Annotated in this window: 52 protein-coding genes, 1 rRNA gene and 1 riboswitch (1 of these 54 running past the window's edge); of the genes, 25 read left to right on the top strand and 28 right to left on the bottom strand. The window is 62.7% G+C overall.

What is annotated here, in order from left to right; all coding sequences use genetic code 11:
• The 13 genes from ACQ4WL_RS16630 to ACQ4WL_RS16570 form a co-directional block, all read left to right on the top strand.
• On the top strand, positions 1-1,176 hold the 3' portion of the coding sequence (locus ACQ4WL_RS16630) for a peptidoglycan D,D-transpeptidase FtsI family protein (protein WP_436506255.1). It extends 603 nt beyond the left edge of the window; only the last 1,176 of its 1,779 coding nucleotides appear in the window; its start codon lies off the left edge, out of view; its stop codon occupies positions 1,174-1,176.
• A gap of 8 nt (positions 1,177-1,184) precedes the next feature.
• The gene (locus ACQ4WL_RS16625) at positions 1,185-2,693 is read left to right on the top strand and encodes a UDP-N-acetylmuramoyl-L-alanyl-D-glutamate--2,6-diaminopimelate ligase (protein WP_436510739.1); all 1,509 of its coding nucleotides are present in this window, start codon (positions 1,185-1,187) and stop codon (positions 2,691-2,693) included.
• Positions 2,693-4,135, top strand: coding sequence for a UDP-N-acetylmuramoyl-tripeptide--D-alanyl-D-alanine ligase (locus ACQ4WL_RS16620; RefSeq protein ID WP_436510738.1), 1,443 nt, complete (start codon positions 2,693-2,695; stop codon positions 4,133-4,135). Before ACQ4WL_RS16625 ends, ACQ4WL_RS16620 begins: the two co-directional genes overlap by 1 nt.
• A 2-nt stretch (positions 4,136-4,137) precedes the next feature.
• On the top strand, positions 4,138-5,313 hold the full coding sequence (gene mraY / locus ACQ4WL_RS16615; RefSeq protein ID WP_426074534.1) for a phospho-N-acetylmuramoyl-pentapeptide-transferase: 1,176 nt from the start codon (positions 4,138-4,140) through the stop codon (positions 5,311-5,313).
• Positions 5,313-6,869 (top strand): UDP-N-acetylmuramoyl-L-alanine--D-glutamate ligase, encoded by a 1,557-nt coding sequence (gene murD, locus ACQ4WL_RS16610; protein WP_436510737.1) that lies wholly within the window; start codon positions 5,313-5,315, stop codon positions 6,867-6,869. Before mraY ends, murD begins: the two co-directional genes overlap by 1 nt.
• Entirely contained in the window at positions 6,869-8,080 is a 1,212-nt protein-coding gene (gene ftsW / locus ACQ4WL_RS16605; RefSeq protein WP_436510736.1) for a putative lipid II flippase FtsW, read from the top strand. The genes murD and ftsW overlap by 1 nt, the downstream gene beginning before the upstream one ends.
• On the top strand, positions 8,077-9,171 hold the full coding sequence (murG, locus tag ACQ4WL_RS16600; RefSeq protein WP_436510735.1) for an undecaprenyldiphospho-muramoylpentapeptide beta-N-acetylglucosaminyltransferase: 1,095 nt from the start codon (positions 8,077-8,079) through the stop codon (positions 9,169-9,171). The genes ftsW and murG overlap by 4 nt, the downstream gene beginning before the upstream one ends.
• Positions 9,172-9,181: 10 nt before the next feature.
• Complete coding sequence (gene murC, locus ACQ4WL_RS16595; protein ID WP_436510734.1) at positions 9,182-10,585, top strand: UDP-N-acetylmuramate--L-alanine ligase; 1,404 nt, start codon at positions 9,182-9,184, stop codon at positions 10,583-10,585.
• Position 10,586: 1 nt separating this feature from the next.
• Positions 10,587-11,555, top strand: a complete 969-nt coding sequence (locus ACQ4WL_RS16590; protein ID WP_436510733.1) for a D-alanine--D-alanine ligase — start codon at positions 10,587-10,589, stop codon at positions 11,553-11,555.
• A 1-nt stretch (position 11,556) separates the two neighbouring features.
• Complete coding sequence (locus tag ACQ4WL_RS16585; RefSeq protein ID WP_436510732.1) at positions 11,557-12,375, top strand: cell division protein FtsQ/DivIB; 819 nt, start codon at positions 11,557-11,559, stop codon at positions 12,373-12,375.
• Between the two features lie 45 nt (positions 12,376-12,420).
• Positions 12,421-13,653 (top strand): cell division protein FtsA, encoded by a 1,233-nt coding sequence (gene ftsA / locus ACQ4WL_RS16580; protein ID WP_010394955.1) that lies wholly within the window; start codon positions 12,421-12,423, stop codon positions 13,651-13,653.
• 154 nt (positions 13,654-13,807) lie between these two features.
• On the top strand, positions 13,808-15,016 hold the full coding sequence (gene ftsZ / locus ACQ4WL_RS16575) for a cell division protein FtsZ (RefSeq protein ID WP_436510731.1): 1,209 nt from the start codon (positions 13,808-13,810) through the stop codon (positions 15,014-15,016).
• 184 nt (positions 15,017-15,200) lie between these two features.
• Positions 15,201-15,707, top strand: a complete 507-nt coding sequence (locus tag ACQ4WL_RS16570) for a peroxiredoxin (RefSeq protein ID WP_436510730.1) — start codon at positions 15,201-15,203, stop codon at positions 15,705-15,707.
• 66 nt (positions 15,708-15,773) lie between these two features.
• On the opposite strand, the gene ACQ4WL_RS16565 is transcribed toward ACQ4WL_RS16570, so the two are convergent.
• Positions 15,774-16,541, bottom strand: coding sequence for a class I SAM-dependent methyltransferase (locus ACQ4WL_RS16565; protein WP_436510729.1), 768 nt, complete (start codon positions 16,539-16,541; stop codon positions 15,774-15,776).
• Between the two features lie 104 nt (positions 16,542-16,645).
• Here ACQ4WL_RS16565 and ACQ4WL_RS16560 point away from each other — a divergent pair, with 104 nt between their 5' ends.
• Entirely contained in the window at positions 16,646-17,419 is a 774-nt protein-coding gene (locus ACQ4WL_RS16560; protein ID WP_436510728.1) for a helix-turn-helix transcriptional regulator, read from the top strand.
• Positions 17,420-17,422: 3 nt separating this feature from the next.
• Here ACQ4WL_RS16560 and ACQ4WL_RS16555 read toward each other — a convergent pair whose 3' ends face one another.
• From ACQ4WL_RS16555 to nosZ, 8 genes are all read right to left on the bottom strand, one after another.
• Entirely contained in the window at positions 17,423-18,463 is a 1,041-nt protein-coding gene (locus tag ACQ4WL_RS16555; protein WP_436510727.1) for an FAD:protein FMN transferase, read from the bottom strand.
• A 48-nt stretch (positions 18,464-18,511) separates the two neighbouring features.
• Positions 18,512-18,829, bottom strand: coding sequence for a c-type cytochrome (locus ACQ4WL_RS16550; RefSeq protein WP_034748852.1), 318 nt, complete (start codon positions 18,827-18,829; stop codon positions 18,512-18,514).
• A 96-nt stretch (positions 18,830-18,925) separates the two neighbouring features.
• The gene (locus ACQ4WL_RS16545; RefSeq protein ID WP_099760590.1) at positions 18,926-19,447 is read right to left on the bottom strand and encodes a nitrous oxide reductase accessory protein NosL; all 522 of its coding nucleotides are present in this window, start codon (positions 19,445-19,447) and stop codon (positions 18,926-18,928) included.
• Positions 19,444-20,268: an ABC transporter permease gene (locus ACQ4WL_RS16540; RefSeq protein WP_207780972.1), complete on the bottom strand. Its 825-nt coding sequence runs from the start codon at positions 20,266-20,268 to the stop codon at positions 19,444-19,446. The genes ACQ4WL_RS16545 and ACQ4WL_RS16540 overlap by 4 nt, the downstream gene beginning before the upstream one ends.
• On the bottom strand, positions 20,252-21,211 hold the full coding sequence (locus ACQ4WL_RS16535) for an ABC transporter ATP-binding protein (RefSeq protein WP_436510726.1): 960 nt from the start codon (positions 21,209-21,211) through the stop codon (positions 20,252-20,254). Before ACQ4WL_RS16535 ends, ACQ4WL_RS16540 begins: the two co-directional genes overlap by 17 nt.
• Positions 21,180-22,478 (bottom strand): nitrous oxide reductase family maturation protein NosD, encoded by a 1,299-nt coding sequence (locus ACQ4WL_RS16530; protein WP_436510910.1) that lies wholly within the window; start codon positions 22,476-22,478, stop codon positions 21,180-21,182. The genes ACQ4WL_RS16535 and ACQ4WL_RS16530 overlap by 32 nt, the downstream gene beginning before the upstream one ends.
• Complete coding sequence (locus ACQ4WL_RS16525) at positions 22,478-24,607, bottom strand: 4Fe-4S binding protein (RefSeq protein WP_436510909.1); 2,130 nt, start codon at positions 24,605-24,607, stop codon at positions 22,478-22,480. Before ACQ4WL_RS16525 ends, ACQ4WL_RS16530 begins: the two co-directional genes overlap by 1 nt.
• Before the next feature lie 101 nt (positions 24,608-24,708).
• Positions 24,709-26,622, bottom strand: coding sequence for a TAT-dependent nitrous-oxide reductase (gene nosZ, locus ACQ4WL_RS16520; protein ID WP_436510725.1), 1,914 nt, complete (start codon positions 26,620-26,622; stop codon positions 24,709-24,711).
• 303 nt (positions 26,623-26,925) lie between these two features.
• Here nosZ and ACQ4WL_RS16515 point away from each other — a divergent pair, with 303 nt between their 5' ends.
• On the top strand, positions 26,926-27,768 hold the full coding sequence (locus ACQ4WL_RS16515; RefSeq protein WP_436510724.1) for a DMT family transporter: 843 nt from the start codon (positions 26,926-26,928) through the stop codon (positions 27,766-27,768).
• A 50-nt stretch (positions 27,769-27,818) separates the two neighbouring features.
• Entirely contained in the window at positions 27,819-28,754 is a 936-nt protein-coding gene (lpxC, locus tag ACQ4WL_RS16510) for a UDP-3-O-acyl-N-acetylglucosamine deacetylase (protein WP_436510723.1), read from the top strand.
• Position 28,755: 1 nt separating this feature from the next.
• Here the strand turns inward: lpxC and ACQ4WL_RS16505 are convergent, their stop codons facing one another.
• Complete coding sequence (locus ACQ4WL_RS16505; RefSeq protein WP_436510722.1) at positions 28,756-29,265, bottom strand: DciA family protein; 510 nt, start codon at positions 29,263-29,265, stop codon at positions 28,756-28,758.
• A gap of 279 nt (positions 29,266-29,544) precedes the next feature.
• On the opposite strand from ACQ4WL_RS16505, the gene secA reads away from it, so the two are divergent.
• From secA to ACQ4WL_RS16475, 6 genes are all read left to right on the top strand, one after another.
• Positions 29,545-32,313 carry a preprotein translocase subunit SecA gene (secA, locus tag ACQ4WL_RS16500; protein WP_436510721.1) on the top strand — a complete coding sequence of 923 codons (2,769 nt, stop codon included), beginning with the start codon at positions 29,545-29,547 and terminating at the stop codon, positions 32,311-32,313.
• 153 nt (positions 32,314-32,466) lie between these two features.
• Positions 32,467-33,705: a bifunctional glutamate N-acetyltransferase/amino-acid acetyltransferase ArgJ gene (gene argJ, locus ACQ4WL_RS16495; RefSeq protein ID WP_436510720.1), complete on the top strand. Its 1,239-nt coding sequence runs from the start codon at positions 32,467-32,469 to the stop codon at positions 33,703-33,705.
• On the top strand, positions 33,702-34,583 hold the full coding sequence (locus ACQ4WL_RS16490; protein WP_436510719.1) for an ATP-binding protein: 882 nt from the start codon (positions 33,702-33,704) through the stop codon (positions 34,581-34,583). Before argJ ends, ACQ4WL_RS16490 begins: the two co-directional genes overlap by 4 nt.
• Positions 34,580-35,002, top strand: coding sequence for an NUDIX domain-containing protein (locus ACQ4WL_RS16485; protein ID WP_436510718.1), 423 nt, complete (start codon positions 34,580-34,582; stop codon positions 35,000-35,002). The genes ACQ4WL_RS16490 and ACQ4WL_RS16485 overlap by 4 nt, the downstream gene beginning before the upstream one ends.
• 119 nt (positions 35,003-35,121) lie before the next feature.
• Entirely contained in the window at positions 35,122-35,331 is a 210-nt protein-coding gene (locus tag ACQ4WL_RS16480) for a FitA-like ribbon-helix-helix domain-containing protein (protein ID WP_436510717.1), read from the top strand.
• Positions 35,332-35,337: 6 nt separating this feature from the next.
• Complete coding sequence (locus ACQ4WL_RS16475; protein ID WP_436510716.1) at positions 35,338-35,754, top strand: PIN domain-containing protein; 417 nt, start codon at positions 35,338-35,340, stop codon at positions 35,752-35,754.
• Between the two features lie 3 nt (positions 35,755-35,757).
• Here the strand turns inward: ACQ4WL_RS16475 and yacG are convergent, their stop codons facing one another.
• From yacG to ACQ4WL_RS16445, 6 genes are all read right to left on the bottom strand, one after another.
• Positions 35,758-35,949: a DNA gyrase inhibitor YacG gene (gene yacG, locus ACQ4WL_RS16470; RefSeq protein WP_034748814.1), complete on the bottom strand. Its 192-nt coding sequence runs from the start codon at positions 35,947-35,949 to the stop codon at positions 35,758-35,760.
• Positions 35,950-35,967: 18 nt separating this feature from the next.
• The gene (gene zapD, locus ACQ4WL_RS16465) at positions 35,968-36,723 is read right to left on the bottom strand and encodes a cell division protein ZapD (protein WP_034748811.1); all 756 of its coding nucleotides are present in this window, start codon (positions 36,721-36,723) and stop codon (positions 35,968-35,970) included.
• 62 nt (positions 36,724-36,785) lie between these two features.
• On the bottom strand, positions 36,786-37,433 hold the full coding sequence (coaE, locus tag ACQ4WL_RS16460) for a dephospho-CoA kinase (protein ID WP_436510715.1): 648 nt from the start codon (positions 37,431-37,433) through the stop codon (positions 36,786-36,788).
• 34 nt (positions 37,434-37,467) lie between these two features.
• The gene (locus ACQ4WL_RS16455; protein ID WP_436510714.1) at positions 37,468-38,337 is read right to left on the bottom strand and encodes a prepilin peptidase; all 870 of its coding nucleotides are present in this window, start codon (positions 38,335-38,337) and stop codon (positions 37,468-37,470) included.
• Positions 38,338-38,444: 107 nt separating this feature from the next.
• Positions 38,445-39,641: a type II secretion system F family protein gene (locus tag ACQ4WL_RS16450; RefSeq protein WP_436510908.1), complete on the bottom strand. Its 1,197-nt coding sequence runs from the start codon at positions 39,639-39,641 to the stop codon at positions 38,445-38,447.
• A 73-nt stretch (positions 39,642-39,714) separates the two neighbouring features.
• Positions 39,715-41,187 carry a DHA2 family efflux MFS transporter permease subunit gene (locus ACQ4WL_RS16445; protein WP_436510713.1) on the bottom strand — a complete coding sequence of 491 codons (1,473 nt, stop codon included), beginning with the start codon at positions 41,185-41,187 and terminating at the stop codon, positions 39,715-39,717.
• A gap of 170 nt (positions 41,188-41,357) precedes the next feature.
• Between ACQ4WL_RS16445 and ACQ4WL_RS16440 the strand changes: the two genes are divergently transcribed.
• Both ACQ4WL_RS16440 and ACQ4WL_RS16435 read left to right on the top strand, forming a co-directional pair.
• Complete coding sequence (locus tag ACQ4WL_RS16440; protein WP_436510712.1) at positions 41,358-42,329, top strand: helix-turn-helix domain-containing protein; 972 nt, start codon at positions 41,358-41,360, stop codon at positions 42,327-42,329.
• Between the two features lie 114 nt (positions 42,330-42,443).
• On the top strand, positions 42,444-43,598 hold the full coding sequence (locus tag ACQ4WL_RS16435; RefSeq protein WP_436510711.1) for a hypothetical protein: 1,155 nt from the start codon (positions 42,444-42,446) through the stop codon (positions 43,596-43,598).
• A 68-nt stretch (positions 43,599-43,666) separates the two neighbouring features.
• Here the strand turns inward: ACQ4WL_RS16435 and ACQ4WL_RS16430 are convergent, their stop codons facing one another.
• The 12 genes from ACQ4WL_RS16430 to cobT all read right to left on the bottom strand — a co-directional run bounded on the left by ACQ4WL_RS16430 (position 43,667) and on the right by cobT (position 55,835).
• A complete protein-coding gene (locus ACQ4WL_RS16430) occupies positions 43,667-45,127 on the bottom strand; it encodes a cobyric acid synthase (protein ID WP_436510710.1) in 1,461 nt (486 codons plus the stop codon).
• A complete protein-coding gene (locus ACQ4WL_RS16425; RefSeq protein ID WP_436510709.1) occupies positions 45,124-46,023 on the bottom strand; it encodes a cobalamin-binding protein in 900 nt (299 codons plus the stop codon). The genes ACQ4WL_RS16430 and ACQ4WL_RS16425 overlap by 4 nt, the downstream gene beginning before the upstream one ends.
• Entirely contained in the window at positions 46,020-47,006 is a 987-nt protein-coding gene (gene cobD, locus ACQ4WL_RS16420) for a threonine-phosphate decarboxylase CobD (RefSeq protein ID WP_436510708.1), read from the bottom strand. The genes ACQ4WL_RS16425 and cobD overlap by 4 nt, the downstream gene beginning before the upstream one ends.
• Positions 46,999-47,952, bottom strand: a complete 954-nt coding sequence (gene cbiB, locus ACQ4WL_RS16415; protein ID WP_436510707.1) for an adenosylcobinamide-phosphate synthase CbiB — start codon at positions 47,950-47,952, stop codon at positions 46,999-47,001. The genes cobD and cbiB overlap by 8 nt, the downstream gene beginning before the upstream one ends.
• Entirely contained in the window at positions 47,946-48,512 is a 567-nt protein-coding gene (gene cobU, locus ACQ4WL_RS16410) for a bifunctional adenosylcobinamide kinase/adenosylcobinamide-phosphate guanylyltransferase (RefSeq protein WP_436510706.1), read from the bottom strand. The genes cbiB and cobU overlap by 7 nt, the downstream gene beginning before the upstream one ends.
• A gap of 7 nt (positions 48,513-48,519) precedes the next feature.
• A complete protein-coding gene (gene cobO, locus ACQ4WL_RS16405; RefSeq protein WP_436510705.1) occupies positions 48,520-49,152 on the bottom strand; it encodes a cob(I)yrinic acid a,c-diamide adenosyltransferase in 633 nt (210 codons plus the stop codon).
• Positions 49,149-49,922, bottom strand: coding sequence for an ABC transporter ATP-binding protein (locus ACQ4WL_RS16400; protein WP_436510704.1), 774 nt, complete (start codon positions 49,920-49,922; stop codon positions 49,149-49,151). Before ACQ4WL_RS16400 ends, cobO begins: the two co-directional genes overlap by 4 nt.
• Positions 49,919-50,944 (bottom strand): FecCD family ABC transporter permease, encoded by a 1,026-nt coding sequence (locus ACQ4WL_RS16395; RefSeq protein ID WP_436510703.1) that lies wholly within the window; start codon positions 50,942-50,944, stop codon positions 49,919-49,921. The genes ACQ4WL_RS16400 and ACQ4WL_RS16395 overlap by 4 nt, the downstream gene beginning before the upstream one ends.
• Before the next feature lie 131 nt (positions 50,945-51,075).
• Positions 51,076-53,058, bottom strand: a complete 1,983-nt coding sequence (locus tag ACQ4WL_RS16390) for a TonB-dependent receptor family protein (RefSeq protein WP_436510702.1) — start codon at positions 53,056-53,058, stop codon at positions 51,076-51,078.
• Positions 53,059-53,141: 83 nt separating this feature from the next.
• A riboswitch (cobalamin riboswitch) is annotated at positions 53,142-53,383 on the bottom strand.
• A gap of 44 nt (positions 53,384-53,427) precedes the next feature.
• On the bottom strand, positions 53,428-53,982 hold the full coding sequence (locus ACQ4WL_RS16385; protein ID WP_436510701.1) for a histidine phosphatase family protein: 555 nt from the start codon (positions 53,980-53,982) through the stop codon (positions 53,428-53,430).
• Between the two features lies 1 nt (position 53,983).
• The gene (locus ACQ4WL_RS16380) at positions 53,984-54,790 is read right to left on the bottom strand and encodes an adenosylcobinamide-GDP ribazoletransferase (RefSeq protein WP_436510700.1); all 807 of its coding nucleotides are present in this window, start codon (positions 54,788-54,790) and stop codon (positions 53,984-53,986) included.
• Positions 54,791-54,794: 4 nt separating this feature from the next.
• The gene (gene cobT / locus ACQ4WL_RS16375) at positions 54,795-55,835 is read right to left on the bottom strand and encodes a nicotinate-nucleotide--dimethylbenzimidazole phosphoribosyltransferase (RefSeq protein ID WP_436510699.1); all 1,041 of its coding nucleotides are present in this window, start codon (positions 55,833-55,835) and stop codon (positions 54,795-54,797) included.
• 463 nt (positions 55,836-56,298) lie between these two features.
• Here cobT and ACQ4WL_RS16370 point away from each other — a divergent pair.
• A 16S ribosomal RNA gene (locus tag ACQ4WL_RS16370) occupies positions 56,299-56,405 on the top strand; the annotation flags it as partial.

Raw genomic sequence — 56,405 nt, 5'->3', positions numbered from 1 at the left:
AAGACCCTCGTCGGCACCACCGGCAGCCGCCGCGTGATCAAGGACCGCCTGGGCCACATCGTCGAAGACATCGGCTTCATCCACGAACCGCATGATGGCAAGGACCTGACCCTGTCCGTCGACAGCAAGATCCAGTACATCGCCTTCACGCAATTGAAGGAGGCGGTGGAAAAATTCAACGCCAAGGCCGGCGGCGCCGTCGTGCTTGACGTGCACACGGGTGAAGTGCTGGCCCTGGCCAATTACCCCAGCTACGACCCGAACGACCGCCGCAAGCTCACGGGCCAGCAGCTGCGTAACCGCGTCATGACCGATACGTTTGAACCCGGTTCGACCCTGAAGCCAATCACGGTATCGCTGGCGCTCGACACGGGCCGCGTCAAGCCGACCACCCTGATCGACACGGGGCCAGGCCGCTACACCATCGCCGACCGCACGATTACCGATACCAAGCCGCACGGCGTGATCAATGTCTCCGAAATCATCGAGATGTCGTCGAACATCGGCACCTCGAAAATTGCACTGGGCATGCCGTCGCAGGAAATGTGGGAAATGTTTACCAAGGTGGGCTTCGGCCAGCAGCCGAAATGGGGCTTCCCCGGTGCCGTGGCTGGCCGCGTGCGGCCGTATAAATCGTGGCGCCCGGTGGAACAGGCCACCATGAGCTACGGTAACGGCATTTCCGTCTCGCTGATCCAGCTGGCGCGTTCTTACATGATGTTCGCGCGCGACGGCGACACGATTCCCCTGTCGTTCCAGAAGGTCAATGAACTGCCCGTGGGCCAGCAAGTGATCAAGCCGAAGACGGCCGCCGAAATGCGCGCCATGCTGGAACTGGTGGTCTCCGGCGCGCACGGCTCGGCCAAGCGCGCCCAAGTCGCCGGCTACCGAGTCGGTGGCAAGACGGGTACCGCCTACAAGGTGGAAAACGGCCGTTACGCGATGCCGCGCAAATACATCGGCTCTTTCGTGGGCATGGTGCCGATGTCGGCGCCGCGTTTCATTATCGCCGTGATGATCGATGAACCAACCGGTGCTGCCCACTATGGCGGTCAGGTTGCCGCTCCCGCCTTCGCGGCGATTGCGACCAACGCGCTGCGCGCGATGAACGTACCGCCCGATTCCTCCGTTACCGAAATCGTGGTCCCGGCCAATGCCGGCCCGGAGGCCATGTGAAGTCACTCATGACCATACAAGATATCAGTTTGTGGATCAAAGCGGCTGCCCCGTCCGGGCAGCTGACGTCCGATTCGCGCCGCGTGCAGCGCGGCGACGTGTTTTTTTCCTACGCGGGCGCCACCCAATTCATCGCCACCGCCATTGCGCAGGGCGCCGCCGCCATCGTGCATGACGCCGTTGAATGGGACGCCGCATGGAATGTGCCGCATCTGCTGGTCAGCGACCTGAAACGCCTGGCCGGCCCCGCGGCACATGCTGTTTACGACATGCCCGACAGCGCCATGTTCAGCGCCGGTGTGACGGGCACGAATGGCAAGACCTCGTGCGCGCTATGGCTGGCGCAGGCCCTGGCGCGCCTGGGCGAAACCTCGTCCGTCATCGGTACCTTGGGCGTGGGTCTGTGCAAGCCGCGCGGCGCCATCGAATTCGACGTGACCGGCTACACCACGCCCGACGCGGTGCTGCTGGCGCGTAAACTCGCCGCCATGCGCGACGCCGGCGCCAAGGCCGTTGCCATCGAAGTGTCGTCGATCGGCCTGGACCAGGAGCGCGCGGCCGGCATGCATTTTGATGTCGCCATGTTTACCAATCTGACGCGCGACCACCTGGACTATCATGGCGACATGGCGGCCTACGAGGCGGCCAAAGTCAAGCTATTCGACTGGCCCGGCCTGAAAACGGCTGTCATCAACCTCGATGACCCCATGGGGCTGCGCCTGGCGCGCCACGTGGATGGCAAGCTGGCGGGCGCGTATCCGGTCATTGGCTATACCTTGCAGGATGCAGCCGGCCAGCCGGACCTGCCGGGCGTGCTGATGCTGCGCGCCAGCCAGTTCCGCAGCCGCAATGCCGGTACCGACTTCCACCTGGAATGCGCGCTGGGCGTGGCGCTGGTCAAAACGCAGCTGGTGGGCCACTTCAATATCAGTAACGCGCTGGCCGTGCTGGGCGCCTTGCTGGCGCATGGCACCGGCCTGCGCGCCGCCATTGAAGGTATCGAATCGCTGCAGCCGGCTCCCGGCCGCATGCAGCAGATGGGTGGACAGGAAGCGCCGATGGTCGTCATCGATTATGCGCATACGCCGGACGCTTTGGCCAAAACCCTGGCCGCATTGCGCCAGGTGGCGCAGGAGCGGGGCGGCCAGCTGTGGTGCGTGTTCGGCTGCGGCGGCGACCGCGATCCGGGCAAGCGTCCGCAGATGGGCGCCATCGCGCAGTTGGCCGATCACGTGCTCGTCACCAGCGATAATCCGCGCAGCGAAGACCCGCACGCCATCATCGCGCAAATCGTCGCCGGCATGCGTGCAGACGGCCCGCAGCCGCAGGCCATCGAAGACCGCGCCGCGGCGATCCTGTCGGCCATCAAGCATGCCGCCAAGCCGGACGTGATCCTGCTGGCGGGCAAGGGCCATGAGGCGTACCAGGAAATCAAGGGCAAGAAACTGCCGTTCTCCGATGCCGACCATGCGCAGCTGGCCCTGTCCGCGCGCCTGACCATGATGAGGACGAACTGATGGACCGTCTTATACACGCAAGCCTGGGCGAACTGATGCCTGCCCTGCATGGCGCGCAGCTGACGGGCGACGCCGTTTTTGACGGTGTCTCCACCGACAGCCGCAGCGCCCAAGCCGGTTCGCTGTTCGTCGCCCTGCGCGGCGAAAGTTTCGACGCCCATGACTTCCTCGACCAGGTGGCCGCGCGCGGCGTTGCCGCCGTGGTGGTCGAGCGCCTGCCCGAAGGCTGGGACAGCGGCAAGGTGCCGGCCATCGTGGTCGCTGATACTCTGGTCGCGCTGGGCCGCATCGCCCATCACTGGCGCCGCCGTTTCAACCTACCCGTCATCGGCGTCACCGGCAGCAATGGCAAGACCACCGTCAAGGAGATGATTTCATCCATCCTGGCGGCGGCCTTCGGCGAAGAAGCGCGCCTGGCCACGCGCGGCAACCTGAATAACGAGATCGGCGTGCCGCTGACCCTGTTCCGCCTGAATGAAGAACACAAGGCAGCCGTCATCGAGATGGGCATGAACCATCCGGGCGAGATCGGCCGCCTGGCGGCGATTGCCGCGCCGACCCTGGCGATGGTCAACAACGCGCAGCGCGAGCACCAGGAATTCATGCATACCGTGCTAGCGGTGGCGCGCGAGAACGGCGCGGCGCTGGCGGCCTTGGCCGACGACGGCGTGGCCGTCTTCCCGCATGGCGATGAATTCACGCCCCTGTGGCGCGAACTGGCCGGCGCGCGCGCCGTCATCACCTTCGGCCTGTCGAAAGACGCCGATGTGAGCTGCACGCATCGCGCCGCCGAGGATTTTGGCAGTGACATGTTCGTCAGCGTGCGCGCGCAGGACGGCAGCTTGCGCCAGTTCTTTGTCGGCTTGCAGGCAGCGGGCGAGCATAATGTGCGCAATGCGCTGGCGGCCGTGGCATGCGCCGTTGGCGCCGGCATCGCCATCGAACATATCAAGCAGGGCCTGGAGGCGTTCGCGCCCGTGAACGGTCGCCTGCAGAAAAAACGTGCCGCCAACGGCGCCACCATCATCGACGACACGTATAACGCCAATCCGGATTCGGCGCGCGCGGCCATCGATGTGCTGGCGCAGGCCGCGGCACCACGCATCCTGGTGCTGGGCGAGATGGGCGAAGTCGGCACGCAGGGGCAGCAGTTCCACGAAGAGATCGGCGCCTACGCCGCCATCAAAGGCATCGAATACGTGCTGGCGACGGGCGGCCTGGCGCGCCATCTGGTGAATCCAGCGCAGGCTGCCGCCAGCCAGGAATCAGGCACGGTCGTGGAGTATTTCGAACAGTTCGACGGCTTGCTGGCGGCGCTCGATGCGCATTTGTCCGGCCGTTCGGATGCAACAGTATTAATCAAGGGCTCCCGCTTCATGAAAATGGAACGGGCCGTGCAGCATTTGATTGGTTCAAACAACAATAACAAGGAAGCTCACTAATCATGCTGCTCTGGCTCGCTCATTATTTCCAGGACGACATTGGCCCATTGCGGGTCTTTAACTTCATCACATTCCGTGCCGTCTTCGCCACCTTGACGGCGATTTTGATTGGCCTGTGCGCCGGTCCCGCCGTGATCCGCATGCTCACGCGCATGAAGGTCGGCCAGGCCGTGCGTACGGACGGTCCGCAGACGCATCTGAAAAAACACGGCACGCCCACCATGGGCGGTGTGCTGATCCTGATCGCCATCGGCATTTCCACCCTGCTGTGGGCCGACCTGTCGAACCGCTTTATCTGGCCAGTGCTGATTGTCACGCTGGGCTTTGGCGCCGTCGGCTGGGCTGATGACTACCGCAAGGTGGTGCACCAGGACCCGGAAGGCATGCGCTCGCGCGAAAAATACTTCTGGCAGTCGCTGATCGGTATCGCCGCCGCCTTTTACCTGGCGTTTTCCGTCTCTGTGTCGGAACCCGATGCGGGCCAGGTGTGGAATTTGATCTACGCCTGGGTGCAGTCCGGCTTTGCCATGGACCTGCCGCCCAAGGCCGATTTGATCGTGCCCTTCTTTAAAACCATCAGCTATCCGCTGGGTGTGTGGGGCTTCATCGCGCTGACCTACTGCGTCATCGTCGGCACCAGCAATGCCGTCAACTTTACGGACGGTCTCGATGGCCTGGCCATCATGCCGACCGTGATGGTGGGCACGGCCTTGGGCCTGTTCGCCTACCTGACGGGCAACGCGACCTATGCGCGCTACCTGTTCATTCCGCACATCCCAGGTGCCGGCGAACTGGTGATCTTCTGCGGCGCACTGGCCGGTTCTGGCCTGGCCTTCCTCTGGTATAACACGCATCCCGCGAAAGTGTTCATGGGCGACGTGGGCGCGCTGGCCCTGGGCGGCGCGCTGGGCACCGTGGCCGTCATCGTGCGCCAGGAAATCGTCCTGTTCATCATGGGCGGCATCTTCGTCGTCGAAACGCTGTCCGTGATTATCCAGGTCGTCTGGTTCAAGTACACCAAGAAGCGCTATGGCGCAGGCCGCCGCGTTTTCCTGATGGCGCCACTGCATCACCATTTTGAACAAAAAGGCTGGAAAGAGACGCAGGTTGTCGTGCGTTTCTGGATCATCACCATGATGCTGGTGTTGCTCGGCCTGACCACCTTGAAGCTGCGCTAATGATGTACGACGCTAAAACCGCACTGGTACTGGGCCTCGGGGAATCGGGCCTGGCCATGGCCCTGTGGCTGGCCCGCAGCGGTGCCTGCGTGCGCGTGGCAGATACAAGGGAAACTCCGGAGCGCCTGGCAGCGTTGCAGGCCGCCGTGCCACAGGCGCAGTTCATCGCTGGCGCCTTCACGGCCGAATTGCTCGACGGCGTCGACTTCGTCGCCGTCAGTCCTGGCCTGGCGCCGCAGCGCGAACTGGCACAGATTGCACCTGCCGCTCTTGAGAAAAATATCCCCGTGTGGGGCGAGATCGAACTGTTCGCGCAGGCGCTGGCGGCGTTGAAGGCGGAGCGCGGCTATGCGCCGAAAGTGATCGCCATCACGGGCACCAACGGCAAGACGACGGTCACCAGCCTGGTGGGCTTGCTGTGCGAACGCGCGGGCCTGGCCACGCGCGTGGCCGGCAATATCAGCCCGGCGGCGCTGGACGTGCTGCGCGAAGTGCTCGATGCGGAACCGGCGCCGCTGCCGGCCGATGCAGAAGCTGAAGCGGCGGAACCCGTCGCCAGTACCTTGCCGCAGGCGTGGATTTTGGAGTTGTCCAGCTTCCAGCTGCACACGACGTTCAGCCTGCAGGCCGATGCGGCCACGGTTCTGAATCTGTCGCAGGATCACCTGGATTGGCATGGCGACATGGCCTCCTATGCGAGCGACAAGGCACGCATCTTCGGCGATCAGACCGTGCGCATCCTGAACCGCGACGATGCGTTAGTTATGCACATGGCCGATCCGCTGGCCGCGACGATCACCTTCGGCACGGGCGAGCCGCTTGACGTGGACAGCTTTGGCCTGGTCAATGAGCGGGGCATCTTCTGGCTGGCGCAAGCCGTGCCGAGCGAAGAAGTCATCGAGAAAAAACGCAGGAAGAACGATCCGGCACCGGAACCGGTGCCGACGATGGCGAAGAAACTGATGCCGGCCGATGCGCTGAAAATCCGTGGCCAGCACAATGCCTCGAATGCGCTGGCGGCGCTGGCCCTGTGCCGCGCCATCGGCCTGCCATTCGCGCCCTTGCTGCATGGCTTGCGCGAATACCAGGGCGAGCCGCACCGGGTGGAACTGATCACGGCCGTGGGTGAAGTCGAATACTACGACGACAGCAAGGGCACCAACGTGGGCGCAACAGTGGCCGCGCTGTTCGGCCTGGGCAAGGCGTTTGGTGGCGCGCAGCAGCGCCTGGTGCTGATCGCCGGCGGTGACGGCAAGGGGCAGGATTTCTCGCCGCTGGCCGAACCAGTGTCGCGCTACGTGCGTGCCGTGGTGCTGATCGGCCGCGACGCGCCTGCGCTGCGCGCGGCTCTGGAACCGGCGGGCGTGGACATCGTCGACTGCACCACCTTGCCGGAAGCGGTCAAGCGCGCCAGCAGCCTTGCCTTGGCCGGCGATGCCGTGCTGCTGTCGCCCGCCTGCGCCAGCCTGGACATGTTCAAGAACTATGCGCACCGCGCGCAGGTGTTTGTCGACGCCGTGCGCGATATCGCACTGGAAAACGGACAGGATATCTGATGGCCTTCCAACTGCCCTTCAGCTTTGGTTCCGGCTCGGCTGCCAAGCCGCTGGATAGCCGCGCGCGGCAGTCGAAGATGATGGACTATGACAAGCCGCTGGTGTGGGTTGTCCTGCTGCTCATGTTGCTGGGCATGGTGATGGTGTATTCGGCCTCGATCTCGCTGTCGGATGCGCGCAAGTTTGCCGCCTACACGAACAATTATTTCGTCGTGCGCCAGGGGTTGTTCATCGGGGTGTCGATCATCGTCGCCGCGCTGGTGTTCCGCATCCCTGTGGCCACCTGGCAAAAGATGGCGCCATGGCTGTTCATCGGCACGCTGGTGCTGCTGGTGATGGTGCTGATACCTGGCCTGGGCGTGTCGGTCAACGGTGGCCGCCGCTGGCTGAACCTGCCTGGCCTGCGGCCGCAGCCGTCCGAGCTGATGAAGGTAGTGATGGTGCTGTACGCTGCCGATTACACGGTGCGCAAGCAGGAGTACATGCACAAGCTGACCAAGGGCTTCATGCCGATGGCGCTGGCCGTCAGCTTCGTCGGCCTGTTGCTGCTGATGGAACCCGATCTTGGTGCTTTCGGCGTGATCGTCTGCATCGCCATGGGCATCCTGTTTTTGGGCGGCGTCAACGCCATCTGGTTCGGCGGCATCGGTGCCATGCTGACGGCGATTTTCGTCACCATCATCGCCTTGTCGAAATTCCGCCGCGAGCGGTTTTTTGCGTATCTCGATCCGTGGCAGGAAGACAATGCGCTCAACAAGGCTTACCAGCTGACGCACTCGCTGATCGCCTTCGGGCGCGGCGAACTGTTTGGCGTGGGCTTGGGAGGCAGCGTGGAAAAGCTGCACTACCTGCCCGAAGCGCATACGGACTTTTTGCTGGCCGTGATCGGCGAGGAACTGGGACTGGTGGGCGTCCTGATCGTGATCGGCATGTTCTACTGGATTATCAAGCGCGCCTTCGATATCGGCCGCCAGGCGATTGCCATCGACCAGACCTTCGCGGGACTGACGGCGAAAGGCATCGCCATCTGGATCGGCGTGCAGACCTTCATCAACATGGGCGTGAACCTGGGCCTGCTGCCGACCAAGGGCCTGACTTTGCCTTTGATGAGTTATGGCGGCACGGGCGTACTGATTAACTGTATCGGCCTGGCGATTTTGCTGCGCATCGATTACGAAAACCGGATCCTGATGCGCGGAGGCCGGCTATGAACAACGTGACGGACTTGAAAACGACGAAAAGACTGATGATCATGGCGGCCGGCACCGGCGGCCATATTTTCCCGGGCCTGGCGATTGCGCAGACGATGCGCGCGCGCGGCTGGGAAGTGAGCTGGCTGGGCACGACCCACGGCATGGAGCAGGAACTGGTGCCGAAAAGCGGCATTCCCATGGACGCCATCGAGTTTTCCGGCATGCGCGGCAAGGGTCTGGCGCACACCATCCAGGGCGGCTTCAAGATGCTGGCCAGCTTCTTTGCCATCCGCCGCTTCATCGCCAGCCGCAAGCCGGACGTGGTGATGGGCATGGGCGGCTACGTCACCGTGCCTGGCGGCCTGATGGCGCGCCTGAAGGGCGTGCCGCTGGTACTGGTCAATGCCGACGCGGCGCTGCTGCTGTCGAACAAGACGCTGGTGCCGCTGGCACAAAAGGTTTGTTTCGGTTTTCCCGCCGATTTCGGCAGTGCCGCCGGCAAGGCCGTTGTCACGGGCAATCCCGTGCGCGCGGAGATCCTCGCCATGGCGCCGCCGGCGTCCCGCTTTGCGGGTCGCAGCGGACCGCTGCGCATCCTGGTGGTGGGCGGCAGTCTGGGCGCGAAAGCGCTGAACGACAATCTGCCTGCCGCGCTGGCCCTGATGCCGGAGGGCGAACGCCCGCTGGTGACGCACCAGTCGGGCAAGAAGAATATCGACGCCCTGCATGCCGCGTATGCGCAGGCGGGCGTGCAAGCCAATGTGGTCGATTTCATCGACGACATGGCCAGGGCGTATACCGAGGCCGATCTGGTGATTTGCCGCGCAGGCGCCATCACCCTGTCGGAATTGACGGCGGCCGGCGTGGCCAGCGTGCTCGTGCCGCTGGTGGCGTCGACCACCAGCCACCAGCGCGACAACGCGCAATGGATGGCGAAGCAAGGCGCGGCGATTCATCTGCCGCAGACGGAAATGAGTGCGGCGTCGCTGAGCACCCTGCTGGCATCGCTGAGTCGCGATACCTGCCAGCAGATGGCGCAAGCGGCACTGGCAGCAGGCAAGCGCGACGCCAATGAGGCGATCGCACACGTATTGGAAAAATTGGCATGAGGTTAGCTCTGTGAAGCATAAAGTAAACAATATCCACTTTGTCGGCATTGGCGGCAGCGGCATGAGCGGCATCGCCGAAGTGCTGGTCAACCTGGGCTACAAGGTGTCGGGCTCGGACCTGGGCAGCAATGCGGCGACGCAGCGCCTGGCGAGCCTGGGCGCGACTGTCATGCTGGGCCACGCGGCCGAGAACATCGGCGACGCCGATGCGGTGGTGACGTCGGGCGCCGTCCCGCAAGACAACCCTGAAGTGGTGGCCGCGCGTGCGCGCAAGATCCCGCTGGTGCCGCGCGCCGTGATGCTCGGCGAATTGATGCGCCTGAAGCGCGGCATCGCCATCGCCGGCACGCACGGCAAGACGACGACCACCAGCCTGGTCGCTTCCGTGCTGGCGCAGGGCGGCCTCGATCCTACCTTTGTGATCGGTGGACGCCTGACCAGCGCCGGCGCGAACGCCAAGCTCGGTTCTGGCGACTATCTGGTGGCCGAAGCCGATGAGTCGGACGCTTCGTTCCTGAACCTGACGCCGATGATCGAAGTGATCACGAATATCGACGCCGATCACATGGACACTTACGAGCACGATTTCGAAAAGCTCAAGCAGGCGTTCGTGCAGTTCACGCACCGTCTGCCTTTCTATGGCCGCGCCATGCTGTGCATCGACGATCCGCACGTACGCGCCATCATCCCATTCGTCACCAAGCCGGTCACCACCTATGGTTTCGCGGAAGACGCCGAAGTGCGTGCCATCAATGCGCGCGCCGTGGGACTGGAAATGCATTTCACGGTGCTGCAGGAAGGCTATCCTGATCTCGATGTGGTGTTGAACCAGCCTGGCATGCACAATGTGCAAAATGCCTGCTCGGCGATTGCGATCGCGCGCGAAATTGGCATCGCCGACAGTGCGACGCAGCAGGGCCTGGCCGAGTTTTCCGGCGTGGGCCGGCGCTTTACGCGCTATGGCGACGTGGCGCTGCCGAACGGCGGTACCTTTGCGCTGGTCGACGATTTTGGCCACCATCCGGTGGAGACGGAAGTGACCCTGGCCGCTGCGCGCGCTGCCTATCCTGGCCGCCGCCTGGTGCTGGCTTTCCAGCCGCACCGCTACAGCCGCACGCGCGACCTGTTCGAGGATTTCGTCAAGGTGCTCGGTGCGTCCGACGTACTGCTGTTGTCCGAAGTGTATGCGGCAGGAGAAGCGCCTATTGTCGCCGCCGACGGCCGCGCCCTGGCGCATGCGCTGCGCGCGCGCGGCAAGATCGAACCGATTTTCGTCGAGTCCATGACGGACATGGCCGACACCATCATGAGCGTGGCGCGCGACGGTGACGTCGTGTTGACCATGGGAGCGGGCTCGATCAGCGGCATCCCGCAGCAACTGACAACGTATCAATCCAACACTGTAAAGGCCTGATGTGAACCAAGCTTCAGCTATCGACGTAAAACAATTGGGCAAGGTCGGCGTCTTGTTCGGGGGCAGCTCGGCCGAGCGCGAAGTGTCGCTGATGTCCGGCACGGGCGTGCTGGCTGCACTGAAAAGCCGTGGCGTGGACGCGCATGCGTTCGACACGGGCGAACGCAGCCTGGCCGAACTGGCCGCTGAAAAATTTGACCGCGTCTTCATCGCGCTGCACGGCCGCTTCGGCGAAGACGGCAGCCTGCAGGGCGCGCTCGAGCAATTGGGTATCCCCTACACGGGTAGCGGCGTGATGGCGTGCGCGGTGGGCATGGACAAGGTCTATACCAAGATGATCTGGCTGATGCACCAGTTGCCGACGCCGCAGTACGCGGTGCTCAATGACAGCTCCGACTTGGCCAAGGTGGCCGCGGAACTGGGTTTGCCGCTGATTGTCAAGCCGCCGCACGAAGGCTCGAGCATCGGCATCACCACCGTCAACGAAGCATCGGCCTTCCAGGCGGCCTACGATATCGCCGCCGGCCTCGATGATTCGGTGCTGGCCGAGGAATTCATCAAGGGCCGCGAATTCACCGTGGCGATCCTGGGCCAGGGCGCCACGGCGCGCGCGCTGCCACCGATTGAAATCGTCGCCCCGCAAGGCAATTACGATTACCAGAACAAGTATTTCACGGACGATACGCAGTATTTTTGTCCGCCGCAGCTGGATCAGGCGATCGTGGCGGAAATGGAGCGCATCGCCGTGGCAGCCTACCGTGCCCTCGGCTGCGAAGGCTGGGGACGTGTGGACGTGCTGATGCGCGCGGCCGACAGCAAGCTGTTCCTGCTGGAAGTCAATACCTCGCCCGGCATGACGGGGCACTCGCTCGTTCCGATGGCGGCGCGCGCGGTGGGTATCAGCTATGAAGACCTGTGCCTGGAAATCGTCGCTGGCGCGCGTCTGAAAATGCACAAGGGACAGCACTGATATGTGGCATGACGCTAAAAGCCTCAATACGACTGCCAACGGCTTGCTCGCCGCGGTTCTGGTCGTGTGCGTGGCCGCCGGCGTCTGGTGGGTGTCGCAGCGTCCCATGTTTGACCTGCGCACGATCAAGGTGGAAAGCGCGGACGACAAGGGTCTGCGCCACGTGAATTACCTGACCCTGCGCAGCGGCACTTTGGGCCGCATCAAGGGCAATTTCTTCACGACCAACCTGGAAAGCGTGCGCGGCGTGTTCGAATCGGTACCCTGGGTGCGCCGTGCCAGTGTGCGGCGCGAGTGGCCGAACCAGCTGATCGTGGCGCTGGAAGAACACGAAGCGCTGGGAACCTGGGGCGAAGATGGACGCCTGCTGTCGGTCAAGGGCGACGTGTTTACGGCCAATGTGGCCGAAGCCGAAGATGACCATGAATTGCCTGCCTTCGCCGGCCCCGATGGCAGCGAGAAGGAAGTACTGGCCACCTACGTGCAGCTGGCAAAGTGGTTTGCACCGCTGAAGATGGTGCCGGAAACGTTGTCGCTGTCGAGCCGCTATGCATGGACCGTGAAACTGGATAATGGCATGAGCGTGGCGCTGGGGCGCGAGCAGAATCATACGACCCTGAAGGCGCGGGTCGACCGGCTGGTAGGCATTTATCCGCAGCTGGCGAGCCGGCTGGAGAATATCGACACGATCGATATGCGCTACCAGAATGGGCTGGCGCTCAGTTCCGCCGGCCTGGTGATACCGGCCGAAGGCAAAGATGGCAAGCCGGCAGCGGCGATCAAGAAGAAAAATGGCAGTCCGATTAAAAAACCGACTTAACTTAATAATCAATTTAGCAATAGCCCAAAAAATTAGGCGACAGAAATGACAAAAGACGCGAAAAACCTGATCGTCGGCCTCGACATCGGCACCTCGAAAGTGGTGGCGGTGGTAGCCGAAGTGATGTCCGACGGGCGCCACGAAGTGATCGGGCTGGGCCAGCACGAATCGAAGGGCCTGAAAAAAGGCGTGGTGGTCAATATCGAGGCTACGGTGGAGTCCATCCAGCGCGCGCTGGAAGAGGCCGAGCTGATGGCCGACTGCAAGATCCGCAATGTCTACGCGGGCATCGCGGGCAGCCATATTCGCAGCTTCAATTCCAGCGGCATGGTGGCCATCAAGGACAAGGAAGTGACGGCCACCGACGTGGCGCGCGTCATCGAGACGGCAAAAGCGGTTAACATTCCGACCGATCAGCAATTGCTGCACACGGTGCCGCAAGAGTTCATCGTCGACAGCCAGGAAGATGTGCGCGAGCCTATCGGCATGAGCGGCATCCGCCTGGAGGTGAAGGTGCATATCGTCACCGGCGCCGTGTCGGCAGTGCAGAACATCGTCAAGTGCGTGCGGCGCTGCGGCCTGGAAGTGTCGGATCTGATCCTGCAGCCGATGGCGTCTGCCGATGCGGTGCTCACGCCCGATGAGAAGGAGCTGGGCGTGGTGCTGATCGACATCGGCGGCGGCACGACCGATGTGGCGGTATTCTCCGATGGCGCGATCCGCCATACGGCAGTCATTCCCATCGCCGGCGACCAGATCACCAACGACATCGCCATGGCCTTGCGTACCCCGACCGCAGAAGCGGAAGAGATCAAGATCCGCTATGGCGTGGCCAAGCAGGTCCTGGCCGATCCCGGCGAATCGCTGGAAGTGCCTGGTCTGGGCGACCGCGGCCCGCGCAACTTGTCGCGCCAGGCGCTGGCGGCAGTGATCGAGCCGCGCGTCGAAGAGTTGTTCGCGATGGTGCACCAGGTGGTGCGCGAATCCGGTTACGAAGGCGTGCTGTCATCGGGCATCGTGCTCACGGGCGGCACTTCCATCATGCCCGGCATGGTGGAAATGGCAGAAGATATTTTCCTGAAACCGGCGCGCCTTGGCACGCCCGAGTATCGGGGTCAGCTGGCCGACGTGGTGCGCAGTCCGCGCTATGCCACGGTATTGGGCTTGCTGCTGGAAGCGAAGAAGCAATACCTGCGCGGCCACATCGTGACGCGTCAGGACGGCTCGGTGAAGGCAGTCTGGCAGCGCATGAAGGAATGGTTTTTAGGGAATTTTTAAGGGCTTGATTTACGCCCGGTAGCACAGGTTTTTTGGCAGCATCGCAGGTACACACACATAACTTTATTTTATATTTAACCGCAGTTTTCAATCTCCAGTTCTCCTACCAATATGAGGCCTGGCGCTTGGAAACCGCATCTGATAGGAGCACATCATGGAGTTCGATATGGTCGATAACACAGCTTTAGGTACCGTCATCAAGGTCGTCGGCGTCGGCGGTGCGGGTGGCAATGCAGTCCAACACATGATCAACAAAGGCATGTCGGGCGTGGAGTTCATTGCCGCCAACACCGACGCACAGGCCCTGTCGACATCGAAGGCCCACAACATCATCCAGATCGGCGATACGGGTCTGGGCGCCGGCATGAAGCCTGCCGTCGGCCGCCAGCTGGCCGAAGAATCGCGCGCACGCATCGCCGATTCGCTGCGCGGCGCGCACATGGTCTTCATCGCTGCCGGCATGGGCGGCGGCACGGGCACGGGCGCCGCTCCTATCGTGGCCGAAGTGGCCAAGGAACTGGGCGCGCTGACGGTCGCCGTGGTCTCCAAGCCATTCTCGTACGAAGGCCAGAAGTGCATGGACATCGCCGACGAAGGCCTGGAGCAGCTCTCCTTGCACGTCGATTCGCTGATCATCATCCTCAATGAAAAACTGGAAGAGATCTACGAAGACGAAAGCATGCTGGAATGGATGCAGCACGCCGATGATGTGCTCAACAACGCGGTGGCCGGCATTGCCGAGATCATCAACGTGCCGGGCCATATCAACGTCGACTTCAACGACGTGAAAACCATCATGGGCGAGCAGGGCAAGGCCATGATGGGCACGGCGACCGCTTCCGGCGTCGACCGCGCGCGCATCGCTGCCGAACAGGCTGTCGCTTCGCCGCTGTTGGATGGTATCGACCTGTCCGGCGCGCGCGGCGTGCTGGTCAACGTTACGGCCAGCCGTGGCTTGAAAGGTAAAGAGATCAAGGAAGTCATGGCTGCCGTGCGCGCGTTTGCCGCGCCGGACGCCTCGATCGCGCAAGGTATTGCCTACGACGACGCCATGGGCGACGATATCCGCGTCACCGTGGTGGCCACGGGCTTGGGTCGCGCGAAGAAAAACATCCAGCTGGTACCGCAGCAAGTGCTGCGCACCGGCACCCACAACAGCCCTCTGACCCCGTCGGCTGCCATGGGTAGCGCGCAAGCGACGACGACGACGGTTGGCGTGGCTACGCCGGCAGCCGGTTTCGACGGCATGAAGGCGCCGGCAGTATGGCGCCGCGAATCGGCTTCCGAGCAAGTGCGCGCGATGGAAAAGAATGGCATGGAAACGTATGACATTCCAGCCTTCCTGCGCAAACAGGCTGATTAAGGTGGTCTGATGCAAGCAAGGATGACGGCGGCCTGAGGGTCGCCGTTTTTTTTTGCCGTTTTTTGACTTTTGCCTTTGCCTTTGCGGCCACTTTCTGCACAAATACGGCAAGTCAGGCATACTATTGCGCAGTGTCGGCATCATGCCGGCAGCATCCTCAACCGACAGTACACAAGGAGTCAACATGACCATCAAGATCGGCGACACCCTGCCAGAAGGCACCCTGGCCGAATTCATCGAAAGCGAAACCGAAGGCTGCGCACTGGGCCCGAACACGTTCAACGTGCAAGACCTGGTCAAGGGCAAGAAGATCGCCATCTTCGGCCTGCCGGGCGCCTACACCCCGACCTGCTCCGCACAGCACGTGCCAGGCTATGTGCAGCACGCTGCCGACCTGAAAGCTGCGGGCGTCGATGAAATCTGGTGCATCTCCGTCAACGACGCGTTCGTGATGGGCGCCTGGGGCCGTGACCAGAAAGCCACCGGCGTGGTGCGCATGATGGCTGACGGTAATGCCGCCTACAGCAAGGCCCTGGGCCTGGACGCCGATTTTTCCAAGCACGGCATGGGTACGCGCTCGCAGCGCTACTCGCTGCTGGTCGACAATGGCGTGGTGACGCAATTGAACATCGAGCAAGGCGGCAAGTTTGAAGTGTCGAATGCGGAAACCTTGCTGGGCCAGCTGGCTTAAGCTATATGGGGTCAGACCCGTCGGGTCTGACCCCATCAAAAAAACGGCGCCATCGGCGCCGTTTTTTCATTGTACCTGCGGTTTCGTCGCCTCGAACATGGCCGCATCGATGCTGAACGAATAATCGTCCTGCAGCGCGAAATATCTTCTCGCTTCCTCGGGCGCGCCATCGAACAGATTGCGGATGGCCGAGACTCTTTCGGCGGGCGTGCGCATGCGCGCCACCCACTCGTCAAATTGCATGGCCAGCTTCCACACGTTGCGCAAGCTGTGCGTAAAGCCTGCGTTGTCGAACTTGGCACCCCATTCGCACGTACGGTAGTCGCGCACGTGCGAGGCGTCGCGCAGCATTTCCACCGCCTGCAAGGTGCTGTCGTACAGGGCCGTCTTGGGTGCCACGATGTCGACCACCAGCAAGGTGCCGTTCGGGCGTAACACCCGCCACGCTTCGGCCAGCGCGCCTGCCACGTCGTTCCAGTGGTGCGCGGAAAAGCGTGTGACGATCATGTCGAAGCTGGCATCGGCAAACGGCAAACGGGCGACGTCGCCCTGCCGCGTGCTGATATTGTGCAAGCCGCGCTGCGCCTTGGCGTAGTCCACCACGTCGAGCATCGGCTGCGCCAGGTCGTAGGCGACGACTGACTTGGCCACGGGAGCGACGGCGAAGCTGGCGTGGCCGGCGCCGCAGCCCAGGTCCAGGACGACTGGCTTGCCATGGCGGCGCGCACATTCCTGCATCAGCACCAGGTCGGCGCCTTGCGCGTGTACCGCGCTGCTCAGGTAGGCATTCGCCGTCTTGCCAAACTGTTCGGTAACGACATCGTGCTGCTGCATGGTTTTCTCCTGTTGATGGGTGAGTTCCTGCAGAATAGGGATAAAATTATCCTGTAACAAGACCATAACTTATACTGGTATATTTACTACCATGCATTCCTGTCATGTCGAGCAAACTCGCTGAATTCATCCGCGCCCGGCGCGAAGCCGTCACCCCCGCCATGGCCGGCTTGCCCGGTGGCGGGCGCCGGCGTACGCCAGGCTTGCGGCGCGAAGAGCTGGCGCAGCTGTGCGAGGTCAGCCCCACTTGGTTGACGTGGCTGGAGCAGGGGCGGCCCGTGTCGGCGTCGGCCAAGATGCTGGCCCGCCTGGCGCAAGTGTTGCAGCTGAGCGCTGCCGAGCGCGCCTATCTGTTCGAGGTGGCCGACAAGCATGACCCCAGCCACGGCACAGGCGAGGGTGGGGGGCCTGCGGCCGCCGAGCTGGTCGCCATCGTCGGCGCCATCGACGCGCCCGCGTATATCCTGGACCGGGAATGGAATGCCGTGGCGTGGAACGGCGCGGCGTCCGCGCTGTTTGCCGGCTGGCTGCATGGCGACGGGGACGCGCCGAACCAGCTGCGCTTCATGTTCCTGGACGCGGGGGCGCGCGACCTGGTCGTCGGCTGGCCCGAACGGGCGCAGCGCCTGGTGGCGGAGTTCCGCGCCGATATCGGCCGGCAGGTGGACCAGGCGCCGTTGGCCGGCCTGATCGCGGAACTGGCCGGGGCCAGCCTTGAATTTCGCCAATGGTGGGGCGCGCAGCAGGTGCTGGGCCGCGATGGCGGCTTGCGCCGCTTCCAGCACGCGCAGCAGGGGCTGCTTGAGTTCAATCAGGTGACCTTGCACCTGGCGCGCCAGCACGACTTGAAACTGGTGATGCTGTTGCCGGTGTCGTAGACGTCACTCGCGTGCTTGCCAGGTCCCAGCGTGCTCGTGCCGCTCTGCACCTGCAATGCGCGCTTGCATGGCTGCTGTCATGTGGACATTGCGCTGGGCGTCAACCATCAGCACTTCTTTCAGGTCGAGTTTTTCCGCCATCGCTTGCCAGTCTCGGGGGCCGGTGATGAACAGCGGTTTGGAGTGGCCGTCCGAGCGCAGGCCAGGGTCGCGGCCGCCGCTGGCGATGATGGTGACCGAAGCGACCAGATCGATCGGGTAGCCGCTGCGCGGGTCGATGATGTGCGGGCGGCGCTTGCCGTCCTTCATGAAGTAGCGTTCATAATCACCGCTGGTGCCGATCGCTTCGTTGTCGCGCAAAGCGATCTGCGCAACTGTCCCGGCGCCACGCGGATCGCGGATGCCGACCTGCCACGGTCGTTCACCGGGCTGGCCGATGGCGATGACGTTGCCACCGATGTTGACCAGCGCCGCCTTGACGTGCGCTTCGCGCAGCAGCGCGGCGGCGCGGTCGAGCGCGTAACCTTTGGCGTAGCCGCCGAGGTCGATCATGACGGCAGGGTTGACGCTGCTGATGATGTTGCCGTTGTAGCGCAGGTCGGACAGCGATGGCCGCGCGTCGACCCAGCGCTTGATCTCGGCGGCCAGCGGTCCCTGCGCGCCGATGTCGTTTTTCTGGAAGCCCCACAGCCTGATCAGATGCCCAATGGTGGGGTTGAACAGCAGGCCGGAACGCACTGACAGCTTCTCGGCCGATTTTAGCAGGCCGATCATTTCAGCGTCGGCGCGCATTGGCTCGCCTTTGGCGATGCTGTCGTTGAGGGCGGTGAGCATGCTTGGCTCCCACGCGTGGAATTTACGGTGCAGGCGATCAAATTCTCTCAATACCTCGGCGCCAAGCAGGTCGGCGCGCTGCTGCGAACCACCGTAGATGGTGATGTCGACCGTGGTGCCGAACACGTGGCCCCGGGTTTTGTAGAGGCGTTCCTCGCCGGAACAGGCAGTCAGGAACAGCAGTAGCGCCAGCAGCGTGCGGGTGAACATGGTATGTCTCCGGGTGTGGCCGCCGCGCGCAGGTGGCGGCCAGCAGTCTTAATTGCTCTTGGCGACCATGTAGTCGACCAGTGCTTTCACTTCATCATCCTTCAGGCCTGGATTGCCGCCGCGTGGCGGCATCATTTTCACGCCGTTGATGGCGCTCAGGTACAGCGCCGGCTTGCCTTTGGCGATACGCGGTTTCCATCCCGCCTTGTCGCCAACCTTGGGCGCGCCCATGATGCCGCTGCCGTGACAGGCCAGGCAGGTGGTGGAGTAGGTTTTCTCAACCTTGGCGGCGTCCGGCGCGGCGGCGGCGCTGGTGGCAGAGGTGATGGCTGCCAGCATTGCTGCCAGTGCAAGTAGTTTCTTCATGGTCTGTCTCTTTTCAAAAGTAAGTCGGCAAATGCCGGGGTAAAAACGGACCGGCGCTTTCCGCCGAACGGCAATGCCGGCCCAGGCGGTGGTGCTTCAATGCGCCATGGCGTGCGTCGGCATGGCGCCGCTGGCTTCGTTCAGCAGGGCCGGCGTGATCTGCTTGAAGCGCAGCACGCGGCCGCCTTCCTTGCGAACAAACGCTTCCGCGTCTACCTGCCGGCTGAACGAGGCGATGGCCGGGCCCATCGAGCCCTGCGCCTTGCTGCCTAATACATAGAGCGCGTCGTGTGCCCCGATCCAGTGGCCTTGCGGCTGTTGCCAGTTGGCGCTGCCCATGTCCTGCACGTAGAAGGCGCTGGTGGCGCGACGCTGTTCCGGCGCCAGCATTTCGCCGAGCAGTTCTTTTACGTCACAGAAGTAGCTGGTCTTGCCGTCGGCGAAGCGAACCTGCGCTTTCGGCCCAGGGAAGTCGCGCAGCAGCATGCCGTCCAGCGCACACGCGGCTTCGTCGGACGGATCAATGGCTGGCAGGTTGGTGGCGCTGTACGTGCAGGCGGCCAGCGCAAGGGTGGCCAGTGTGGCCAGCGCGCTCCTGCGCAGGTGGAAAATAGTCATGAAAATCTCCTGAGTGCGATAGAAAACGGTAAAAAAATCCAGGCCAGCATCACGCCCGACAGCAGCGCCGGGTGGGTCCAGCCTTGCGGCATCACGGTGGCCAGGCCATACATGGCTTGCGCCTGGTCCGAGCTGAACACGTTCAGCAGGCGAAATACGTCGGCCGGGTTCAGCATCAGCATGGCGGCGAACAGGCCGCTACCGAGCTGGCCCTGGCTGAGCACCATCACCCCCATCAGCAGCAGGTCGAACACCAGCACGAACAGGAACCACAGCGCCAGTGCAATGCCGCTGGCGCGGACGCGGTCGCGGGTGCTGACCGATACCAGCATGGCAATGCTGAGGAAGGCCAGTCCCATCAGCACGGCGCTGGCGACGAATTGGGCGTAGCGCCAGCCCTCGGCCACAGTCAGTTGCGAGAACAGCGGCAGCAGGCCGGCACCAAAGCCGATCGCAGTGGCGCTGGTGAGCGCCGCCGCCAGGCCGAGATATTTTCCGAGCAGCACTTCCAGCGGCGTCACCGGCATCGACAGCAGTAGTTCCAGCGTACCGCGCTCACGCTCGCCGACAATCGCGTCATAGCCGAGTATCAGCGCGATCAGCGGCACCAGATAGATCACCAGGCTGGACAGGCTGGCGATAGTGGCGTCGATGCCGTGGAAACCAACCTGTCCCTGCTGGGCTGCGCCGAAGTAGGCGATGGCTAGCGCGAAGAAGGCAAACACCAGCGCCACGGCCAGCACCCAGCGGTTGCGCAGCCGGTCACGCCATTCTTTTGCGGCCAGCACGCCGACCTGGCGCCATTCAATGCGTGCGCGCATGGGTGCCTCCGTAGCCGAGAAATACTTGTTCCAGTGTCGATTCCTGAATCGCGATGTCGTCGGCGCAAGCAGCCAGCTGGCGCAGCACCGCCATCTTGTCGGCCCTGGCGCAGCGCACGTGCAGCTGTTCGCCATGCACCTCCAGCGCCAGCTCCAGCTCCAGCGGCAACGCGGCCAGCGCCACGCGCACGCCCGCCTGCAGCGCAGGCGCAATCGTGGCGGTAATGGTCAGCATCCGGGGCGCATGGGTACCCGTCCGCAGCTGCCTCAGCGTGCCTTGCGCGGCCACCGTGCCGCCTTGCATGATGAGCAGCTGGTCGACCCGGTGCTCGATCTCTGCCAGGATGTGCGAGGTGATGACGATGGTGGCGCCGCGTTCCTGCGCGGTGCGCAAGATGGCGTAAAAGTCGGCGATGCCTTGCGGGTCCAATCCGTTGGTCGGCTCATCGAGGAAGATCAGGTCCGGCTCGCCCAGCAGAGCCTGCGCCAGGCCGAGCCGCTGGCGCATGCCCTTGGAGTACGCCTGTACCGGCCGCGCGGCGGCATGCGTCAGGCCCACCAGGTCGAGCAACGGTGCGCAAGCAGCGCGCGCAATGTGCTTCAAGTCCGCAAAAAAGTGCAGTACTTCCTGGCCACTCAGGTTATCGTAGGTGAGAAAACTTTCCGGCAGATAGCCGACGCGCCGGTGCGTCTGGCGAAAGGCAGGTTCGGCCGCGTTCTGGCCCAGTACGTGCAGCGTGCCGGCGCAGGGCGTGATCAGACCGAGCATCAGCTTGAATAGCGTGCTCTTGCCGGCGCCATTGTGGCCGATCAGGCCGAACATGGCGCCATGGGCGATGTCAAAGCTGACGTCCTGCAGCACCGTGAGCGCGCCGTAGCGATGCCGGATACCGCGCAGGCTGACGGCGGCTTCAGTTGTATTCGATGCGGGGAGCGATGTCATTCCATTTTTTCCAATTCTGTGAGAGCGGGCGCATGCGCGGATGGCGGTCGACTACGCTTGGCGCGCGCAGCAGCGGAAACTGACGCGCGGCAAAGCGCAGCGTCTGCAGCGCGGGGCTGGCGCCGAGCAGCTTGAGCAGCGGGTATTGCCAGTTCAGACGGTCAACCAGGTCGTTCGCTTCATACGCCACGTCACCCTGGCCGTCGCCGTTCTGGTCCCAGCCGTTGTAATTGCTCCAGTAGTTGCCTTCCTGTTTGCCCCATTCGACATCGCGCGCGGCAACAAAGCGCACCTGCTCCTGGTTGCCGATGAAGTCGTTGCCATCGACTTGGTTGTTCGACGAGCCGGCCGACAGGTGCACGCCGGTGCGGTTATTGATGATCAGGTTGTGGCGCAGCGTGTTGTACTCGGCGTCATAGATGAAAAAACCACGGTCGTTGCCGGCCACCACGTTGTCTTCGATCAGCGAGTCCTGGATGGTGCGCAGCATGATGCCGTGATCGGTATTGCCCCACGCGATATTGCGGCGCACGGTCAGGCTGCGCACCTCCATCAGCGCCAGCCCGGCCCGGCTCAGATATACCTCGTTGTCTTCCCAGATGCTGTGGTGGGTGTTCATGTAGTGCGTGCCGTAGCGGACATGGTGGATGCGGTTGTGGCGAAATTGCGCGTCGCGCGAAACGTCGACATAGATGCCGTCGCGCGTGCCGCTGATTTCGTTGCCGGTGACGCGCGCTCCGCGCGTGTCGTACACCTGGATGCCATTGCCGCGCTGCGCCGATTGCAGGTCGCGCCGGCCGGTGATGGTGTTGTTCAGCAAGCGCGCATCGTCAACGCCTTGCAGCCAGATGCCGAACAGGTTGGCGACCAGTCGACAGTTGTTGATCTGCACGCGATGCGCGCCAGGCACGATATAAATGCCGGCGTTCTGCGCAGTGAGGTCCGCGCCGCTGTCGATCACGATCAGGCCGATCAGGGTGACGTCGGGGGCGGTGATGCGGATGGTGTCGCCGTGTCCTCGGCCGCTGATGGTGGGGTGGCTGCGCCCTTGCAGCGTCAGCGCCTTGTCGATCAGCACGTGTTCGTTATATCTGCCGGGTGCGATCAGCAGTGTGTCGCCTTTCTGCGCACTGGCGATGGCCGCATTGATCGACGTGCCCGGCGCCACTTCCAGCACGGCGGCGGCCAGGCTCGGCCCATAGCCGGCCAGTATGAGTGCCAGCACCAGCGCGCGCATCAGCGCCAGCAGGGCGGAAGGCGCCAGCATCATGCGTCTTCCTTGCCTTGCGACGGCAGCGTTGAGCGCAAGCTGTCGAGCGTAAGGAAGTAGCCGTCGGCGCCGATACGCGTCAGCGCTTCGCCCTTGGCAGCGCGCCGCTTGCGCTCTTTCACCAGGGGTGGACAGGCGTGATCGTCGTAGTACATCACCATGCAGTCCAGGCACAGCATGCATTCCATCTGATCGATTTTGCCTTGGCTGTCGATGGCGTGCGAGCCGCAACCGGCGGCGCAGGCGTGGCAGCTGGTGCATTCTGCCTTGCGCTTCAGACCGAACAGACGGAACTTGCCGGGCAGCGCCAGGCCCGCGCCCATCGGGCACAGGTATTTGCAGTAGGGGCGCTCGCTGAACAGCGACAGGCCCAGAATGGCGCCGATAAAGAGCCAGAATGGCCAGCTGCGGTTCCATACGCCGACCAGGAAAGTGGTCTTGAAGGGTTCGATTTCGGCCAGATGTTCGGCCGTCTCCATTGAGAACAGGGATACGCCGATCAGGCCGAAGAAGATGACGTACTTCAGCCAGCGCAGCTTGTCGTGCAGTGGTTTCGGCAGCAGTTTCTGCCAGCGTTTCAGGCCGATGGCGGAACCGAGTTTCAGCATCAGGTGCTGCAGCGAGCCGAATGGACATAACCAGCCGCAGAACAGGCCGCGTCCCCAGATCAGCACCGTGATGATGATGAACCACCAGAACAAAAAGATGAACGGATCGGACAGGAACAGCTCCCAGCGCCATTGATGGATCAGCGAATGGAGCCAGGTCATGATCTGCGTGATGCTGGGCTGCGCCTTCAGGTAGAAACCGATGAAGCCGGCGCTGATGAGCCACAGCACCAGCCGCGGCCAGCTGATCAAAGGCTTGTGCTTGCGCGTCGATGCACGCACCAGCCGGTCGCGTCGTGCGTACCAGATGGCGGTAAACAACAGGGTGGCGACGAAGAAGCCGATTTGCGGAATCCGGTCCAGCCAGATGTTTTGCCACGCCGGGCGCGCCGTCACCACTTTCGGATGGCCGCCTTCCAGATAGCGGGCCGGCAGCCAGTATGTCTGGTCGTAGTGGGTGAAGGTTTTCGCGCCCTTGGCGTCCAACTGATTGACCAGCAGCGTCAGCGTCCAAGGCCACGCCGGATTGAAGTGTTTCGAGCGGACGATGAAGATGCCCGATTCGCGGTATTGGGGCACATCGCCGGGCTGCAGGTGATACAGATTGAGATAGTCGGTATCGCGGAAGGTGTAGGTTTCAGGATCTTGCCGAACCTGGATGCGGTCGTAGATGCCGCCGCGCACAAAGCCCGAGCCCTTGAACGAGGTCTGGCCGATGGCGATGACGAAGATCGCATGCTCGTCCGGCTTGAGGTCGCGCATCAGGCGCTGGTAGTTGTCCTCGCCCAGCAGGCTGTTGCCCAGCGTCGGCGTGTTGAGGTAGCCGAAGTAGAGATCGATGTAGTCGCCGCGTGCGCTGTCGGCGCCGACTTCGCGCGCGGTGATCGTCAGGCGGCCGACCGAGCCCTCGTCGGCCAGCTTGCCCCAGTTGAGGCGCTCGTCGAGCGGCGTGAAGCGGGCTGGCGGCCGCGCCGCCGCAGTGAAGATGCCGACCTGGCGGCCGATCTCATAGGCGCTGCGGGAAATTACCTGGTTCTCGGCGATGGCCGTCACGGTGGCGCCGCTGATCGCGTCCAATCCCACGCTGCCATCGCCGCCACGGCCAATTTCCAGCCTGGCGTCACCGCGCAGGCCGACATATTGTCCGATGAACTTGAGCAGCGCCGATTCCGGTATGCCGGCCAGCAGGATCGGTTCGGAATGCTTGATCACGCGCACGCCGGTAATGATGCCTGCGGTGTCCATGCCGATCAGTGTAATGACCGGCTTGCCGGAATAGGCGGGAATGTCCACCACGTCGGTTGACAGGAAAACGTAGCCAACGAGCTTGCCGCCGGCGTCCAGCGCTTGCACATAGCGTGGAGAACCCATGCGCTGCGAGAAGCGCTGCGCTTGCGGCATCACGTCGCGGCAGGCGGCATGCGCGCACAGGTCGGCGCCGTGCAACAGTTCGGAGGAAAGTTCAGCGTCGTAGATGTTGGCGGCGGCGATGGGCGGCGCCAGCATAGCCAGTAACATCAAGCACGACGCCAGCGAATTGAATAAGGTTTTTAAAGTAGTCGTCATGAGAATATGCCATGCCGGCTGACGCATCAGCCGACATGGACTTGCGGAACAACTCAGGCTTCAACCAGGAAACGGCTACGCATTTCCAGATGCAGGGCGTGGCAGAAGTGCGTGCAATACAACCAGAACGCACCGGCGTGATCGGCCTTGAAAGTGACCGACTTGGTTTCCTGCGGATTGACGATAAAGTTGATGTTGTAGGTCGGGATGGCGCAACCGTGGGTCAAATCTTCGACCTTGTCGTAGTTGGTCAGGGTGAGCGTGACTTCATCGCCTTTTTTGACCTTGATGACCGGCATGCTGAACGCCGGCGCTTGCGACATCAGACGCACATGCACCTTGTTGCCCTTGCGCTCGATACCGGCGTTTTCCGGCGTGACGGCATTCGGGAAGTCGGTCATGGTGTGGATCTGGCGCGTCTTGACCACGTCGCGGCGCACGATAATGCCATCGTGCGGTTCCGGGTAGGCAGTGTGATCGGCTATCAGCTTCATGCTGGCGCCGCTGATGTCCACCAACTGTTCGGTTTCAGGATGCAGCGGGCCGACTGGCAGGAAGCGGTCCTTGGAGAACTTGTTGCCGGAGTTGAGGTATTTGCCGTCAGCTTCCCTGGTCTCACCCATCGATGAGTAGTTATGGCCCGGCTGGTAGTGCACGTCCAGCTTCTCGATGATGACCTTGGCGTTTTTGTCGCCCTTGAACTGGGCAATGGCTGCATCCACATTCCATTTGACGGCTTGGCTGTCGAGGAACAGCGAGGTATAGGCGTTGCCCCTGCCGTCGAAGGCGGTGTGCAGCGGGCCGAGGCCGATTTCCGGTTCGGCCACCACGGTGTCGCGCGGATCCTTGACGTTACCGTCGAACCACTGCAGCACCTTGCTCAATTCAATCACGGTGGCGGTCGGCGACAGCTTGCCGGAGCATACGAAGTATTTTCCGTCCGGGCTGGCGTTGACGCCATGCGGGTTCTTGCTGACCGGGACGTACAGCGAGATCGCGCTTTTCGGATCGGCGTTGGCAGCCTTGCGGCCATCGACCACGGGGACCTTGGAACTGCCGATGGTGGTGAACTTGCCTGCCTTGACCAGGGCCTCGACGCGTTCGATATGCAGGAACACGCAGGCATCGCGCTCGGCCGCCATCATGCCGTTCAGGTCGGCGGCGTTTTCCACGTTGTACTGGTTGCAGGCGGCCAGCTTGCCGTCGTACGAGGTGGCGCACAGATCCATATTGCCGTCAACGCGCACCTGCCACATCACTTCCATGGTCTCTGCGCTGACGCAGCTGAACAACGCACCCCACTTGTCCGGATTGTCCAGGTCGCGGCCGTCGTTCGGCAGCGGGATATGGAATTCGGCGCCGCAGAACACGCGGGTGGTGTAGTCAATCTTCTGGTCGACCGGATCGCGCTTGTCAGGGAACAGGCCGTGGAAGCCGGCCACATTCGGCAGTTCGGTGATCTTGTCGCATTCCATGGTGTCCATGCGGATGCGCGCCACGCGTGAATGCAGCTTGTCGTTGATGAACAGCCAGCGGCCGTCATACGTGCCGTTCTTGTAGCTGCCGTGGACGTGGTGGGTGTCGCCGGTGATGTATTTCAGCGTGCCGTCGGGCTTGGTGCCGATGATGGCTTTCGATTCATTGGTAATACCCCAGCCGACCATGCAATCGACGTTGAACACCGGGATGCGCTTGAGCGTGCGCCCGGAAGGCAGGCCGAGCACCCGCGCTTCGCCCGAATGGCCGGAACTGATGAAAGCATAGTAGTCGTCCAGCTGGCCTGGCGCGATCTCGGTGCCGTGGTGTGCGGCCGGTGCGGCAGCGCTCTTGCCGCCGGCGGCAGCTTCCTCCTTGCAGCCGGCCAGGCCCAGCGTGACGCCTGCCAGGCCCAGCGCGGCGCTCTTGCCGAGAAAGCCGCGGCGGCTCGACTGCGTGTCGTTGGTGGTATCTATCTTCTTGCTGTCCATCTCTCGTTCTCCATCGTTGCAAAATTATAAACAAGCATTTTACATACATCTTTTAAAAAAACGATGACGTAGATCAAGCATTTCAGGCACCGCCGCCGCGATTGCGGCAGTACTTGATCCAGGCACTGTTTTCGTCGTCGCCCCTGATGAGCTGGCCGGCTTGTTATAATCAATCCCGGCAGCGCCTCCGCTGTGCTGGCTCCGGACGTCGCCATAATGACGTTCCCAGTGGTCCGCCCCGGACCGGTCGTCAAGGAGCTTTCCCTGTATTCTCGTCAAGAAAATCTGCACAGCATCTATGCGATGCTGATTGCGGTCGCCATGTTCTCGTGCATGGATACCGCCATGAAGCTGCTTTCTGCCTATTATCCCGCCACGCAGGTCACGGCGATGCGCTCGCTCAGTTCGTTGCCACTGCTGTGCGGCTACATGCTGTACCGCGGTGCGTTCAAGGGCATCTTCCGCATACGCTGGCCAATGCACCTGTTGCGCGCCGCACTCGGCATCGCCATGCTGACCACCTTTGCCTTCGGGCTGAAGTCGCTGTCGCTGGCCGAGGCATATTCGATCTTCTTCATCGCGCCGGCTTTGATCACGGCGCTGTCGGTGTGGGTGCTGAAGGAGCACGTGGGCCGCGGGCAGTGGGGGGCGATTGGCGTCGGCCTGCTGGGCGTGCTGGTGGTGCTGCGCCCCGAAGGCACCGGCTTCCTGTCGCTGGGCGGGCTGGCGATTCTGGTGGCAGCTGCCTGCTACGCCGTGTCGGCCATCAGCGCGCGCGTGCTGGCGCGCACCGACAGCACCGAGGCGATGATGTTCTGGCTGCTGACGCTGATGTCAATTGGCGCAGTAACGCTGGCGTGGAATATCTGGGTGCCTGTGCGTGCCGAACATGGCTCGACCTTGATGGTGCTGGCGCTGTCAGGCTTCTTCGGGCAGTTGGCGATCACCAAGGCCTTCAGCACCGGCAAGGCGTCAATCGTGGCGCCGTTCGAGTACACGGCGCTGGCCTGGGGCGTGGCGATAGACTGGCTGCTGTGGCAGGCGCTGCCGGATCGCTATACCTTGCTTGGCGCGGCGATCATTATCGCCAGCGGCATCTACCTGGTGCGGCGCGAGGCCGTGCATGTGGAAAGTGAGCATCCCTAGCATTTCTTTGCCGGTCAGCATTCCACGCCGCAACTGGATATAATCGTGCCATGTTAAAACAACGCACTATCAAACAACTGGTCCGCACCATCGGTGTCGGTTTGCACTCTGGCACCAAGGTGGAACTGACCTTGCGTCCTGCCGCGATCGACACGGGCATCGTGTTTCGCCGCATCGACCTCGACCCCATCGTCGAGTTTCCCGCCAGCGCCATGGCCGTGGGCGATACGCGCATGGCTTCCGTGCTGATCAAGGATGGCGCCAGGGTGTCTACCGTGGAACACCTGATGTCGGCCGCGGCGGGCCTGGGCGTCGACAATATGTACATCGACGTGAATGCGGAAGAAATTCCCATCATGGATGGTTCCGCCTCGTCCTTCGTCTACCTGCTGCAGCAGGCTGGCGTGGAAGAGCAGCAAGCGCCGAAGAAATTCATCAAGGTCATCAAGCCGGTGGAAGTGCGTCACGGCAAGGGTGACGCGGAGAAATGGGCGCGCCTGTCGCCGTACGACGGCTTCAAGCTCGATTTCTTCATCGAATTCAACCATCCGGCCGTCGATGGCACGATGCAGCGCGCCTCCGTCGACTTTGGCGACGTGTCGTACGTGCACGACGTGGCGCGCGCGCGCACCTTTGGTTTCATGCAGGACGTGGAAAGCTTGCGCGGCATGGGCCTGGCGCGTGGCGGTTCGCTGGAAAACGCCATCGTCATGGACGAGTACCGCATCCTGAATGCCGATGGCTTGCGCTATGAAGACGAGTTCGTGCGCCACAAGATCCTCGACGCCATCGGCGACCTGTACCTGGTGGGCCATCCTTTGCTGGCGTACTACACGGCGCACAAATCGGGCCACGCACTGAACAACCAGTTGCTGCTGGCGCTGCTGGAACAGCCTGATGCGTATGAAATCGTCTCGTTCGATACCAACGAGGCGGCGCCGCAGTCGTACCTGCGCCAGATGGAGCGCGAGTGGTCGCTTACCTGAATTAATCCTTCGGTTCGCGGTGGTGGCGGACCATATTGCGCAGCGCCGCGATCAATTGCTCGTTCTGCTTCGACGCGGGCAGGGCTGTGCTCAGCTCTTCCAGGGCCGTCATGGCTTTTTCCGGCAAGACCAGCGCCCGCGTATGCACGATGGGCGCGATGCTCCTGATGACTTGCACTTTCAGCTTGATGCCTGAAATCTGCCAGCCCTTTCTTTCCAGTTCCCCTTGCAATTTCGGCAATTGCTGCTTGAGCTTGGCCGCCAGCGCCGCGTTCGGCGTGGCCAGCACCAGTTGGCCGCTCTCGAATTGCAGGATGTCGCAATGCTCGAACATCGCCGGCAAGGCCTTGGCACAGTCTTTTTGCAGGGCGGCCAGGCGCGTGACGGTGGGCATCAGGGAGGCCATCGTTGCATTGCCGCGCAGAAAATCGGTTGCGCCCGTGACGGCCGGGCCTGAACGGGCAAAGCCGTAGCCGCGGCGCGGTGCCGGAGAGTAAGTGGGAGTTCGCATGGCCGAAACATAGCACACTCGCCCGCGCATGACGAGTGCGGCGGCGGGTGCGGTGCAAGCGGGCCGGCCGTATTGCCTTACAGTATGGAAAATGTCCGCAATTTCTGCCATTTGTTTGTCATTAAGCTATTGTTATATGGTGCATTAGCCCAACCTTGGCGGGAACGCATGATAAAATCATCGTCTTTTGCCATAGTCGAACTCCGTGCGGTCACGCGATTGTTACCTCGTTGTCACCTACCGAGCTTTTTTTAACGGCGTTTTTTCAAGAATTCAAGCATGTCATTACTGACCCAGATTTTCGGTAGCCGCAACCAGCGGCTGCTCAAGCAATACCAAAAAACGGTACGCGAGATCAATGCGCTCGAGCCGGCCATCGAAAAGCTGTCGGATGCCGAGCTGCAAGCGAAGACACCTGCCTTCAAGGAACGCATCGCCGCTGGCGAATCGCTCGATGCCTTGTTGCCGGAAGCATTTGCCGTCTGCCGCGAGGCCAGCAAGCGCGTCCTGCGCATGCGCCACTTCGATGTGCAGATGATCGGCGGCATGGTCTTGCATTTTGGCAAGATCGCGGAGATGGGCACGGGCGAGGGCAAGACCCTGATGGCCACCTTGCCAGCCTACCTGAATGCCTTGTCGGGCAAGGGCGTGCATATTGTCACCGTCAATGATTACCTGGCGCAGCGCGATGCCGAGACCATGGGCCGCCTGTATGCCTGGCTGGGCCTGTCGACGGGCGTGAACATGTCGCAGATGGAGCACAGCGCCAAGCAGCAGGCGTACAACTCCGACATCACGTATGGCACCAACAATGAATTCGGTTTCGATTTCTTGCGCGACAACATGGTCTACGAAGCGCGCGAGCGCGTGCAGCGCAGCCTGAACTTCGGCATCGTCGATGAAGTCGATTCGATCCTGATCGATGAGGCGCGTACGCCGTTGATCATTTCAGGCCAGGCCGAGAACCACACGGACCTGTATTACAAGATCAATGAAGTGCCTGCGCTGCTGACTTTGCAGATCGGCGAAGAAACGCCGGACGGCAAGGGCAAGGTTGACGTGCCGGGCGACTATACCAAGGATGAAAAGGCGCACCAGGTGCTGCTGACGGAAGCGGGCCACGAAAAGGCCGAGCGCATCCTGATGGAAATGGGCCTGCTGCCGGAAGGCGCGTCGCTGTACGATTCGGCCAACATCACCCTCGTGCATCACCTGTATGCGGCCCTGCGCGCGCATGCGCTGTACTTCAAGGATCAGCACTACGTGGTGCAGAACAGTGAAGTCGTCATCGTCGATGAATTCACGGGCCGTCTGATGACGGGCCGCCGCTGGTCCGATGGCTTGCACCAGGCCGTCGAAGCGAAAGAAGGTGTCAAGATCCAGAACGAGAACCAGACCCTGGCATCGATCACCTTCCAGAACTACTTCCGCATGTACGCCAAGCTGGCCGGCATGACCGGTACGGCCGATACCGAAGCGTACGAGTTCCAGGAAATCTACGGCCTGGAAACGGTCGTGATCCCGCAAAACCGTCCGTTGCAGCGCAAGGACCGCCAGGATCAGGTCTACAAATCGTCGGCGGAAAAATACAACGCGATGTTGAACGACATCCGCGACTGCTACGAGCGCGGCCAGCCCGTGCTGGTGGGTACGACCTCGATCGAAAACTCGGAACTGCTGTCGGGCATCCTGACCAAGGCCGATTTGCCGCACAACGTGCTGAACGCGAAGCAGCATGCGCGCGAAGCGGAAATCATTGCCCAGGCAGGCCGTCCGAAAGCCATCACCATCGCCACCAACATGGCCGGTCGCGGTACGGACATCGTACTGGGCGGCAACGTCGAGAACCAGATCAAGTTCATCGAAGCCAATGCTGAACTGAGCGATGCCGACAAGGCCACCCAGTCGCAGACCTTGCGCGATGAATGGCAATCGCTGCACGACCACGTGGTCAATGCCGGCGGTTTGCACATCATCGGCACCGAACGCCACGAATCGCGTCGCGTCGACAATCAGCTGCGTGGCCGTGCAGGCCGCCAGGGCGATCCGGGTTCGTCGCGCTTCTACCTGTCGCTCGACGACGCGCTGCTGCGCATCTTCGCCGGCGACCGCGTGCGCGCCGTGATGGACCGCCTGAAAATGCCGGAAGGCGAACCGATCGAGGCAGGCATCGTCTCGCGTTCGATCGAATCGGCCCAGCGCAAGGTCGAAGCGCGCAACTTCGACATCCGCAAGCAATTGCTGGAATACGATGACGTCGCCAACGACCAGCGTAAAGTCATCTACCAGCAGCGTAACGAGTTGCTGGAAACGACCGACATTTCGGACATGATCGGCTCGCTGCGCCATGGCGTATTCACCGACCTGGTGCACGAGTACGTGCCGCATGAATCGGTGGAAGAGCAGTGGGATATCAAGGGCCTGGAAAATACCCTGTCCAGCGAATGGCAGCTCGACTTGCCGCTGCAGCAAATGCTGGAAGCCGATTCGACCCTGACGGACGAAGAGATCCTGGAAAAAGTGCTGGTCGCGGCCGATGCCGTGTACCAGTCGAAGATCGATATCGTCGGCAAGGAATCGTTCGGCGGCTTCGAGCGCAATGTCATGCTGCAAAGCGTCGACAGCCACTGGCGCGAACACCTGGCGGCGCTCGATCACCTGCGCCAGGGTATTCATCTGCGCGGTTATGCGCAGAAGAACCCGAAACAGGAATACAAGCGTGAAGCGTTTGAACTGTTTGGCCAGATGCTCGACATGATCAAGAACGACGTCACGAAACACGTGATGACGGTGCGTATCCAGTCGCGCGAAGAAGTCGATGCGGCTGAACAGGCGATGCAGCAGTCGCACGTGGAAAACGTGCACTACCAGCATGCCGAGTTCGATCCGAACGCGGCGCCGGAAGAACTGCTGGCGCCTGCGGCAGGCGGCAACATGGACAACGTCGACGACATGAGCGTGAGCATGGGCGTCAAAGTGGGCCGCAACGACCCATGCCCTTGCGGCAGCGGCAAGAAGTACAAGGCTTGCCACGGCAAGCTGGCCTAAAGCCGGCTTCGCAGCCTGAACAAGAACGGAGACTTTGGTCTCCGTTTTTTTTGCCGTTTCAATTTCCGGGCGCGCATGTATGGGCGCACATGTTCAATGGCGCCGCGAAGGCGCTACAATAGCGCTTCCTTTTCCCTCGCAGAAGAAATCACCATGGCCGTCAATTCTCCCAAGCCCGTCGCCGCCGACTTGAAAGCCGTCGCCGGCATTGAAATCGGTGTTGCCGAAGCCGGCATCAAGAAACCCAACCGCAAGGATTTGCTGGTATTGAAACTGGCGCCGACGGCCACCGTGGCTGGCGTGTTCACCTTGAACCGTTTCTGCGCCGCGCCCGTGCAAATCTCGAAAGCCAACCTGGCCGCCGTGACGGCCGGCGCCGCGCCGATCCGCGCTCTGCTGGTCAACACAGGCAACGCGAATGCGGGCACGGGCGAATCGGGCCTGGCTGACGCGCAGGCCAGCTGCGCCGCGCTGGCCGAGCTGCTGGGCTGCACGCCGCAGCAAATCCTGCCGTTTTCCACCGGCGTGATCCTGGAACCTCTGCCCGTGCAGCGCCTGGTCGCCGGCTTGCCGCAAGCCGTGTCGGCTTTGACATCGGACAACTGGTTCTCGGCGGCCGAAGCCATCATGACCACCGACACGCAGCCGAAAGCCGGCTCGCGCACGGTCACCATCGGTGGCCACACGGTGACCCTGACGGGCATCAGCAAGGGCGCCGGCATGATCAAGCCGAACATGGCCACCATGCTTGGCTTTTTGGCGTTTGACGCCACCGTGGCCCAGCCCGTGCTGGACCAGCTGGTGAAGCAGGCGGCCGACAAATCGTTCAACTGCATCACCATCGATGGCGACACCTCCACCAATGACTCGTTCATGCTGGTAGCCACGGGCGCCGGCAGCCTGGTCATCGATTCGACCGATTCGCCGCACTATGCGGAACTGGCCGCTGCCGTCACCGAACTGTCTACTTTTCTCGCGCAAGCGATCGTGCGCGATGGCGAAGGCGCGACCAAATTCATGACCGTCACCGTGGAAGACGGCCGCAACGTGGAAGAGTGCCGCAAGATCGCCTATTCCATCGCCCATTCGCCGCTGGTGAAAACGGCCTTCTTCGCCTCCGACCCGAACCTGGGCCGCATCCTGGCCGCCATCGGCTATGCGGGTGTGGACGACCTGGACGTGGGCCAGCTGAACCTGTACCTGGACGACGTGTGGGTGGCCAAGAATGGCGGCCGCAACCCGGACTACCAGGAACAGGATGGCCAGCGCGTGATGCAGCAAAGCGAAATCACCATCCGCGTCAAGCTGGCGCGCGGCGACGCCACGGCGACCTTGTGGACGTGCGACCTGTCGCATGACTACGTGTCGATCAACGCCGACTACCGCTCATGACCGGCCTCGATCAATTCCTGCTGCGCGCGGAAAGCTTGCTGGCGCGCGTGGAAGCGATCCTGCCGCAGGCAATGCCCGCGCCGGACTGGACCAGCTTTGCCTTCCGCTGGCGCCGGCGCCCAGGTGCGCTCCCCTATTTGCAGGCGGTGGCCCACGTGTCGAACATCGCGTTGGACGACTTGCACAATATCGGCACGCAAAAAGCGCAAATTGAACAGAACACGCGCCAGTTCGTGAGTGGCCGTCCGGCCAACAACGTGCTGCTGACGGGCGCGCGCGGCACGGGCAAGTCGTCGCTGATCAAGGCCTGCCTGAACCAGTTCGCCAGCCAGGGCTTGCGCCTGATCGAAGTGGATAAAGCAGACCTGGCCGACTTGCCCGACATCGTTGACCTGGTGGCGGCGCGCCCCGAGCGCTTCATCATCTTTTGCGACGACCTGTCGTTCGAAGAGGGCGAGAGCGGCTACAAGGCGCTGAAAGTGGCGCTCGATGGCAGCATCGCCGCGCAATCGGACAATGTGCTGATCTATGCCACCTCGAACCGGCGTCACCTGATGCCGGAACGTATGTCGGACAATACCAGCTACAAGACGGACGACGATGGCGATTTGCATCCGGGCGAGACGGTGGAAGAGAAAATCTCGCTGTCCGAGCGCTTCGGCCTGTGGCTGTCGTTCTATCCTTTCAAGCAGGACGATTATCTCGATATCGCCGCGCACTGGCTCGCCTCGTTCGGCTGCACGCCGGAGCAGATCGCGCAAGCGCGCGGCGACGCCCTGCGCTGGGCCTTGCAGCGCGGTTCGCGCTCGGGACGCGTCGCTTGGCAATTCGCGCGCGATTATGCTGGGAAACTACCTGCGGGAAAGTTGCCGCAATGAGCGAAGTGAAAGTGAAACCGGTGGACGTCGCCGTCGGCATCCTGATGAAGCCGAATGGCGACGTGCTGCTGGGCCAGCGCCCGGCCGGCAAGCCGTATGACGGCTATTGGGAGTTTCCTGGCGGTAAAGTCGAACCGGGCGAAGCCATTTTTGACGCCTTGAAACGCGAGTTTGTCGAGGAGCTGGGGCTGTATATCGACAGTGCCGAGGCCTGGTGCGGCGTCGAATATGTGTATCCGCACGCGCATGTGCGCCTGCATTTCTATATCAGCCGCGAATGGCACGGCGAGCCGCAAAGCCTGGAAGGGCAGGCGTTCGCCTGGCAAGGCACGGTTGGCGTGGAACCTTTGCTGCCGGCCACCATTCCCCTGCTGGAATGGCTCGATGAGGTGCGCCGGGAATCCCTGGCGACTGCCTGATCTCCGCTCGTGCCGGCAGGCAGCAGCATGCTGCGTGCTGGCGCAAGCTTTCCTGTTACTTTCCTTGTATCGGCGGCGCTTTGCGCTACAGTGCTTGCATCACGCACCGGGAGTCTGGCATGCCGCTAACACTGACCTTTACCGATACCGATGAATTGCTGATCGCCGCGCTGCACAAGCGTGCCCGCGCGCATGGACGCAGCATCGAAGACGAGCACCGCGACATCTTGCGCAGTGCCTTGCGGCCGCTGCCGAAGCGTCCGCTCGACGATATTTTGCGCAGCATGCCCGACGTGGGGCTGGCCGCGGATTTCGAGCGCCGCTCCTGACGTGCCATGGCCGCCTATCTGGTCGATACGGATGTGATCGTTGCGGCGCGCCAGGGTGGCGCTGCGCCGGCAGGCGTGCTCGCATTTTTCGAACGGGTGTCGCCTGAGGCGCGCTATGTACCGGTGCAGGTGATCGCGCAATTGCGGGCAGGCATACAGCGCAGCTGGCGGCGCGAAGCGGCGCTGGAAGCACTGGCGCTGGAAGGCTGGCTGGAAGCTGTGCTGGCAGAGTATGCGCCGCGGCTGCTGGAATTCGACCTCGATTGCGCACTCGTTTGCGCACGTCTGCATGGCCGCGGTCACGCGCACGGCGTCGATGGACAGATTGCGGCAATGGGGATCGCCTATGGCTTGACGGTGGTTAGCGGCAGGCTCGACAGTTTCGCGGCGCAGGGGCTGCGCCTGGAAAATCCGTTTTCCTGACGATTACTGGGGTTTGTTGTCTTCGTCTGCCAATGGATCTTCGAACGGATCGGCGGCAGGGATCGTGTATTTTTCTTCGGCCCAGGCACCCAGGTCGATCTGTTTGCAGCGTTCCGAGCAGAAGGGGCGGAATTTGTTGGCTTCAGTCCATTCGACTTTGGCGGCACAGGTAGGGCAATTAACGACGGTCATGATGGGGCAAATAAGTAACAGTTAAAAATTACAGAGCGTCAGCTCGAACGGAACATCTTCTTCCAGCGGCTTGGGTTTCAAGTCGCCACCCTGGGTAGTGAAGCGTACCCACAGCATATATTTGTTGGCGGAAATTTCCGGGATGGCGCCGCTGTTTTCATCCAGGCTCAGGCGCAGCATCTGATACACCTTGCCTTGCAGCATTTGCTGGTAGCTGCCGCCATTGGCGATCAGTTTGACGGGTCCGCCGGAATCGCGCAGCAGGCGCAATACCAGGGCCAGCGCATCGAACAGGGGCGCCAGCGGGGCAAACCAGGCGTGGATATCGGTCAGGCGCTGCTCTGAACTGCGTTTTTGCCAGGCAAAGTAGGAAGGCAAGTCAAATTCGCAGGCACCGCCCGGGATGATGGTGCGGCCGCGAATGCTCATCAACCATTCATTGTCGCGGATATTCTGCCCCGTCTTGCCTTGCGCCGCCACCAGGGCGCCGCTGACACTGTCGAGTTCACCGAGGATGGCGTCCAGGGTTTCCGGCTCCACATTCGGATTGCTGCGGTAGCCGAGCAGGCTTTGGCGCTGGCGCTCGAGTTCCTGCAGCAGGTCGGACTTCAGGTCGGCGCGACCGGCCACTTCGAGCATGTCGAAAATGGTCGCCAAGGCAACATGGTGTTGCATTGCATGCTCTTGCTGGATGAAGAACTTGAATTTGTCGTACAGGTCTTCCAGCCGCAACAAGGTACGTATGCGTTCGTTGAAAGGGTATTCGTAGACAATCAAAATAATTCCCTTAAGTAAGGACCTGCAAACAATCCCGTGATTTTGAACCAAGCGTCGACAAATTACAAACGTTGCGGCCCGATTCCGGCCATTCTTTTTGAAAATGCCAGATATAAATCGTGCAACTGGGCAATCTGCGGCGCCAGGGCGGCCAAATCGCCATTATTGTCGATCACATCGTCCGCCGCCGCCAGGCGCATGGCGCGTGTGGCTTGCGTGGACATGATGGCTTTGACTTGTTCTTCCGATAAGCCATTGCGTGCCATCACGCGCGACACTTGCAGGCTTTCCAGGCAATCGATGACCAGCACGCGGTTGACGCGCTCCACCCATCCGCCGGACTCGACGAGCAGGGGCACGGCAAAGATCACATAGCTGCCTGTGGCGGTGGCCGCGGCCGCCAGGGTGGCCTGGCGGATGCGCGGATGCAGGATGGCTTCCAGCCTGGCCTTGGCGTTGGCGTCGGAAAACACCAGCTTGCGCATTTTTGTGCGGTCGAGGGCGCCGTGCGCATCGGCGTAGTCCGGGCCAAATTCCGCCACCAAGGCCGGCATGGCGGCGCCATTTTGCGCCGTCAGGCTGTGGGCGATCTGGTCGGTATCGACGATGGAGGCGCCGTGCGCGGCGAACAGGTCGGCCACGGTGCTCTTGCCGCAACCGATGCCGCCGGTGAGACCCACGCTGAAATAGGGAGCGTTTTGTCGTTGCATGTATTTATCCATAGAGTGCGCAGTGCTGCGCCGGTCAGCCAGTCAGGCCTGGCGTGAGGCGCGACAGGGGCGTGCCGTACAGCATGGCGATCACACCCGCCGCCGCCAGATAGGGGCCGAACGGAATCGGTTTGTCGCGTCCCCGCTTGGCGAAGACGATCAGGCCGATGCCGACCACGGCGCCGACCAGTGATGACAACAATATGATCGTCGGCAGCATGGTCCAGCCCAGCCAGGCACCGAGCGCCGCCAGCAATTTGAAGTCACCATAGCCCATTCCCTCCTTGCCTGTCGCCAGCTTGAAGGCCCAGTATACGGCCCACAGGGCCAGATAGCCGGCGGCCGCGCCGATGACGGCGTCTTGCAGCGGCACGAAGGTGCCGTTGATATTGACCAGCAAGCCGGCCCACAGCAGGGGGAAGGTGAGGTCGTCGGGCAGCATTTGCGTATCGGCATCGATGAAGGTCATGGCGATCAGCAGCCAGGCAAACACGAGCGTGGCCAGGCCCGTCCAGCCGCTGCCGAAGTGCCAGATCAAGAGGGCCGACAGCGCGCCCGTCAGCAGCTCGACCAGCGGATAGCGCACGGAAATCGGTGCCTGGCAGGCGCTGCATTTGCCGCGCAGCAGCAGGTAGCTGAGGACGGGGATGTTTTCCATGGCCGTGATGCGGTGGCCGCAAGCGGTGCAGTGCGAGTGGGGCAGCATCAGGTTGTAGCGGTCCGTGTGCGGCAAGGGCAAGCCGTTTTCTTCCGCCACGTAATTATCGGACTCGCGCTGCATCATTTTCGGCACGCGGTGGATCACCACGTTGAGGAAGCTGCCGACGATCAGGCCGAACAGGGCGGCGACGAGGGCGACGGGCAGATTGCCGGGCGCGGCGAATAGCAGGGTATCTTGCAGCATGGTGGAGTTGTCTGAAGTGAAGATCGTTGCCGCGCAAACATTGCCTGGCATTGCCGCAGTGTAAAACATCCGCCGGCACATGGGGATGTTTTGCGCAGGGCGCACAGTCAAATCACGGCGCCCAGCTTGAAAATCGGCAGATACAAGGCGATCACGAGGGAACCGACCAGCACGCCCAGCACCACCATCAGCGCCGGTTCCAGCAGGGCCGAGAGGGTGGCCACCGTGGCGTCGATGTCGGCTTCGATGATCTCGGCCGCGCGCGACAGCATGGCGTCGAGTGCGCCCGATTCCTCGCCGATCAGGGCCAGTTGCGTCAGCAGCGGGGGAAACACGGCGCTGTGTTCCATGGCCAGGGCCAGGCTGCCGCCGGCGCGGATTTCACGCTCGATGCGCGTCGTGGCTTCCTGGTACAGCGCGTGGCCGGAGGCGGCGCCCACCAGGCCGAGCGAGTCGAGCAGCGGCACGCCGGCGGCAAACATGGCGGCCAGGGTGCGCGTCCAGCGGGCAATCGCCGCCTTGCGCAGGAGGGGACCGAACACGGGCAGGCGCAAAGCCCGCAGCTGCGTGTTGCGCCGCAAGGCAGGCCAGCGGTGCCAGGCCAGGTGCAGCAGCAGGCAGACCAGCAGCAGCGCCGCCAGCACGGCCAGCCAGTAACGGACAACAAAGGCGGACACGCCCATGACGACCAGGGTGGGCAGCGGCAAGGGCGCACCGAAGCTGTCGAAGACCTGGCGGAAAGCGGGCACGACCACGCTCATGATGATGGCCGTGACAGCGATGGCGACGAGCACGATGGCCAGCGGATACATCAGCGCGCCACGCACTTGTCGCCGCAGGGCGATGGCCTTTTCCTGGTGCGTGGCCAGGCGCGCCAGCAATTCCTGCACGATGCCGGCCTGTTCGCCCGCCGCAACCAGCTTGCAATACAGCTCGTCAAACAGCAGGGGAAATTGGCGGAATGCCTGCTGCAGGCTGCTGCCCGCTTCGATATCGTGGCGCAAGTCGCGCATCAGCTCCGTGATCGCGGGTTTGGCGTGGCCCTTGCCGGCGATGTCGAAGGCGTGCAGCAGCGGCACGCCGGCCGCCATCATGGTCGACAACTGGCGTGTGAACAGCGCGATATCCTTGCGCGTGATGGCCTTGCCGGGCGCGGCGCGCGCAGCCTGCACCCGGCTGGCCAGGATGCCCTCGCGTCTCAGCGTGGCCGTGGCCGCGCTGGCGTCGGCCGCGCGCAAGACGCCCTCGGCCGCCTTGCCATGGCGGTCCGTGCCCTTCCATGCAAAGCGCTGCTCGGCCACGATGTGCACCTCCTGCCGTCACGGTAGCAGCGTCGGGCAAAAGCACCAGCGGCGCTGGCGGCAAGCTTGATCTGGCTCAGCCTTTCGTGCTTTGCACTTCCGTCTGCACAACGGCCTGGGCCTTCACGTCGGCCGCATCATCCTCGTCGCTGTCCGTGCCCTTGCTGATGCTTTCGCCATCGTCGCGGCGCAAGGTCCAGAAGGTCAGCGAGGACAGTACCGTCAGGGCGGCCAGGGTCAGGAAGGTATGGTGCAGGGCGGTGCTGAGCATGGCGCGGTCCGACTGCGGCATGTCGCCCAGGTACCAGCCCGTGATCAGCGAACCGAAGGCCAGGCCAAAGCTCATCGACAGTTGCTGCATCGAGCTGGCGATGGTGCTGGCCATGCTCGAATCGCTCTTGTCGACGTCGGCATACGCGATGGTGTTCATGCTGGAAAATTGCAGCGAATTGAAAAAGCCCATGCACAGGCTGATGGCGACGATCACGTACAGGGGCGTGCCCGCGCCCACCTGTGAAAACATGGCGATGGTGATGCCGATCAGCACGGTGTTGACGATCAGCACCTGGCGGTAGCCGAAGCGGGCCAGCACCCGCGCGGAAATGAATTTCATGCCCATGGCGGCAGCGGCCGACGGCATCATCAGCAAGCCCGATTGCCAGGCAGGCAAGCCCAGGCCCAGCTGGTACAGCAGCGGCAACAGGAAGGGCAGGCCGCCCACTCCCAGGCGCGTGACGAAGCCGCCCACCACGGAAACGCGGAAGGTGCGAATCTTGAACAGGGTCAGGCGCAGCAGCGGGTGCAGCACTTCGCTCGAATGCCAGGCGTACGCGGCGAGCAGGCTGATGGAGATGAACAGCAGCACGGCAAACGAGGTGGCATCGATGCGATGTTCGCCGAAAATTTCCAGCAGCCACGACAGCAGGGCGATGCCCGTGCCGAACAGCACCAGGCCGATCAGGTCCAGCGGACGGGGTTTGTCGCCGTAGTAATCGGGCATGTAGCGGTGCGCCAGGTACAGCGCCGCCAGGCCGACAGGCACGTTGACGAAGAAAATCTCGCGCCAGGACAGCCAGTGCACGATCAGCCCGCCCACCGTGGGACCCAGCAGGGGCCCGATCAGGGCGGGGATGATGACGAAATTCATGGCCGCCAGCAATTGCGACTTGGGAAAGGTGCGGATGATGGTGAGCCTGCCCACCGGCATCATCATGGCCGCGCCCACTCCTTGCAGCAGGCGTGCGGCCACCAGCATGGGGGCATTCACGGACAGGCCGCACAGGATGGAGGCGATGGTGAAAATGGCAACGGCGGCGGAAAATACGCGCCGCGTACCGAAGCGGTCGGCCATCCAGCCGCTGATGGGAATGCACACGGCCAGGCTCAGGATATAACTGGTGACGACGGCCTTCAGGCTCAGTGGCGTCACATTCAGGCTGGCAGCCATGGCGGGGATGGCGGTGTTGACGATGGTGGAGTCGAGTTGCTCCATGAACAGGGCGGTGGCAACCACCCAGGGAAGGTAGCTTTTAATCGGGGAACTGGTCATGAATGCGAGCCTGAGGAGGAGAAACGGAGCCGACAGTACGATGAATTGTCACATAAATGGCGCAGGCGTGCCGCCCGCTCCCTTTGGCCTGCCGTGATTGCCATGTTGACATGTCTTGTGCCGCGCAGCACAATGCCGCCATTGCCGGATGAAAGTGGATTCATTGCACCATGAGAGAGTTGAATCACCTGATCCTGAATCTGTACGGCAGTGCCCAGGAATGCACAACGGGCGAATTCCAGGGGCAGGCGCTCGATATGCTGAGACAGACGCTGCACTTTGATTCCGCCGCCATCATCGCCGCCTCTTTTTCCCCTGACATGGCGATTTCGCTGCACAGCCTGCACATGTATCAGCAACCGATCGAGAAACTGGCCGATCGCAAGGCGCTCGTCAGCCCCGATACCATCCTGGCCGCCGCCTGCCGTTCACGCGGCCGCTGCGTGACGATGGAATCGGTCGACATCGATCAGCGTTACCAGGACTTGCATGCATACTGCAAGAAATACGCGATTGCCCACAGCATGGTGCTGATTTCACCGGCCACCCACCACGCCAACCTGGACCTGATTGCCTTGTGGCGGGCCGGGCCGGAGCGCGCCTACTCCGCTACTGAGACTGAGCTGGGTAACCTGCTGTTGCCACACCTGACTCAGGCGCAGGCGATCAACAGCCGTTTGTTCCGGGCACCGGACGTGGAGCCGTCACCCGGCAGTGTGCGCCTGCTGGCCAGCCTGAATGGTTGCCTGCAATATGTGGAACCGATTGCCGCCGACATGTTGCAGCGGGAGTGGCCCGAGTGGGATCCACCCATGCTGCCAGCGCACTTTGTTGAAAAACTGCGGCGCCCCGGTCTGGGCCTGTATACGGGAAAAACCCTGGTGGCGCGCGTGACGGAGTTGGGCGGCTATCTGTATGTCCATTTGTCGCGGCGTCCGGCCGGGCGGCCGCTGACCGGCGTCGAAGGCGCGGTGGCGCGCCTGGCGGCCAGTGGCCTCAGCTACAAGGACATTGCCAGGCGGCAAGGCGTATCGCCTGCCACCGTCAGGAATCAGTTGCACAGCGTGTATGCCAAGCTCGATGTGGGCAACAAGACGGCCTTGGCAGCGGCGCTGGCCGTGCTGACCGAGATGTTGCCGTAGAAAGTCCATAGAACAATTGTCCTATGGTAATAACATCGGTTTGGATCTAGCATGAGTGCTGTCGTTGCGGGTCCTGTTGCCCGCAACTTGTCCTGGAATCCTGGAAAGTCACTGATGAAGAATGCAATTTCGATCGTTTTGTTGGGCGCAGCCCTGTCCGCATGCGGTGGCGGCAGCGATGGCGGCACGCCGGAAACCCCTGCCAAGCCACCTGTCGTGGTGACGCCTCCCGTCGTCCCCGCCGATAGCGTGACGGTGGCATCGGAAGCCGTGGCGAAAGAGGCTGGCCTGAGTGTCATTGCCGGTGCCAGTGCTGACGAAAGCGTGTATGACGTGGCCGCCGATATCGGCGACACCTGGCGCATCACGTTTGACAGCGCGAAGAAAACCTATGCCATTCGCGTCTTGTCGACGCAGTTCGGCTTGAGCGACCGCAGCGGCACGTTCAGCGCTACCACCACCGGCAATTTGACCACCTACACGGCGACAGATTTCAGCGTTACCGTCGATGCGCGCACGCGTCTGTTGTCGGGCAATATCAAATTGGGTAGCATGGTCTCGACCGTCAGCGGCAGCGGCTATGCGGTGAGTGACGTGGCCAAGCTGGCCGGCAACTATATTTTCCTGGGGTCCATGCGCAATGCTTCGAACGGCGCTTTCCCTTTCCATCCGAAAGGCACTCTCAAGATCGCAGCCGACGGAGCGGCCCAACTGTGCAATGGCGGCGTGTTCAACGCGCAAGGCGTGTGCTCTGCAGTATCGCCGCAGCTGGAAGCGGAAAACGCCAGCCTGACCCTGGTCAAGGATGCGAAGAACGGCTTGCTCGTCGCCCGCCAGGGTGACCAGGACTTCGGCATCGTGCATGTGCATGCGGGGGACCGGGGGCTGGCGCTGTTCATCGACCGCTACGGCCGCAACCAGGAAAACGTCATGCGCGTGGGCACCATCGTGGCGGCCAAACAGCAGAAGATAGGCACGGAAATCAATGGCAGCTATGCCTGTGCGGCGCAGGGCATCAGCGCGAACATGGTCGTTTCCGGCAGCACCGCCACCCTGACGAATAACACGACTGGCAAGACGCATGCGGAAACCATCACCGTCAACAAGCTGGGCCTGGGCGCGCAAGCCGTCGATTTCGATGGCGTCGCCGTGTTCAAGGACCCTGCCGATGTGCCGGCCGACTATTCGATGTTCATGCCCGTGTCGTCGAGTATGGCGGTCGAGTTTTCGACCGACCGTTCGTACATGGGCATGTGCCTGAAAAAATAGCCGCTAGCGTTTGATCTGATCCAGCAAGTAGGTCGGGTTAGCCGGTACGGCGTAACCCGACATCCCCATCAGCGTGGCAATCGTTCCAGTGCATCCAGCAGCGGCAGCGCCGCGTCGGCGATGCGCTCCAGGCTGGCATCGCGCAGGGCGGCGGTGTCCACCGTGTGGCCGGAGTCCAGCCCCGCCCAGCGCAGCAGCGCCGAACATGCGGCGGGCGTGTCGAACATGCCGTGCAAATAGCTGCCCAGGATTTGCCCGTCGCCCGATACGGCCCCTTCGGGCCGGCCGTCGATGACGAACGCCGGTTGCCGCAGGGCCGCGCCCTGCGAGACGCCCATGTGGATTTCATAGCCTGCCACGGGCGCATCGTCCGCGCCGGCAAACGCACAGTGGCCGCGCACCTGTTGCAGCCGCTTGTCGCTTGTCAGCTCCGTCACCATGTCGAGCAATCCCAGCGCAGCGGAGTCTCCTGCCGCACCTTCCACGCCCAGCGGGTCGCACACGCTCAGGCCCAGCATCTGGAAGCCGCCGCAGATGCCCAGCACCTTGCCGCCGTAGCGCAGGTGCTTCGCCAGATAGGCGGGCCAGCCCTGCTGCTGCAACCAGGCCAGGTCGCCGCGCGTGTTCTTGCTGCCGGGCAGGATCACCAGGTCGGCCGGCGGAATCGGCTGTCCCTGTTTGATGAATTGCAGGTCGATGCCGGGATGGGCGCGCAGCGCGTCGACATCCGTGTGGTTGCTGATGCGCGGCAGTTGCGGCACCAGCACCTTGAAGGCGCCGCGTTCTGTCTGTATCGTGTCGACGGCGTCTTCCGCGTCGAGGAACAAGCCTTGCAAGTAGGGCAGCACGGCCAGCACCGGTTTGCCAGTCTGCTGCTCCAGCCAGTCGATGCCGGGTTGTAGCAGCGAGATGTCGCCGCGGAAGCGGTTGATGACAAAGCCGAGGATGCGCGCCCGTTCGCTGTCGGACAAACACGCCAGGGTGCCGATGATGTGCGCGAAGACGCCGCCCCGGTCGATGTCGGCCACCAGAATTACGGGACAGTCGACGGCTTCCGCAAAGCCCATGTTGGCGATGTCGCGCGCGCGCAGGTTGACTTCGGCGGGGCTGCCGGCGCCTTCGACAACGACGGCGTCGTACTGCTGGCGCAGGCGCGCGTACGATTCGAGCACGGCGTCCATGGCGATGGTCTTGTATTGCTGGTAGTCGCGCGCATCCATGTCGGCGCGCACCTTGCCATGGATGATCACCTGCGCGCCCGTGTTCGACGACGGTTTCAATAGTACCGGGTTCATGTCGGTGTGCGGCGCGATGCCGCAGGCCAGCGCCTGCAAGGCTTGCGCACGGCCGATCTCGCCGCCGTCGCTCGTCACCGCGCTATTCAAGGCCATGTTTTGCGGCTTGAACGGCGCTACCGTCACGCCGCGGCGCATCAACAATCGGCACAGGGCTGCGACGACGGTGCTCTTGCCCGCGTCGGAAGTCGTGCCCTGCACCATCAGCGCTGGAAACGGCGCTTGCAGCCTCATGGGACGGCTTTCGTGCGGCGCTGGCGGGCCGCTTCCAGTTGTTCGCACATGGCGGCCGTGCCCTCGATCATGCGCGGGCCGGCGCGGTTCAGCAGGTCGCCATTCAGGCGGAACAGATTATTCCGGCGCACGGCCGTCATCGAGGGGAAGGCGCGCCACATGGCCAGGCCGCCTTCGCTGCGCGGATCGCTTTTTTCGCTGGTGCCGAAGATGACTTCCGGGTCTTCCTGCAGCACGCCTTCCGGCGTGACGACGGGCGCCACCACCTTCATCGCGGCAAAGACGTTTTGGCCGCCACAGACACGCATGGAGTCGCTGATGATGCTCGCGCCGCTCAAGGTGTACAAGGGTTTATCCCACACCTGGTAAAACACGCGCACGGGCGGGCGCTGCGCGTATTGCGCCGTCAAGCTGGCCAGTTTGGCGCGCAGTTGGGCGGCGGCCGGTCTGGCGGTTTTTTCCGTTCCCATCAGCTGGCCCAGGCGTTCCATGCTGTCGGGGATGTCGGCCAGCTTGCGCGGTTCGCTGTGATAGATAGGCACCTTCAACTGGCGCAGCATGGCGATCTGGCGCTCGGCGCTGCCATGCATCCAGACGACGATCAAGTCCGGCTTCATGGCGATGATGCGCTCCATGTCGTACTGGCGGTTGTCGCCCACTTGCGTGATTTTTTTCGCCGCTTCCGGGTAGTCGCTATAGCTGACGACACCGGCGATCCTGTCGCCGCCACCGGCTGCGAACAGCAGTTCCGTGACGTGCGGCGCCAGCGCCAGGATGCGCTGCGCCGGTTTTTCCACGGTGACGGTATTGCCGTCGTCATCGCGCACGGTGATGGCGGCATGCGCCTGCAGCGAGATCAATCCTGCCAGCAGCAGTGCGGTTTTCAAGTGGTTCATATGTGCTTCCATGTGGTGAGGGTCTGCTGCAGGCGCAGCCAGGCGTGTTCCTCGGGGGGCAGGCCCAGGCGGATGCCGTCGGCCGCGTGGCGGAACAGGCGTACCCAGATGCCTGATTTTGCCATGTGGCGCCAGAATGCTTCGGCGCGTGGCTCCGGCCACCACTGGAACAGCAGCGTGCCGCTGCTGGGGATGCCGTGCGCGGCCAATAACTGGTGCAGGCGGGCGCCTTCGCCGCGCAGGCGCTCGCGCATCGCATCCTGCCAGTGCGTGTCGTTCAAGGCGGCCAGCGCCACTTGCTGCGCCGGGCCGCTGACGGTCCACGGGCCCAGCATGTCGGCCAGCTGGGCCAGCAGCGCGGGATGGGCGGCGACAAAGCCCAGGCGCAATCCCGCCAGGCCAAAGAATTTGCCGATGGAGCGCAGCACGATCAGGCCCGGCTGGCCCGAGTGCGGACCGAGGCTGGCGTGCGATTCCGTATCGCCAAACGCTTCATCGACCACCAGCCAGCCACCGCGCGCGGCCAGCTTGCCGGCCCATTCCAGCAATACCTCGGGCGCGATGCGCTCGCCCGTGGGATTGTTCGGGTTGCAGACGACCAGCACGTCGCAGTGGTCGACGGCATCGGCCAATTGCGCATACGGCACTTGGCGCAATTGGTGGCCGTGCTGGCCCCAGTGGTGCGCATGTTCCGCATACGACGGCGCGGCCACCACCACCCGTGCTGGTGCGCGCAGCCGGGGCAGGGCCTGGATGGCCGCTTGCGTACCTGCTACCGGCAGCATGGCTGGCGCACCGTAATACGTGCAGGCGGCCGCCGCTAACGCGGGATCTGCTTCCGGCAGCCGGTGCCAGGCGTTGGCGTCAGGCGCTGGCGCTGCATACCAGTGCGGGTTGATGCCCGTCGACAGGTCGATCCACTCTTCCAGAGGCCGTCCGTATTCACGTGCGGCGTCGCGCAGGTTGCCGCCATGTTCAAGCAAGATAGGTCTCCCGAAGGTAAGACAGGCCAGCGAGCAGCGCCATCCAGATCAGCCATAGCACTGCCGTTTCGGCCACCAGGCGCCAGGCGCGGTCGATATCGCGCGCTTCGGCTGGACGGCCGGCGCCCAGCGGCGGGCGGCGTTCCAGCTCGCCGTCGTAGATGGCGTCGCCACCCAAGGCCAGGCCCAGGGCGCCGGCGCCGCTGGCCATCACGGGCCCCGCGTTCGGGCTGCTCCAGCTGGGGGCCTGGCTGCGCCAGCACTGCCAGGCGCGCTGCTTGTCCGCCATGCTCTTGCCCAGCAAGACATAGGACAGGGCCGTCAGGCGCGCCGGCAGGTAATTCAGGATGTCGTCGATGCGCGCGGCGCAGCAGCCGAACCAGTCGTAGCGTGCGTTGCGGTAGCCCCACATGGCGTCGAGGGTATTGGCCAGCCTGAATAGCACGGCGCCGGGGCCGCCCGCCACGGCAAACCAGAACAGGGTGCCGAAGACGGCGTCGTTGCCGTTTTCCAGCAGGGATTCCGTGCTGGCCTTGGCCAGGCTGGCCGCGTCGGCGTTGGCCGTGTCGCGGCTGACGATGCGCGCCGTCAGCAGGCGCGCCTTGTCCAGGTCATCGATGGCCAGGGCGTCGGCGATCGGCTGATTGTGGTCGCGCAGGCTGCGCAAACCCAGGCACAGGTACAGCAAGAAGACATGCAGTGCGGCGCCCGCCAAGCCGCATAGCCAGTAGGCGGCATAGCTGATCGGCAGCACGGCCAGTGACCACGCCAGCGCGCCGCGCAGAAAACGCCCACGGCCCCGGTTCAGCAGGCGTTCCAGCGTGCTGGCGAGGCGGCCAAAGCCCACCAACGGATGCCAGCGGCGCGTCTCGCCCAGGATCAGATCGAGCAGCACGCCAGCCGTCATCAACGCGGCCAGCATGGGCAGCGACAAGCCGCTCAGCATGGGCCGCCTTTCAGGTACAGGGGCAGGCCGGCGGCCACAAACACGGCCCTGTCGCACATGGCCGCCACGGCCTGGTTCAATCGGCCCGCTTCATCGGTGAAGCAGCGCGAGATGGCGCCATACGGCACGATGCCCATGCCCACTTCGTTCGAGACCAGCACGAGGTCGCAATCGCTATCACCAATCTCCGCCAGCGCATACAGCAGATGCGCGCGTTCGCTGTGGAACAGTTCGGGCAGGGCGATGTCGCCCACGTCCGGGTAAGTCTCGCCGGTGGAAAACATCAGGTTCGTCAGCCACAAGGTCAGGCAGTCGACCAGCAGCAGGCGGCCGGGCCGTGCTTCCCGCAGGATGGCGTCACCCAGGCGCAGCGGTTCTTCCAGGGTGGCCCACTCGGCCGGGCGCTGCGCACGGTGATGCCTGACGCGCGTGGCCATCTCCTCATCGCCCGCCTGCGCGGTGGCGATGTAGACCACTTCCTTGCCCGACTCGCGGGCCAGCTTTTCCGCATAGGCGCTCTTGCCGGAACGGGCGCCGCCGAAGACCAGGGTGCGCGTCATGGCGCTGTTACCACTCGGTGCCGATTTGTGCGCCGATGCCGGCCGCGTACGCATGCTTGACGACGGCCATTTCGGTGACAGTGTCGGCGATGGCGATCAATTCGTCAGGTGCGCCACGGCCCGTGATGACCACGTGCTGCATGGCCGGGCGTTCCAGCAGGTCGGCGATGACCTTGTGCACGTCGAGGTAGTTGTATTTGAGGGCGATATTGAGTTCGTCGAACAGCACCAGGCCGTAGCTGGGGTCGGCCAGGAAGGTCTTCGCCTGCTCCCATGCCAGTTCGGCCTTTTCGATGTCGCGTTCGCGGTTTTGCGTTTCCCAGGTATAGCCTTCGCCCATCGCATGAAAGCTGATTTCGTCAGGGAAGCGTCGCAGGAATTTTTCTTCGCCCGTCGACATGGCGCCCTTGATGAACTGCACCACGCTCACTTTCATGCCGTGGCCCATGGCACGGATGGCCATGCCGAAGCCGCTCGAACTCTTGCCCTTGCCATTGCCCGTGTTGACGATGATGATGCCGATTTCCTTGTCGGCCTTGGCGATGGCCGCGTCAATGATGGCCTTCTTGCGCTCCATGCGCACGCGGTGGCGTTCGTTGATAGCGGCGGTCTCCGCATCGATTGTTTTGTTCTCGCTCATTGTTGATCCTCTTTTGGTATGAATATCTTGCGTTTGCCGTGGGCTATGATCTCGATCGGGTGGCCCAGGTAGTCGCCCAGGATGGACGCCTGCATCACGTCGGCCACGGGACCGGCCAGCCAGCCGCCGTCGCCCATCAGCAGCAGCGCGTGGGTCGAGACGCTGTGCGCCAGGTTCAGGTCATGCCCCACCATCACCACGGTTTTATTTTGTTCGCGGCACAGTTTCGACAGCAGGCCCATGACGCTGACCTGGTGCGCCAGGTCCAGTGCATTGGCCGGTTCGTCCAGCAGCAGCAAGGGCGTATCCTGCGCCAGCATGGCGGCGATCGCCACGCGCTGGCGTTCGCCGCCCGACAGGCTGCGCACGTCGCGTTCGGCCAGGTGCTCCACTTCCATCGATGCCAGTGCCGCCAGGGCGATGCGCTGGTCGTCGCTGCCTTCCCAATAGTGATTGTCGTGATACGGGTGGCGCGCCGACAGCACCGTTTCGATGACGCGGTACGAGAACGCATCGTGGCGTGCCTGCGCCAGGAAGGCGCGTTCACGCGCCAGCTCGCCCAAAGGCCAGTCGACCAGGGTGCGGCCCTGTATCGTCACGTGGCCGGCATCCGGCTCGCGCAAGCCGGCCAGGGTGCGCAGCAAGGTGCTCTTGCCGGCGCCATTGCGGCCGATCACGCTCCAGCATTCGCCATCCTTGATGTGCCAGATGAGGTTTTCCACCAGGGAGCGCGTGCCTGCCTTCAGGCCGAGTTGGTAAGTACGTATCATGTGCGGCGCAATCGATGGAGCTGGTACAGGAAGACGGGCGCGCCGATCATGGCCGTGACTACGCCGACGGGCAGTTGCAAAGGCGCCAGGACGGTGCGCGCAAGTGTGTCGGCCAGCACGAGGAAAGTGCCGCCAGCCAGCGCGGCAGCCGGTATCAACAGGCGATGATCGGGGCCGCAGGCAAAGCGCAGCGCATGCGGCACGATCAGGCCGACAAAACCCACGCTGCCGGCGCTGGTGACGGCGCTGGCCGTGAGCAGGCCGGAACAGAAGAACAGGCCCTTGCGCAGCGCGCCCACGCGCACGCCCAGGGTGCTGGCCGCTTCCGCGTGCAGGGCCATGATGTTCAGCGAACGCGCGCAGCGCAGCGCAAAGACCATGGCGCCCGCCAGGACCAGCCAGGGCATCAGCCGCGCGGGGGCGCCGGCCAGGTCGCCGATCATCCAGAACACCATGCTGCGCAAGCGGCTTTCAGGGGCAATCGACAGCATCAGGGTGACGATGGCCATGCAGGCCGAGGCCAGGATCACGCCCGTCAGCAGCAAGAGCGAGGCGCCGCCTTCGGCCGCCGTGCCGCCGCGCAGGTCGCGCCGGGCAAAAAAGTACAGCAGCATGGAGACTCCGACGGCGCCAGCAAAGGCGGCAGCGTCGACCACCCACAGCGCGCACATGAACAGCAGCGCGGCCAGCGCGCCAACGGAGGCGCCGGCGGAAATGCCCAGTACATATGGGTCGGCCAGGGGATTGCGCAGCAGCGCCTGCATCATCAGGCCAGCCAGCGACAGCGCCGCGCCGGTGACAAAGGCAGTCAGCGCGCGCCCCAGGCGCAGGTCGAGCAGGGTGGCGGCGAGGGTATCGGTCTTGCCTTGTATTACATGGAACAGGGCGGAAGGCAGGTCGGCGAGCGGAATCGCGATCGAACCGATCATGCCGGAGAAAATCAGGCTGGCAATCGCGCACGCGATCAGCACCGTGAGGATCACGGTGGCGCGGTGGCGCATATTGCGGAAAAATGGGTGCATGTACTGCCTTAGGTGAAACGGGAGCGGTGCAAGTGGCTGCGGACTTCCTCAGATGCGTTGGTTGGGAGTATACGAAAAATGGCCCGCATGCGATTGCGCGTACGGGCCATTGTAATCAACTCCTGGCCGCTTTAGAAATCGTAGCGTGCCGAGAGTTTCATCTGGCGGCCATTGCTAGGATAGATGCCGCCTTTGCAGCTGTAGGCATTGGTGAAGTACTGCTTGTCGGTCAGGTTCAAGGCATTGACCGCTACTTCCCAAGCGCCGAACTTGCGTGCATAGCGGGCGTCAAAGGTGGTGAACGACGGGATATTGGCAGCGCAGGTATTGGCAAAATCGCTGCCATAGCGCTGGCTGTCCACCCATTGCGCGCCGATGTCCGCGCTCTGGCCATCTTTTGGCACCCACGACAGACGGGCCGACAGGGTGTTCTTCGGGATCAGCGTCAGTTCCTTGCCGGAATTGACGCCTTCGGTGAAGGTCGCCTTTACGTGCTGGTAGTGGCCGCTGACGCGCCAGTCAGCGGCGATATTCGCGCTGGCATCGAGTTCAATACCCTGGTGCTTGGTTGGATCCAGGTTGGTGTTGGCACCCCAGCCCGATTCGCCTGCCGTCGGATCGTAATAGATTTCGTTGGTCAGCTTGTGGCGGAAGATGCGCGCATCGAGCTTGACGATACTGTTGTCGTAGGTCGCGCCCAGCTCCAGGTCGTGCGAAGTCTGGCCTTGCAGAGGCTTGTTTGCAACGGGGGTGGAGTTATTCTCATCGGCGTTCGCCACGCGATAGCTTTGGCCAGCCTTGGCGTACAGATTCACCTGCGGTACGACATCAAAGCTGCCCTGTACGTCCCAGGCATTGAAGTTCTGCTTGATGTTGTAGGCTGTCGTGGGGTATCCGATAGGGTCGTTGAAGTCCTTGTCGAAGGTTTCATGGCGTACGCCTGCGGCGATACGGAAATTTTGCGGACCCGCGAACTTCAACTCATCGCGCACGTAGAATGCCTGAGATTTTTGATTCGCCTTGGCCAGTGAATAAGAACTGTCGATGTTGGAATCCCATTTGATGAAGTCGACACCTGCAACGATCTCATTGAGCATGCCGTCAAACAGGCCCAAGTGACGCAGGCGTGGCGAAAACTGGTTTTGTTTAGTCTTGGCTTGCCTTGGGCTTCCGAAGTTCGTCTTGGCCGTCTTTTCGCTGCGAGACAATTCCGCTGCCAGATCCACTGCTCCCAGGCGGCCTTCGGCGAACGCGGTGTAGCGGTCGCTGTCGATCGAACCGAAATCTTTTGGCGTCTTTGTCTGGCGTGGATTGGCTTCAAACTGGGCCATTGTGAGGCTGCCCGGGAAACGAATATCCTGGCGCGTGCTGTCGATACGCAGGCCGGCGCGAACATCCTTGCCGCTCCATTGTGCGCCGCCGCTGAAGGTATTTTGTTTGTATTCGTTGTTATCGCGGTAGTTGTCCGTTTCCAGTCGGCCGATGGCGGCGTTCAGCGCCACGTTGTCCCAGGATTGAACAACGGAACCGCGCACTTCGCGCTGGCCCAGTTGGCCTGCTTCCGCAAATACGGTGCCGCGGCCAGCCTGCTTGCCTGGACGCTTGGTGACGATATTGATGATTCCGCCCGTCGCGCCGTCACCGTATAGGACGCTGCTTCCGCCGCGCGTGATTTCGATGCGCTCCACGCTATCGATGGGGATGGTTGTCAGCAGGGGATCGGACAGCTCATTTTCCGACAGGCGCACACCGTCCAGGACAACGACCATGTTCTGGCTGGCGGTGGCGCCGAAACCGCGCAGGTCCAGGGTGAAATTATCCGGATTGCCTAGCAGGCCTTGGCGGCCGTAGACGCCACCGATCTTGCGGATGGCCTGGTTCACATCCGTGACGCCCGCGCGGCGGATTTCATCCGCCGTGATGACGGTGGCACCGATCGGCTGCAGTGCGGGGTCGCTGTTGAAGCGGGAACCCGTGACGACGATCTGGTTCAGCGTTTTGCCAGCGTTTTGCGCGAAGGCGGGAGTGGCGGCGATGAAGCACAGGGAAATGGCGGAAACCAGGGCGCGCGGCGCCATTGCCGGCGCGCGGCTGTGTAATACGGGAGCAGTCATGATATCGTTTTCTTCGGAAAAAGCACCCGGCTCGCGTCCCCGCAAGCCAGATTCAACGGAAGGCGCGGCACCCGGCAAGGCCCGCACTTCCACCTGTCCTGGCCGGTATCCGGGCTGGCAAGTACCGCTATCCCACCTTCCCATGCTCTATGAATGCAAGCACAGTGGTTGTCAGAGATAGCTTGTCGTCCGCTTCCTGTCGGGAGGGGCGACACTTGCTTACCGTTGCGGGGGCAGCACACGTTCACCGTAGTTGCGGCATCGTGTTTCCCGTTTAACTGCGCTCATGGACATGAGCGCGGGCACCAAAACCCGGTCATTATACGTGCAGTGGGCGTGGACTGAAATGGCTGGCTGGACGATTCGATATCAGAAATCGACGACGACCGTCGCACCGTAGGCGATTTTATGGGCCGAATGGGCGGCCAGCAGGGCGGTTTCCTCCAATGGCAGCCGGGCTTGCAGTGCCGACAGCAGGCGGATGGTGCCCGCATGGCAGATGATGACTGCCGTTTCGTGTTGTTCACGCAACAGATCGCCTAAAAACGCATCGACGCGGGCGGCCATCGCCAGCACATTCTCACCCCCGCCGGGACGGTACCAGGCCAGGTCGGCGGCCCAGGCATCGATGTCCGCGCGTGCAATCGCGTGCCATGGCTGCATTTCCCACGTGCCGAAATCCATCTCGGCCAGCCGCGCGTCGAAGTGCAAGCCGCTGGAAGGCAAGTCCTGTGCCAATGCTGTCGCCAGGCCGGCGCAGCGGCGCAGCGGGCTGGCATACAGCGGCACGCCGGCCGGCAGCGTTGCTTGCAGGCTGGCGCGCGCCGAGGCCATTTCGTGCGGTGCCACCGCCACGTCGCTGCGGCCATAGCAGGTGCCGCTGGTCACCTGCGGCGCGGGGTGGCGTACTAAAATCAGTCGCATGTTAATAGAAGCGTATGGGAGGCTGGAAGCTGGAGAGGATGGCCAGATAGATCGCCACTTCCGCCAGTTGCTGTACTGCGCCCAGGCAGTCGCCGGTGTAGCCTTGCAGGCGGCGCTGACATTTGCGGCCCAGCCAGAAAGCGGCAGCTGCCGCCGCCACGATGGCAAAGACCAGCGTGGCCCAGTAAAATATCCCCAGGGCGCCGCACACGATGGCGGGCAGCAGGCCGCAGCTAGCTGCGATGAGGAATTCAGCGGTGCTCATCTCTTGCGCCATCGGTTTGGCCTTGCCTTCGTCGCGCGCATAGTCCATGGCCCAGATCAGCGAGACGGCGGCCAGGCGCGACAGCGGATGGGCGATGAATAATGTCGCGGCCACCGTGGCAGGCGGCGTTGAGGCGAGTGCCGCGCATTTGATTGCCAGCAGGCTGAGGATGCCGATGGCGCCATATGCGCCGATGCGCGAATCCTTCATGATTTCCAGCACCCGCTCGCGCGTCATGCCGCCGCCAAAGCCATCGCACATGTCGGCGAAGCCGTCTTCATGGAAGGCGCCCGTCAGATAAATGCCGGCGGCGACGGCCAGCAGCACGGCCACCGCCGAAGGCAGCAGCCAGCTGGCCAGCAGATACACTGCGCCGGAAATAGCCGCCACCACCACGCCGACCAGTGGAAAGTAGCGCGAGGCATGCTGCAGCCAGGCCGGCTCGAAACCCACCCAGTGCGGGATGGGCAGGCGCGTGAAGAACTGCAGCGCGATGAAGAACAGGCGGCACTGGTGGACTGCGGCGGTAACGGGATTGGTCATGGTCTTAGTCTGGCGTGGACTTTTCGCTGACCTGGGCCGAGGCGAAGGTCGCCATCTCGCGCATAAAGTTGACGGCCGCATGCAGCAGCGGCAAGGCCAGCGCCGAACCCGTGCCTTCGCCGAGGCGCAAGTTGAGGTGCAGCAGGGGACGCGCACCCAGGCTGGCCAGCAGTTGGCGGTGGCCATTTTCATCGGAGCAGTGCGAAAACACGCAGTAATCGAGGATGGCCGGCTGCAAACGGGCCGCCACCAGCAAGGCGCTGCTGACGATGAAGCCATCGATCAGCAAAATCATGCGCCGTTCGGCCGCTTTGAGCATGGCGCCAGCCATCATGGCGATCTCGAAGCCGCCAAAGGTGGCCAGTACGTCGAGTGGCTCATTGACTGCCGCATGATGGGCGACGGCCGCTTCGATCACCTGCTGTTTGTGCAATATGCCTTCCTTTGACAGGCCCGTGCCGGCGCCCACGCAGTCGGCGACGGGCGTGCCCGTCAGCTTGTGCATCAGTGCGGCGGCGGCGGTGGTGTTGCCGATGCCCATTTCTCCAAAGCCCAGCACATTGCCGTCCAAGGTGGCGGCCAGGTCCATCCCTGCCTGCATGGCGGCCAGGCATTGTTCCCGGCTCATGGCGGGTTCTTTGGCAAAGTTGCGGGTGCCGGGAGCTTGCTTGCGGTCAAGCAAGCCGTCGCGCGGGCCGAAGTCGTGGTTGACGCCCGCATCTACTATATACAAGGCGCAATTATTCTGACGGGCAAAGACATTGATGGCGGCGCCGTCGGCCAGGAAATTTTCCACCATTTGCCAGGTCACGCTTTGTGGATAGGCGGAAATGCCTTCGGCGACGACGCCATGGTCGGCCGCAAAAACGATGATGGCAGGCTGGTGCAATGCCAGTTGCGCGCTTTGCTGGATCAGGCCGATCTGATGGGCCAGCGTTTCCAGTAGTCCCAGGCTGCCCAGCGGCTTGGTCTTGCTATTGATGGCATGTTCGAGTGCGCTGGCCAGGGCGGGATTGGCGGTGGAGGTGATGTGTGGGATAGGCATGGGAGTCAAGGTGGATGAGGCTGGGTATTGTCAGTACTACGATATCACACAGCAATATTTGCCCAACTGCAAATTAGCCCTTGCGGCGCGCGCTGGGCAGGGCTATAATTCGCCCCCTCGCTGAACGATGCATGCAAATGCTGAGTGAAGTGGGTAAAAAAGAAGGTTGACGAAATGCTGAAAAAGCTTCATACTCTTCCTTCTTCGCAGCTGACAAACACAACGCTTTGTCGATAACGCGAAAGCAGTACCGAATACCGTTCTTTAACAATTAACAGTCGATAAGTGTGGGCATTTGATGTAAGTGCAGCGTCAATCTTCGGATGGGCGTCTAACTTAAAATATCAAATGTTCACAAGAAATAATGAAATAGGATACTTCTTCGGAAGTAGCCTGTCAGTTTTTTGAGTGAGCGACCCGTCAGCAATGACGGTGCCTGTAAAAGGGCAAAGTAACAGAGATTAAACTGAAGAGTTTGATCCTGGCTCAGATTGAACGCTGGCGGCATGCCTTACACATGCAAGTCGAACGGCAGCACGGAGCTTGCTCTGGTGGCGAGTGGCGAACGGG

The sequence above is a fragment of the Janthinobacterium kochi genome, assembly GCF_051380715.1.
Taxonomy (GTDB): Bacteria; Pseudomonadota; Gammaproteobacteria; order Burkholderiales; family Burkholderiaceae_D; genus Janthinobacterium.
The sequence above is the reverse complement of the archived record's forward strand: the minus strand, read 5'-3'. Positions and strand labels throughout refer to the sequence as shown.

Excerpts from the sequence above, each read along its gene's own strand:
- cobO (WP_436510705.1), bottom strand. The coding sequence starts at position 49,152 with ATGAGCGAGAACAAAACAATCGATGCGGAGACCGCCGCTATCAACGAA.
- ACQ4WL_RS16390 (WP_436510702.1), bottom strand. The coding sequence starts at position 53,058 with ATGACTGCTCCCGTATTACACAGCCGCGCGCCGGCAATGGCGCCGCGC.
- ACQ4WL_RS16530 (WP_436510910.1), bottom strand. The coding sequence starts at position 22,478 with ATGCTGGCGCCTTCCGCCCTGCTGGCGCTGATGCGCGCGCTGGTGCTG.
- murG (WP_436510735.1), top strand. The coding sequence starts at position 8,077 with ATGAACAACGTGACGGACTTGAAAACGACGAAAAGACTGATGATCATG.
- coaE (WP_436510715.1), bottom strand. The coding sequence starts at position 37,433 with ATGCAACGACAAAACGCTCCCTATTTCAGCGTGGGTCTCACCGGCGGC.
- secA (WP_436510721.1), top strand. The coding sequence starts at position 29,545 with ATGTCATTACTGACCCAGATTTTCGGTAGCCGCAACCAGCGGCTGCTC.
- ACQ4WL_RS16550 (WP_034748852.1), bottom strand. The coding sequence starts at position 18,829 with ATGAAGAAACTACTTGCACTGGCAGCAATGCTGGCAGCCATCACCTCT.
- ACQ4WL_RS16555 (WP_436510727.1), bottom strand. The coding sequence starts at position 18,463 with ATGTTCACCCGCACGCTGCTGGCGCTACTGCTGTTCCTGACTGCCTGT.
- ACQ4WL_RS16380 (WP_436510700.1), bottom strand. The coding sequence starts at position 54,790 with ATGACCAATCCCGTTACCGCCGCAGTCCACCAGTGCCGCCTGTTCTTC.
- ACQ4WL_RS16565 (WP_436510729.1), bottom strand. The coding sequence starts at position 16,541 with ATGCAGCAGCACGATGTCGTTACCGAACAGTTTGGCAAGACGGCGAAT.
- ACQ4WL_RS16505 (WP_436510722.1), bottom strand. The coding sequence starts at position 29,265 with ATGCGAACTCCCACTTACTCTCCGGCACCGCGCCGCGGCTACGGCTTT.
- ftsA (WP_010394955.1), top strand. The coding sequence starts at position 12,421 with ATGACAAAAGACGCGAAAAACCTGATCGTCGGCCTCGACATCGGCACC.
- cobT (WP_436510699.1), bottom strand. The coding sequence starts at position 55,835 with ATGCCTATCCCACACATCACCTCCACCGCCAATCCCGCCCTGGCCAGC.
- ACQ4WL_RS16430 (WP_436510710.1), bottom strand. The coding sequence starts at position 45,127 with ATGAGGCTGCAAGCGCCGTTTCCAGCGCTGATGGTGCAGGGCACGACT.
- ACQ4WL_RS16535 (WP_436510726.1), bottom strand. The coding sequence starts at position 21,211 with ATGACATCGCTCCCCGCATCGAATACAACTGAAGCCGCCGTCAGCCTG.
- ACQ4WL_RS16515 (WP_436510724.1), top strand. The coding sequence starts at position 26,926 with ATGCTGATTGCGGTCGCCATGTTCTCGTGCATGGATACCGCCATGAAG.
- nosZ (WP_436510725.1), bottom strand. The coding sequence starts at position 26,622 with ATGGACAGCAAGAAGATAGATACCACCAACGACACGCAGTCGAGCCGC.
- argJ (WP_436510720.1), top strand. The coding sequence starts at position 32,467 with ATGGCCGTCAATTCTCCCAAGCCCGTCGCCGCCGACTTGAAAGCCGTC.
- mraY (WP_426074534.1), top strand. The coding sequence starts at position 4,138 with ATGCTGCTCTGGCTCGCTCATTATTTCCAGGACGACATTGGCCCATTG.
- ACQ4WL_RS16560 (WP_436510728.1), top strand. The coding sequence starts at position 16,646 with ATGTCGAGCAAACTCGCTGAATTCATCCGCGCCCGGCGCGAAGCCGTC.
- ACQ4WL_RS16445 (WP_436510713.1), bottom strand. The coding sequence starts at position 41,187 with ATGACCAGTTCCCCGATTAAAAGCTACCTTCCCTGGGTGGTTGCCACC.
- ACQ4WL_RS16475 (WP_436510716.1), top strand. The coding sequence starts at position 35,338 with ATGGCCGCCTATCTGGTCGATACGGATGTGATCGTTGCGGCGCGCCAG.
- ACQ4WL_RS16400 (WP_436510704.1), bottom strand. The coding sequence starts at position 49,922 with ATGATACGTACTTACCAACTCGGCCTGAAGGCAGGCACGCGCTCCCTG.
- ACQ4WL_RS16455 (WP_436510714.1), bottom strand. The coding sequence starts at position 38,337 with ATGCTGCAAGATACCCTGCTATTCGCCGCGCCCGGCAATCTGCCCGTC.
- cbiB (WP_436510707.1), bottom strand. The coding sequence starts at position 47,952 with ATGCTGAGCGGCTTGTCGCTGCCCATGCTGGCCGCGTTGATGACGGCT.
- ACQ4WL_RS16625 (WP_436510739.1), top strand. The coding sequence starts at position 1,185 with ATGACCATACAAGATATCAGTTTGTGGATCAAAGCGGCTGCCCCGTCC.
- lpxC (WP_436510723.1), top strand. The coding sequence starts at position 27,819 with ATGTTAAAACAACGCACTATCAAACAACTGGTCCGCACCATCGGTGTC.
- ACQ4WL_RS16540 (WP_207780972.1), bottom strand. The coding sequence starts at position 20,268 with ATGCGCGCACGCATTGAATGGCGCCAGGTCGGCGTGCTGGCCGCAAAA.
- ACQ4WL_RS16395 (WP_436510703.1), bottom strand. The coding sequence starts at position 50,944 with ATGCACCCATTTTTCCGCAATATGCGCCACCGCGCCACCGTGATCCTC.
- ACQ4WL_RS16585 (WP_436510732.1), top strand. The coding sequence starts at position 11,557 with ATGTGGCATGACGCTAAAAGCCTCAATACGACTGCCAACGGCTTGCTC.
- ACQ4WL_RS16440 (WP_436510712.1), top strand. The coding sequence starts at position 41,358 with ATGAGAGAGTTGAATCACCTGATCCTGAATCTGTACGGCAGTGCCCAG.
- murD (WP_436510737.1), top strand. The coding sequence starts at position 5,313 with ATGATGTACGACGCTAAAACCGCACTGGTACTGGGCCTCGGGGAATCG.
- ACQ4WL_RS16570 (WP_436510730.1), top strand. The coding sequence starts at position 15,201 with ATGACCATCAAGATCGGCGACACCCTGCCAGAAGGCACCCTGGCCGAA.
- ACQ4WL_RS16425 (WP_436510709.1), bottom strand. The coding sequence starts at position 46,023 with ATGAACCACTTGAAAACCGCACTGCTGCTGGCAGGATTGATCTCGCTG.
- ACQ4WL_RS16480 (WP_436510717.1), top strand. The coding sequence starts at position 35,122 with ATGCCGCTAACACTGACCTTTACCGATACCGATGAATTGCTGATCGCC.
- ACQ4WL_RS16490 (WP_436510719.1), top strand. The coding sequence starts at position 33,702 with ATGACCGGCCTCGATCAATTCCTGCTGCGCGCGGAAAGCTTGCTGGCG.
- ftsZ (WP_436510731.1), top strand. The coding sequence starts at position 13,808 with ATGGAGTTCGATATGGTCGATAACACAGCTTTAGGTACCGTCATCAAG.
- ACQ4WL_RS16435 (WP_436510711.1), top strand. The coding sequence starts at position 42,444 with ATGAAGAATGCAATTTCGATCGTTTTGTTGGGCGCAGCCCTGTCCGCA.
- ftsW (WP_436510736.1), top strand. The coding sequence starts at position 6,869 with ATGGCCTTCCAACTGCCCTTCAGCTTTGGTTCCGGCTCGGCTGCCAAG.
- ACQ4WL_RS16485 (WP_436510718.1), top strand. The coding sequence starts at position 34,580 with ATGAGCGAAGTGAAAGTGAAACCGGTGGACGTCGCCGTCGGCATCCTG.
- cobU (WP_436510706.1), bottom strand. The coding sequence starts at position 48,512 with ATGACGCGCACCCTGGTCTTCGGCGGCGCCCGTTCCGGCAAGAGCGCC.
- ACQ4WL_RS16545 (WP_099760590.1), bottom strand. The coding sequence starts at position 19,447 with ATGACTATTTTCCACCTGCGCAGGAGCGCGCTGGCCACACTGGCCACC.
- ACQ4WL_RS16620 (WP_436510738.1), top strand. The coding sequence starts at position 2,693 with ATGGACCGTCTTATACACGCAAGCCTGGGCGAACTGATGCCTGCCCTG.
- ACQ4WL_RS16525 (WP_436510909.1), bottom strand. The coding sequence starts at position 24,607 with ATGTTACTGGCTATGCTGGCGCCGCCCATCGCCGCCGCCAACATCTAC.
- ACQ4WL_RS16385 (WP_436510701.1), bottom strand. The coding sequence starts at position 53,982 with ATGCGACTGATTTTAGTACGCCACCCCGCGCCGCAGGTGACCAGCGGC.